We start from the raw sequence: 55,910 nt of genomic DNA on the forward strand, positions 1-55,910 counted from the left end.
GTTGCCCACCAGCGGCAGCAGGCGCGCCGCGTCACCCCCCGATGCGGCACCGAAGGGGCGCGACAGCAGCGTGAGCGGTGGGCGCGCGGCGTCGAGCTGCACGCTGCTGGCGCGCAGCGGGTGCACGCGCTCCACCTCGGGCAGGCGGGCCACGGCGTCGGCCAGGGCGGCGGGCAGCAGGGCGGCGTCGCCCCCGCCGCCTGCGGCCAGGGCCGAGCGCGCGTACAGCGGCGAAGGCAGCACCACGTCCAGCCACTGCGTGACCGATCCGCGAAAGCTGGTGACCATGACCGTCAGCGCCACCGCTAGGCTCAGGCTGGCCACCACGCCGCCCACAGCCACGGCGGCCGTGCCGTGCATGCGGCGCGCGCGTTCCACCGCCAGCATGGCCAGCGGGTGGCGGGACAGGTGCGGTGCCACGCCCTGCAGCGCGGCCTGGATGAGCACCGGCAGCAGCGCGATGCCGCCCACCAGCAGCAGCCCAATGGCCACGTATGCGCCCAGCGCCATGCCTGCCACCGGCGGGCTGGCCGTGAGCACCAGGCCCATCACCAGCAAGCACGCGCCGCCCCAGCGCAGGCCGCCGCCCGCCTGCACCACGCCCAGGCCCTTGAGCGTAGCCGCGGGGGCCAAGCGCTGGGCTGCGCGCGCGGGCCACCAGCCGCCGACCAGCGCAGCGCCCAGGCCCAGCAGACCGTACAGCGCGGCGGCGGCGGGGGCCCAGCGCAGCGGGGGCTCGACGCCCGCAAAGTAGCCGCCGCCCAGGTCGCCGCCCAGCAGGCGCAGGGCCGCCAGCGCCAGGCCCGTGCCCAGTGCCAGCCCTGCGGCGCTGCCGGCCAGCCCCAGCGCTGCCGATTCGGCCAGCACCAGGCCCAGGCGCTGGCGCGGCGTGGCCCCTAGCACGGCCAGCAGCGCCAGTTGCGGCGCGCGTTGCGTGACCCCCAGCGACAGCACCGAAAACACCAGGTACGCGCCCGTAAACAGCGCCACCAGCGCCAGCACCGTGAGGTTGACCCGGTACGCGCGCGACAGGTTGCTGATGCGCTGCCCGGCATCGCCCGGCTCGGCCAGCACGGCCTGCGCGGGCCAGCCGGGAAGGGCCTGCAGCGCGACGCGCGCGGCAACCCGGTCGGTGCCGGGCCGCAGTTGCAGGTCGATGCGGCTGAGCTGGCCCGCGCGGTCCCAGGCGTGTTGCAGCGCGCCCAGGTCCATCACGGCCAGGGGCGCGCCCGGGGCTTGCACCCGGCCTTCGACCTGCACGCTGCTGCGCCCGAGCCCGCTGGCCAGCACCAGGGGCGTGGCGGTGTCGGCGTCGGCGGGCAGGCCCAGCGCCTGCTGCGCAGCCGGGTTGAGGAACACCGCCCCGGGCGCGAGGATGGCCAGCCGGTCGCCGCCGCTGCGCACGCGCGGGGCCAGGCCCGGGGCCAGCGCACCCACCTGCAGCGCGTCCACGCCCAGCAGGCGCATCGGCACGCCGGGCTTGCCCGTGTCGCTGGGGGCGGGAGGGGCGGCCACCACGGCCAGCTCCAGCACGGGGCTGGCGCGGGCCACGAGCGGGTGCGTGGCCAACGTTGCGTACAAGGCCTCAGGCAACGTACCCTGGCTGGCGCGCACTTCCAAATCGGGCTCGCCATTGACGGTGCGCACGGCCTGCGAGAACTCTTCCAGCGCTGAGGCGTTGATCAGGTGCACGGCAAAGGCCAGCGCCACGCCCAGCATGACCGACACCACGGCCGCCAGGCTGCGCCACGGGTGGTGGCACAGCGTATGCCATGAAAAGGTACGGAGCAGGCCCCACATGGGTGGCATTGTGGCCCCGCCAGGCCCCGCGGTGCGGGCCGCGGGTTTTTGATGCGCATCAAACGGCTGCCACGCACCTCTTGAAGCGGGTGGGGGCGGTTCGTATCTTCCACCGCAGAGGGCGGCGCAACGGTGGCGCGGCCCCGCGAAACCCCATTCACCACCCCCTGACGGAAGGAGCAAGACCATGAATTCCCTCGTGAGCCGCGGCAGTCTGTTCGACGACTTCTTCAAGGACCTGGCCCCCGGTTTTTATGTGCGGCCGCTGCACGGCGACCCGCTGCCAAGCCCCGCGCAGATCAAGATCGACGTGAAGGAAAACGACAGCGGCTATGTGGTGCATGCCGAGGTACCGGGCGTTGCCAAGGAAGACCTGCACGTATCGCTGGACGGCAACGTGGTGAGCCTGCGCGCCGAGGTGCGCCAGCACGACCAGAAGACCGAAGGCGACAAGGTGCTGCGCGCCGAGCGCTACTACGGGGCGGTGGCGCGCAGCTTTCAGCTGCCCACCGACATTGACGCCACGCAGGCCCGCGCCAAGGTGGACAACGGCGTGCTCACGCTCACGCTCCCCAAAAAGCTGGTGAGCAGCGCGCAGCGCCTGCACATCGAGTAAGGCGGGGCGCAGCCAGCGCCCACCCGCATCAGCCCACCGCCGGCGGGGCCAGCGCCATGCCGCTGGCTGTGAGCCGCAGCACCCGGTCGGCGCGCGCGGCCGCGGCTTCGGAGTGCGTGACCAGCACCAGCGCAGAGCCCGCGGCTCGGGTCTGCTCCACCAGCACGTCCATCACCCGCGCGGCGGTGGCCGGGTCGAGGTTGCCCGTGGGCTCGTCGGCCAGCAGCAGCCCCGGGCGGTGCACCAGGGCGCGTGCAATGGCCACGCGCTGCAACTGGCCGCCGCTCAACTCGCGCGGCAGCCGGGCCTCCAGTCCCTGCAGGCCTACGGCGCCCAGCATGGCCTGCACGCGGTCTGGGTCGGGCCGGCCCAGCAGCATCAGCGGCAGGGCCACGTTCTGCGCCACGTCCAGGTGCGGCAGCACATGAAAGGCCTGGAACACAAAGCCCACCTGCGCACGCCGCCACAGGGCGCGCGCGGTTTCATCCAGCGTGGCCAGGTCGGTGCCCGCGTGCACGATGCGGCCGTCGCTCCAGGTATCCAGCCCCGCCAGACAGTTGAGCAGGGTGGATTTGCCCACCCCCGATTCACCCACGATGGCCACGAACTCGCCGCGTGCCACGGCAAAGTCCACGCCCTCGAACACGCGGCTGTCGCCATAGCGTCTGGCCAGGCCCTGCACCTGCAGCAAGGGGGCGGCGGGCGTGCTCATGCGGGGGCGGTGCCGCGCAGGCGGTCGAGTACGGTGGCCACCAGCGTGGCCACGGCCTGGGGCTGGTCGGCCGCCACCACATGGCGTGCGGGCATACTGCGCAGCCAGGTCACCTGACGCTTGGCCAGTTGGCGGGTGGCGGCAATGCCGCGTTCGCGCAGCTCGGCGCGCGAACATTGGCCGTCCAGGTATTCCCAGCTCTGCCGGTAACCCACGCAGCGCATCGACGGCAGGTCGGGGTGCAGGTCGCCGCGCGCGCGCAGGGCGCTGACTTCGTCGAGCAGGCCGTGGGCCAGCATGGCATCAAAGCGCTGCGCAATGCGCGCGTGCAGCCAGGCGCGGTCGGTGGGTTCGAGCGAGAACAACGGGATGTCGGGCTGGCCGGCGGTGCTTCCCTCAGCGCCCTGCGTGGCCTGGCGTTCGCTGCGCTGGTGAAAGCTCGACAGCGGGCGGCCCGACACTTGCCACACCTCCAGCGCGCGCTGGATGCGCTGGCTGTCGCCCGGGGCCAGGCGCGCGGCCGTGGCCGGGTCCACGCGGGCCAGCTCGGCGTGCAGTGCGGGCCAGCCTTCCACAGCGGCGCGGGCGTCCAGCGCGGCGCGCACAGCCGGGTCGGCTGCGGGCATGTCGTCGATGCCCTCGAACAGCGCCTTGAAGTACAGCATGGTGCCGCCCACCAGCAGCGGCAGTGCGCCACGCGCGCGGATGGCAGTGATCAGCGCCTCGGTGTCGTGCACGAACTCGGCGGCGCTGTAGGCCTGCAGCGGGTCGCGGATGTCGATCAGGTGGTGCGGCACGGCCGCGCGTTCTTCGGGCGTGGGCTTGGCGGTGCCCACGTCCATGCCGCGGTACACCAGGGCCGAGTCGACGCTGATGATCTCCACCGGCACCTGCCGGCCGATGACCGCGGCCAGCGCCAGCGCTCCGGCGGTCTTGCCAGACGCGGTAGGCCCGGCCAGGGCCAGCGCACGGATGCGGTCAAGCACGGGCATCGGGCTCTCCGTAGCGGCGCACCAGCGTCCAGGCCACCAGGGCCAGCGCGACCGACCAGAACAGGATGCCCTGCACCAATGGCCATACCGTGCCGTTCAGGTGCGTGCCCACCCAGCCGCCGATGGCGAAGGCCACGAGCATCATCACAAAGCCATTGAGTGCCGACGCCACACCAGCCGCCTGCGGAAACGGCCCCACCGACCCGGTCTGCCCGCAGGGCTGGTGGATACCGTGCGCCACCATGAACAAATAGAACGGCGCAAGCAGCGCCACCGGGTGCCGCACGCCGAGCGCCGCGACGGCGGCCAGCCCCAGGCCGCCGGCCAGGCTCAGGCCCCCGGCCAGCGCCACGCTGCGCCGCAGCCCGTGGCGGGCCAGCAGCCGCCGGCACAAAAAGGTGCCGCCAAAGTAGGCCAGCGCGGTAGACAGCAGCACCCAGCCGTACTGCGTGCGGGCCAGGCCCAGCACTTCAATGAACACAAACGACGACGCGGCGAGAAACGTGAACAGCCCGCCGTAGCTGCAGGTGGTGAGGAGGCAGAACGCCCAGAACGTGGGATTGCGCAACACCAGCACCCAGGTGCGCGCCAGCGTGGCCGGCTGCAGTGCGCGCGGGTTGGGGGTGTGCAGGGTTTCGGGCATGCGCAGCGCCACCAGTGCCAGCGTGCCAGCGGCATACACGGTGAGGGCCAGCAGCGCAGCGCGCCAGCCCAGCGTTTGCGACAGCAGCCCACCGAGCGGCGCGCACAGGCAGGCGATCAGTCCCAGGCCTGTGAGCGCCTTGGACATGGTGCGCGCACCGGCCAGTGGGTCGTACAGGTCGCGCACGATGGCGCGCGCGCACATCACCACCGCTCCCATGGCCGCGCCCTGCGCGGTACGCCAGGCTACCAGCAGCTCCATGGAGGGCGCGAACGCGCTGCCCAGCGAGGCCAGCGTGTAGATGGCCAGCCCCCACAGCAGCACGGGGCGACGGCCAAACCGATCGGACAGCGGCCCCCACACGAGCTGCGACGCACCAAAGGCCAGCAGCAGCGCGCTGAGCGTGAGCTGACCGGCCGTGACGGGCGCGCCCAGGTCGCGCGTGAGCGAGGGCAGGGCGGGCAGGTACAGGTCGGTGGTGACTGGCTGGATGCTCAGCAGCAGGGCGAGCACCGTGATGGCCAGACCTTGCGAAACCGCCACGCGCGGCAGCGCAGGCGACACGGTGGCAGAAGGGGCAGACATAAGCGGACGAGCGTACCAGATGGGGACCCGGATCAGGGGGCGCGGGTCTCCAGGCAGGCCGCCCAGGGCGGGTGTGCTGCTTGCGCGTCAGCGCAGGCCAAACAGTTCGCCCAAAGCGCTGCGGTAGGCCCCCTGGCCCAGCGCGTTGGTGTTGTGGTGCGCGCCGCCTTCCACCAGCACGAAGCGCTTGGGCTCCTGCGCGGCCTCGTACAGGCGGCGGCCCAGTTCGGGTGCGATCACGCGGTCGTCCGAGCCATGTACCACCAGCAGCGGAGAGCCGATCTCCGCCACCTTGCGCACCGATTCAAAGCGCTGCGTGATCAGCGGCGACACCGGCAGCCAGCCCCAGCGGTAGGTGCGCACCACGTCCGGAATGCTGGTGAACGTGCCCTCGACCAGCGTGCCGCGCTCGTCCTGGACCTGGCGGGCCAGCTCGATGGCGATGGCGCCGCCCAGCGAGTGCCCGAAGATGTAGCGCGGCCGGTCGGGGTAGCGCTGGGCCAGCCAGTCCCAAGCGGCGCTAGCGTCGGCCGCGGCCGATTGTTCGGACGGCAGGCCCGGGCTGCTTTGTCCGAAACCGCGGTAGTCGATGGCCAGCACCGAAAAGCCCAGCGCCTGCATGCGGCGAATGCGATTGGCTGAGCCCGCCACGTTCCAGCGTGCGCCGTGCAGGTACAGCAGCACGGGGGCCTGGGCTTCGTCCTGCGCAGCGGGCAGCCACAGGCCGTGCAACTGCTCGGGGGGCGATGCGGCTGCCGCTGTGCTGGTGCTGCGGGGCAGGGGGATCCACACGTCGGTCATGCCCTCGGTGTGGGATTGGCCATTCCACGTGCGGTTGCTGGGCTGGAAGATCCACTCGCGCTGCTTGGCGTCGAGCGTGGCGCAGCCGCCCACGGTAGCAGCGGCCAGGGCAATGGCAAGGATCGGGAAGATGCGTCGCATGGCGGCTGGCAGTGTGGCACGCGGGGGCCTGCCCTTGCACGCGGCAGCGGCCATGCACCCGCGCCACCATCGGAATTGCAGCGCCCTGTGCGCAGCGCTCAGAAGTGCTGCGACGGCATGTGGGAGGGAGACGTCGGTTCGATCGACAGCTCGCCCGTTTCGCCCGGCTTGACGCCGGCTGCCAGGCGGATGCGCAGCGCCAGATCGGTGCGCGAGTCGGCGTTGTGCAGCGCCTCTTCGAGCGAGATCTTGCCAGCCTGAAACAGCTGATAGAGCGCCTGGTCGAAGGTGCACATGCCCTGTTCGGTGCTGTGGCCCATCGCCTCCTTGATGGCCGAGAACTCGCCCTTGCCGATCAGCTCAGCGATGTAGGGCGAGTTGAGCATCACCTCCACCGCGGGCACGAGCTTTTCGTGCAGACCCGGGATGAGCCTCTGCGACACCACGCCGGCGAGGTTCAGGCTCAGGTCCACCAGCAGTTGGTGGTGCGCATCTTCTGGGAAGAAGTTGATCACGCGCTCCAGCGCCTGGTTGGCGTTGTTGGCGTGCAGCGTGGACAGGCACAGGTGGCCGGTTTCGGCGTACGCAATCGCCTGTTTCATGGTGTTGCGGTCGCGGATCTCGCCGATCATGATCACGTCGGGCGCTTCACGCAGCGCGTTTTTTAGCGCGTCTTCGTACGAATGCGTGTCGATCCCGACTTCGCGCTGATCGACCACCGAGCGCTTGTGCGCGTGCAGAAACTCCAGCGGGTCTTCAATCGTGAGGATGTGGCCCGTGGCGTTCTCGTTGCGAAAGTTGATCATCGACGCCAGCGTGGTCGATTTGCCTGAGCCCGTGGACCCCGTGACCAGCACCAGCCCGCGCTTGAGCATGACCAGCCGCTCCAGCACCTTGGGCAGGCCCAGCGCTTCGAGCGGCGGGATCTTGTTCTTGATGTAGCGGATCACCATGCCGGTCTCGCCGCGCTGCACGAACACGTTGACACGAAAACGCCCGAGGTTTTCCGCCGAGATGGAGAGGTTCATCTCCTGGCGCGCCTCGAACTCGCTGATCTGCCGCTCGTTCATGATCGAGTAGGCGAGCTGCTTGACCTGCCCGGGCAGCAGAGCCGGCATCTTCAGGGGGTGCGTGACGCCCTCGATCTTGACGTTGACCGGGGCCCCGACGCTGAAGAACAGGTCGGACCCTGCCTTTTCCACCATCAGGTTGAGGAAGCTGAAGATTTCCATCGACATGGTCCAGAAGTGGCACCCCTCGGGCACCGCCAGATCAGGATAGCAGCGCACGCGGCCACGGCAAGCGCAAAACAGCGCGTAAGCCCCCGGTCGGGGCCGTATGCAGCCGTGGGCCGTGTCAGACGACGCCCTGGGCCAGCATGGCGTCGGCCACCTTCACGAAGCCTGCCACGTTGGCACCGTCGATGTAGCTCACGCGGCCATCGGCGCGGCGGCCGTACTGCAGGCAGGCCGCATGGATGCCGCGCATGATCTGCAGCAGGCGCGCGTCCACCTCCTCGCGCGGCCATGCCAGGCGCAGCGCGTTCTGGCTCATCTCCAAACCGGAGGTGGCCACGCCGCCGGCATTGCTGGCCTTGCCTGGCGCATAGAGCACGCCCGCAGCCTCGAAAGCCTTGGCGGCTTCGATGGTCGAGGGCATGTTGGCTCCCTCGGCCACGCAGACCACGCCATTGGCGATCAGCGTGCGGGCGTCGTGCTCGTCGAGTTCGTTCTGTGTGGCGCAGGGCAGGGCCACGTCCACCGGCACATGCCAGGGCCGCTTGCCAGGCTCGAACTTCGCGCCGGTGCGTGCGGCATAGTCGCTCACGCGGCCGTACTGCTGGTTCTTCACCTCCATCAGCACCGCCAGCTTTTCGGGTGTGAAGCCCTGTTCGTCCACCACGGTGCCGCTGCTGTCAGACACGGTGACGACTTTGGCACCCAACTGCATGGCCTTCTCGACCGCGTATTGCGCCACGTTGCCCGAGCCCGACACCGACACGCGCATGCCTTCGAACGACTTGCCCCGGGTTTTGAGCATCTCGTCGGCAAAGTACACGGTGCCATAGCCTGTGGCCTCGGGGCGGATCAGCGAGCCGCCGAACGACAGGCCCTTGCCGGTGAACACGCAGTCGGCCCGGTTGCTGAGCTTCTTGACCATGCCAGCCATGTAGCCCACCTCGCGCCCACCCACGCCAATGTCGCCCGCGGGCACGTCGGTGTCGGCACCCACATGGCGGAACAATTCGCTCGCAAAGGCCTGGCAAAAGCGCATGACCTCGGCTGGGCTCTTGCCCTTGGGGTCGAAGTCGCTGCCGCCTTTGCCGCCGCCCATGGGCAGGGTGGTCAGTGCGTTCTTGAAGGTCTGCTCGAACGCCAGGAACTTGAGCACCGACAGGTTGACCGACGGATGGAAGCGGATGCCGCCCTTGTATGGGCCGATGGCCATGTTGTGCTGGATGCGGTAGCCACGGTGCACCTGTACCTGACCGTGGTCGTCCATCCATGACACGCGGAACATCACCACACGCTCGGGCTCGACCAAGCGCTCCAGCAGGCCATGCTCTGCATAGCGCGGGTGCTGCGCAATGAACGGCCAAAGGCTTTCCATCACCTCGGTGACGGCTTGCAGGAACTCGGGCTGGCCAGGGTTGCGCAGGGCGACGTGATCCAAAAACTGGTGAACAGATGCGTGTTGCATACCGGTGAGGCTTTCTCAGTGAAGCGGCAGGACACCTGCTCCGCCAGCGCGACAGCAGGCGAAAACAAAGCGTACTTATGTCTATAGCACATGAGATTATGTGACCTGCTGTGCACCAAGTTGGCGATTTGATGCCGGTTTGCATTGAATTGGTGTGCTTATGTCTCTTTGTTGTGCATCATGGGGCGGTTCTGGTGCGCCGAGAGGGGCGTAGAGGCCGGAGCGCCGTGCGTCAGCGTCACAACGCTGTCACGCGAGACCGTCACATTTCCATGGTTGTTCTGCCATACGCAGTGAGGAGAAACGCATGCACAAGTACAAGTTTTCGCTGGCCACGGTGACCGTGGCTGCAGCGCTGGCCCTGACGGCTTGCGGCGGCAGCGATGGCCCCCGCTACCCCACGCTCAACGGCGACACGCCGCTGGTCATCGGTCACCGGGGTGCGAGCGGTTACCTGCCCGAGCACACGCTGGAGGCCTACCGCCGCGCCATCGAAATGGGTGCCGACTTCATCGAACCGGATCTGGTGGCCACCAAGGACGGCGTGCTGGTTGCGCGCCATGAGCCCAACATCACCAGTACCACCGACGTGGCCCAGCGGCCGGAGTTTGCGGCGCGCAAGACGAAAAAGGTGGTGGATGGCGTGACCGAAGAGGGCTGGTTCGCGTCCGACTTCACGCTGGCCGAGCTCAAGACGCTGCGCGCGGTGCAGCCCATGGCCGAACGCGACCAGTCGTTCAATGGCCGCTTCCAGGTGCCCACGCTGGAAGAAGTCATCGAACTGGCGCGCACCGAAGGGGCCAAAGTTGGCCGTACGGTGGGCGTGTACCCGGAAACCAAGCACCCGACTTACCACGCAGGCCTGGGGCTGGCGCTGGAAGACCGTCTGCTGGCTGTGCTGGCCAAGTACGGTTACACCAGCAAGTCGTCGCCGGTGATCGTGCAGTCGTTTGAGGTGGCCAACCTCAAGTACCTGCGCACCAAGACGCAGATCCGCCTGGTGCAACTGGTGGACGCCGACGACGTGAAGGCCGACGGCAGCATGTCGCTGGTGGCGCCGTACGACAAGCCCTACGACTTTGCCGTGGCGGGCGATCCGCGCACCTTTGCCAGCCTGCTCACCCCAGCGGGCCTGCGCGAAGTGAAGACCTATGCCGACGGCATTGGCCCCTGGAAGCCGTACCTGATTTCGTCCAAGCAGGTGGATGCCAACAACGACGGCAAGCCTGACGACCTGAACGGCGACGGCCGCATCGACGACCGCGACCGCGTGATGCTGCCCCCCACCGACGTGGTGAAGAACGCCCACGCTGCGGGCCTGTTCGTGCACGCCTACACCTTCCGCAACGAAGCCCGCCGCCTCGCGTCGGACTTCAAGGGCAGCCCGGCGGCCGAATACAAGCTGTTCTACGAGCTGGGTGTGGACGGCGTGTTCAGCGACTTCCCCGATACCGCCAAGGCTGCGCGCGACAACTGAAGCGCGAGGCAGGATCCATCAGAGAGGCCCGCGACTGCGGGCCTTTTGTGTTGGCGCGCCCGGCGAGCGCGGTGCGCCGCCGCGCGCGCTTAACGGGCGCTTGCCGCCGCTGCTACCGGTGCGCTCAGATCACCTTCCACATCGAGCGTCAGCCAGTGCTGCATCAGCGGCACCTGCTTGCGTAGCCAGTGCGCGGGCATGGCCTCTGTGCCCCACACGTCCACCCGGCCTGCGTACTCTGCCATGGTCCAAAACTGTCGCAGCACCAGGCTGGGCGCCATCGCTGCGATGTCGGCCGGCGCTAGCGGGGCCACACTGCGGTAGCCTGCGAGGTAGTGCCGCCAGCGCGCTTGCAGCGGTGCAGCCAGCGGCACATCGGTGCGCCGTGGCAGCAGGCTCCACAGCAGTACGCCCAGCTCGTAGGCCAGCAGCCCCGGTCCGGCGTCGTCGAAGTCGAAAAACGCCACTTCGCGTGCGCCCTGCAGCCCTGTGACCATGAAATGGTTGCTGCCGTGAAAGTCTCCATGGGCGTGCACGCGCCCCAGGCCTTCTGCAGAGCCCAGCCTCTCGCGCACCTGTGCTGCCACCTCCGACAGGCCGTGCCAGAGCGCATCGTCCATGACCGGCGTTTTGCGCAGTTGGGCCAGGGCTGTGTGGAGCATACAGCCGGGCTCCAGCGTGTAGCGGCTTGGCGGGCCGGTGTAGTCCTGCCCAGCAGTGTGCAAGGCGGCCAGCGCGCGGCCGCTGTGGGTCCAGTCAGACAGGTCGTCGCCGGGTGGTTCGCCGTCCAGGTGCTCAAACAGCATCAGTGGACGTGTGCCTTCTGGCAGGGTCACGTTGACGCTGCTGGTTTCTGCGGCGGTGGGAAGCGGGGCCGCCACCCGGATGCCGCGGCGCTGCAGATGCCCCAGCAGTGCGGCTTCGTAGTCCACATTGGCCGGGCCGCGCGGCCGTGCGGCGCTGAGCCGCGCAATCGCACGGCGGCCGTCCGCCCACTGCAGCCCATAGACATGGTTGAAGCCGCGCCGCATCAGCGTGCAGTGCTGCACTGGGCCCAGGGCCCAGTGCGCGTCCACCAGGCGTGCCATGGCACGGGCGGTGGGTGTGGTCTGGGCGATGGAGTCCGCGTCAAGCTGGATCATGGGCTGGGGCGGTAGGGGGCGGACATGTGGTCGCCCGGGGGGCTCGGCGTCGAAGCGGTACAGGCGTCAGCGACCGCGCAAGAACAGCGCGTCCAGCTCCTTCATGCTGAGCGGACGCCAGGTAGGGCGGCCATGGTTGCACTGGTCGGAGCGCTCGGTCACTTCCATCTGCCGCAGCAGCGCGTTCATCTCGTCGAGCGTGAGTCGGCGGTTGGCGCGCACTGCACCGTGGCAGGCCATGGTGGCCAGTATTTCATTGCGCGCGCGTTGCACCACGGTGCTGGCGTCGTGCGCGGCCAGGTCGGCCAGTACGCTGCGCGCCAGCTCCACCGGGTCGCCCTGCGCAAGCGTGGTGGGCACCGCGCGCACCGCGAGTGTTTTGGGCGAAAACGGCACCACCTCCAGGCCCAGGGTGGCCAGCACGTCGGGGTGGGCTTCGGCCGTGGCCACTTCGTGCGGTGTGGCGGCAAAGGTGGCCGGGATCAGCAACGGCTGGCTGGCCAGCCGCGCGCCCTGGTCGATCTGCGCCTTGAGGCGTTCGTACACGATGCGTTCGTGCGCGGCGTGCATGTCCACCACCACCAGGCCCTGCGTGTTTTCGGCCAGGATGTACACACCGTGCAACTGCGCAATGGCCCGGCCCAGCGGCCAGGTGGCGGCGGGTTCTGCAGTGGGCGCAGCAGGCTGCGGCGGGCGAGGCGCAGCGCTGATGGCGGAAGCCGCATCGGCGATGGCAGCAGTGCTGGTTGCAGCTTGCTCCCAGCCCAAGGCCGGTCGTTCGGTCACTTCGGGCGGAGGGGCGTCGGATTGCCCCTGCACGGTGGGCGTGTCCCGTGCCGCTGGGTGATTGGCCGGCGCGGGGCTGCCCCACAGGGCTTGCAGGTCGTACATGGCCTGCTGCCGGTCTGCCAGGCCCAGCGCGGTTTGCTGGCCGCGCCACTGCGGCGCGGCTAGGCGGGGCGCTGGACCTGGGGCCGGGTCGGTTGGCACCCGTGAGGGCTGTGTGGCGGCGGTGGCCGCCGCCGTGGCCAAGGCCGCCCGGGGTGCGGCCAGCGCGTCTTCGACCGCATGCCGTACCGCCTGGTGCACCTCGCGGCTGTCGCGAAAGCGCACCTCGATCTTGGTGGGGTGCACGTTCACGTCCACACGGGCGGGGTCGATCTCCACATACAGCGCATACACCGGCTGGCGCTGGCCGTGCAGCACGTCTTCATAGGCGCTGCGCGCGGCGTGCGTGAGCACCTTGTCGCGCACGAAGCGGCCGTTGACGTAGCAGTACTGGTGGTCGGGCCGCGAGCGGGCGGCGTCGGGCACGCCTGCGCGGCCCGTAATGGTCACGGGCCCCACGCGCCGCAGCACCGGCACCGACTGGGCCACGAAATCTTCGCCCAGCACGTCGGCCAGGCGGCGGGCCAGCGCATCGTCTGCGCTCAGCTCGGGCCCGGAGGGGCAGGCGCGCCACTGCTCGACCAGCTTGCCTTCGTGCCACACGGCAAAGCCTACATCGGGCCGCGCAAGCGCATGGCGGCGCACGGCTTCGACGCAGTGGGCCAGTTCGGTGGCGTCGGTCTTGAGGAATTTGCGCCGCGCGGGGGTGGAGAAAAACAGCTCTTTCACCTCGACCGTGGTCCCCTGGGCGCGTGCGGCCGGACGCAGCTCGCCGCTGCGGGCGTCGAGCAAAAAGGCGCTGGCCTGGCCGGCCGTGCGCGAGAGCAGGGCGGTTTCTGACACCGAGGCGATGGCGGCCAGCGCTTCGCCCCGAAAACCCATGGTGCACACGGTTTCCAGGTCGTGCAGGTCGCGGATCTTGCTGGTGGCGTGGCGGCGCAGCGCCACGGGCAGCTCGTCCTGCGGAATGCCACACCCGTCGTCTTCCACCGCAATCAGGCGCACGCCACCGGCCATCAGGCGCACCGTGATCTGCGTGGCCCCGGCATCGAGCGCGTTGTCCACCAGCTCGCGCACCACAGAGGCTGGGCGCTCGACGACTTCGCCCGCGGCGATCTGGCTGATCAACTCGTCGGGCAGGTCGCGGATGGGGCGGCGCTCGGTCCGGGCGGGGGCGAGCGAGGCCACGGGGGCCGCGGCTGCGGCGGCGAGGGAAGGCGTGTCGGCGGAGGATGTCACCGGGGGATTCTAGGGCGCGCCACGCAGGGGCCCCGGGCGCGGAGCACGCAGGCCAGGCAGGGGCTTGGCTGCCGCCCGTGCAGGCCCTGCGCATAATGCCCGCTGCTCTCAACTGCCGCCCCCTGCGGAGGCCGCCTTTGCGCAGGCCTGCCCGCCCGACGCCATGGAAATCGTCACGTTCTTCATCGACTTCATCCTCCACGTGGACCGCTACCTGGAGGCCTTTGTGCAGGCCTACGGCCCGTGGGTGTACGCGCTGCTGTTCCTGATCGTGTTTGTGGAGACGGGCGTGGTCGTCATGCCGTTTCTGCCGGGCGACTCGCTGCTGTTCATCGTCGGGGCGCTGTGCGGCGTGGGCCTGATGAGCTATCCGGTTGCGGTCACGCTGCTCATCGTGGCGGCCATTCTGGGCGACCAGTGCAACTACACCATCGGCCGCTATTTCGGGCCCAAGGTGTTCCAGTGGGAGAACTCGCGCTGGTTCAACCGCAAGGCCTTTGACCGCGCGCATGCGTTCTACGAGCGCTACGGCGGCATCACCATCGTGCTGGCGCGCTTCATGCCTTTCATCCGCACGTTTGCGCCCTTTGTGGCCGGTGTGGCCGAGATGGACCGCACAAAGTTCACGGCCTACAACGTGGGCGGAGCGCTGCTGTGGGTGCTGAGCCTGTGCACCGCGGGCTATTACTTTGGCAACCTGCCCTGGGTGCGCGAGCACCTGGACAAGATCATCTGGGCGCTGATCATCGTGCCGGGCCTGATCGCGATCTTCGGCGCCTGGAAGGCCGGGCGGCAAGAGAAGCTGGCGGCTCGGGGTTAAGAACGTTTGGGGCTGCTCGTGCTTGCCAATCAAGCACAAGCAGCTATCAAATTAGTAGCGCCTGTTGGTCGGATGGCGTGGCCGCGGGGCCGTGTGCAGCGCCTCGGAAGGCTTCAGTGCCCAGGCGGTTCAGCGCTGATGCAGACCGGGGCGTGGTGCAAAGGGCGCGGGCAGGGCTTGGGGCGTGGCCAGCCATCAGTTTGCTATTGAAATAACAGCTGCTCGTGCTTAATTGGCAAGCACAAGCAGCCCCAAACACCTCAAACGCTAGAGCTTGTCCCTGCTGGCCGGTACAGCGCATCCAGCGGTGCCATCAGGGTTGGAAACTCCAGCGCAAACCGCGCCCGGTTCACAAAATACGCCTCGCAGGCCACCGCAAAGAATTCGGCCGGAGCCGTCGCGCCGTACGCATCCAGCCAGGGCCATTCGGCACCGAAACGCTCGGCCTTGATCACGGCTTCGCGGAAAGACCCGTAGGCAGGCTCCCAGGCTGCCCACCAGCGCTCGTGGGCTTCGCGCACGCCGCGGGCGCCCAAAAAGCCCGCGGGCAGCGGGGGACAGCCGTTGGCATGGCCGCTGCGCATGTCCAGCTTGTGCACAAACTCGTGGATGACCACGTTCGTGCCCTGCTCGGCGTTCAGGCCCGCGCCTTCGACGTGGGGCCAGCTCAGCATCACCGGGCCGCGCTCCATGGCCTCGCCGGCCAGCACCTCGGTGTATTCATGCACCACCCCGGCTTCGTCCTGCGCCTTGCGCAGCGCCACGGCCTCGGCCGGGTGCACGACGATGGTCACAAAATCGTCGTACCAGCCCAGAGCCTGCGCTGGGTCGCCCCAGTGCAGCAGTGGCAGGCAGGCTTGCGCGGCGATGTCGATGGCCATGGCGTCGCTGACCTGCAGGCCGTGGGCGCCGTGGAATTCCTTGCGGTCCAGGAACAGCGCGGCCAGGGCGCGCAGCTTGGCCTGTTCGGGCAGCGACAGCGCTTGCAGAAAAGGGTGGCGCCGTACGGTGTCGAGCCAGCGGTCGGCCGGAATGTCGGGGACCGGGGCGATGGTGGTGCGCAGGCGGTTGCGCAGTCGGTTCCAGAAGGCGGGCATCGCCGTCAGGTGGGGGCGATGCGTTCGGGTTCCAAGCCCGGTGCGTTCAGGCGCAGCACATCGGCGCGCGGCGGCTGGGCGTCGAGTTCCCAGTCGCTGAGCACCCAGCGCTCCATGCCGTCGCCCAGCGCATGGCGGGCGGGGCGGTGGGTGTGGCCGTGCACCATCGTATGGGCCCGGGCGGCCTGCAGCCAGGCGCGGGCGGCAGGGGTATCCACGTCGGCATAGTGCACGGCGGCGCGCTTGCGGGCTTCACTTTGCTCGCGGATGCCGCGGGCCTGCGCACGCCGTACGGCCAGCGGCTGCGCCAGAAAGCGTGAGCGCCATGCCGCGCCGCGCGACTCGGCGCGAAAGCGCTGGTAGTCCAGGTCGTCCAGACACAGCGCGTCGCCGTGGCTCAGCAGGTAGCGCTGGCCCTGCCAGACGAGCACCGTGGGGTCGTGCAGCAGCGCAGCGCCACTGGCCGCGGCAAAGCCGGGGCCGATGAGGAAGTCGCGGTTGCCGTGCAGAAAGAACAGCGTGCGCCCGGCCTTGCTGGCGGCGCGCAGCGCGGTGCAGGCCATGGCCTCGAAGCCGCCGGACTCGGCCAGTACGTCGTCGCCCACCCACACCTCGAACAGGTCGCCCAGCATGAAGACTGCGTCGGCTGGGGTGGTGCGCAGGTATTGCTCAAAGCCCTGCCAGGTGGCGGGCTCGCTGGCCTGCAGGTGCAGGTCGGAAATGAAATCGACCGTGCGCCAGTGCAGCGGAGCCACAAGCTCTGCAAACGGGGGCACGGTCGGGGTCATGGGGAGCGGTGTGGCGCCGTGGGCCTCAGCGCCTGGGCGCTGACGCATGGCGGCCCCGGAGCCGGGCCGCGGCGCAGGCCGCACGCCCGCCCAGGGCCAGGATCACAGGGCGACAGCCTTTTCGATGATCACGTCGTCCTTGGGCACGTCGTCGTGGAAGCCCTTGCGGCCGGTCTTCACGCCCTTGATCGCATCGACGATTTCGGTGCCCTTGACCACCTTGCCGAAAACGGCGTAGCCCCAGCCTTGGGCCGAGGGGGCGGTGTGGTTCAGAAAGCCGTTGTCGGCCACGTTGATGAAGAACTGGGCCGTGGCCGAGTGCGGGTCGCTCGTACGGGCCATGGCGATCGTGTACTTGTCGTTCTTCAGGCCGTTGTTGGCTTCGTTCTGGATCGGCGCATCCGTGCCTTTTTGCTGCATGCCGGGCTCGAAGCCGCCGCCCTGGATCATGAAGCCGTTGATCACGCGGTGGAAGACGGTGTTGTTGTAGTGGCCCTTGTTCACGTACGAGAGAAAGTTCTCGACCGACTTCGGCGCTTTGGCGGCGTCGAGTTCGAGCGTGATGACGCCGTGGCCGGTGATGTGCAGTTCGACTTGGGGATTGCTCATGGAAACCTCTGGAATTCGGTGACAGGGAATGGAAGCAGGCGTCGCTTACTTGGCAAGCAGCGTGGCCGACTGGATGACCACCGGCGTGGTGGGCACGTTCTGGTGCATGCCGCGGTTGCCCGTGGGCACGGCCTTGATCTTGTCCACCACGGCCGTGCCTTCCACCACTTTGCCGAACACGGCATAGCCGTGGCCATCGGGCTGCGGGGCGTTGAGCATGTCGTTGTTCTTCACGTTGATGAAGAACTGCGAGGTGGCCGAGTTGGGCGCGGGCGTGCGCGCCATGGCGATGGTGTAGGTGTCGTTCTTCAGGCCGTTGTTCGCTTCGAGCGGAATGGGCGCACGGGTGGGTTTTTGCACCAGGTCCATGGTGAAGCCACCGCCCTGGATCATGAAGCCGTCGATCACGCGGTGGAACACCGTGCCGTCGTAGTGCTTGTCCTTCACGTATTGCAGGAAGTTCTCGACCGATTTCGGCGCCTTGGCGGGGTTGAGTTCCACCACGATCTCACCCAGCGAGGTCACCAGCTTCACGCGCGGTGCGTCCTGGGCATGGACCGCGCCCATCCCGCAGGCGGCGGCGAGCACGGCGGCCGCAAGGCGCAGCGTGGTCTGTCGTCTGGAAATCATCCAATCACTCCTTCAAAAAAGATCTGCCATTGTTGGCCACGCCGTATCCAATACTGGCGCTTGACGGTGCCCGTGCGGGCACCGCGTGCGACTTCGCCGAACGTTACCACCATCGTTTCGGCGGAATCCGTCCAGCGCAGCAGGGACTTGTCTTTGAGCTCGATTTCGCGTCCCTTGAGTGCACGAGCCTCGGCTTGCAGCACGGGCGCCCAGTCGGCCAGGCTTTTCTTGCGGTTGCTCTGAAAATCCGACGCATAAAAGGTCAGCAGCCGCTGCATGTCACCAGCGGACTTGGCCGATCGCCAGGCCTCCAGCACGCTGTCGAATGATTGGCGCTGTGCCTGCACATCGCGGGGCGTCACCCACTGCAGCTGGCGGGCAATCACCACCGGCGTGCTGCGTGGCTCCACCATGCGCAGCAGGCGCTCCAGATCGGGGTTGGCCAGGACGAGGCAGCCGTCTGTGGCCAGCGGTGCGCGCGCGAACTGTTCGGGCGGCGTGCCGTGCAGCCAGATGCCGCTGCCCGTCTTGCCCCGGGCTTGATCGAGCGGGTTGGGATAATTGATGGGCAGCGCACCCACACCGTAGAAGTCGCGCAGTGTGTCGGGGTCGAGACGGCTGGTGATGAAGTACACCCCCAACGGCGTGCGCTGGTCGCCTTCCACGTTCTTGTCGATGCCCAGCTTGCCCACCGACACGTAGTAGTCCGCCACCAGTCGCAGACCCGAGGCTGAATTCTCAAACAGGTACAGGCGCGACCGCGAGGTGTCGACAGCGATCGCGTGGCGGGTGCGTGCAGGGAGTTCCAGAAACTGCGCAGGCAGCGTACCCAGGGCAGGACGTGCCTTGTGAGCCTGCACGCGCTGCAGCGATTCGATGCGCAATTCATCCAGCACGGCGGCGGCCTCGCTGGCGCGGCTGGTGTCGGGCTCCGGCACGTCGCCCACGCGCCGCACAGGGCGGATGCGCGCAGCCAGCAAGTCGCCCAGCGCGAGCTGCGCAAGCTGGAAGTTGGGGTGGTCGCGCACCAGGGCCTCAGCCTCGACCAGCGCTTCGCGCGAGCGACCTTCGGCCGTCAGGCGATACACCTGCAGCAGGCGCTGTTCAGCCTGCCCGTCGCGCAGCGCAGACGCATTGGTGGGGGCGGGCGACTCAGTGCGTTCCCGCGACTGGCGTGCCTGTGCGGGCAGTGCCAGCACGGCGCCCAGCGCCAGCAGGCCCGCCAGCTGTAGAGCGGATCGGGTGACCTCGGTCATGCAAACTCAAAAGAGGGGCTTTGCCCGGAAGGCCGGTAGCCCGCAGCTCAGCCGCCAGTGGACTCCCGAACGATGACCCAGCGGCCGTTGGCCTGCACGAGATCAAGCGTCTTGCGGCTCGTCACGTTGAGCGAGTCCGCGCTGTAGGCCTGCCGGAAACGGGCGGTGGCCTTGTTGCCGTTGACCGTGATGGCCAGATCTGACAACTGGACCGAGATGCGCGACTTGCCCATGATGCGTGCCTCGCGTTCCTTTTCCCAGGCCGATCGGCTCATGGAGCCTGGGGGGTCAAAGTCCTTGCCGTAGGCAGCCAGATACCCCTTCATGTCTTTGGCAGACCACGCACGGGCCCAGGCGCGCACGGCGGCGTTCACTTCCTGAATGTCGTTGTCTGCTGCTGCGGGGGCCGGGCTCGGCGCCGGTGCGGGCGCAGGAGCAGGTGCTGCGGCGGTAGCGCTGGCAGCTGGAGCTGCGGCAGCGGGCGTAGCCGCCACCGGTGCCGGGGCGGGCGCAGGTGCTTTGGCCACCACCGCAGGGGCGGGCGCTGCAGCCGGCACAGGAGCGGCGGCCGGTGCCGCAACCGGTGCGCGCGTCGCGGCTGGAGCCGCCGCACCCGCACGGGCAGTGCGGTTCGCCGCATCGGCCGAGAACAATTCGCGGATCAGGGCCAGCTTGGGACGTACCGATGCCTGGTTGGCATCCAGTTGCAGGGCCTTGCTGTAGGCTTGGCTGGCCAGCTTGGCGTAGATGTCACCCAGATTCTCGTGTGCGGTCGCATAGCTTGGGTTGGTGCGGATCGCCATTTCAAGCGCCGTGCGTGCCTTGTCGAGCTGGTTCTGGCTGGCGTACAGTACCGCCAGGTTGTTGTACGGCTCGGGCAACTCCGGGTACTCTTCCGTGAGCTTGGTGAACGTGGCAATCGCTTCGGCGGGCTTGCCGGAATCGGCCAGCGCCACACCGCGCAGAAAGCGCAGTTGCGGGTCGCGCGGTGCGCTGGACAAACGTTGCTCGGCCCTGGCCAACGCTTCGGCAGCCTTGCCCGATCGGAGCAGTTGCGTGATCTCGCTGTAGTCGTCGGCGTGGGCCACGCCCGTGCTCACGAGGGCCGACAGTGCCAGCAGGCGCAGGATTCTGTGAAGTTGGGGGGCGTGCTTCATGGAGATCGGACAGGGTCGGCAGGGCCGCGGCCCGGGGCTTTATACTGCGGCGGATTGTAGCTGAGGGGGTGTCGTGCCACAGCGCTGTGGCGGGCCGCGGATCGCGCCGGGCGCCTGTGTGGGCGCAGCCTCTTGAGGGATCTGCGTCAGCGTTGTCTGTTGTGCCTGCGCACCCTCGTCCTCCCTGTTTCCGAGCCCTTTCCCCATGAGTCTGCGCATTTACAACACGCTCACGCGTGCCCTGGAGGATTTTTCCCCGCTCGAGCCCGGCCATGTCCGCATGTACGTCTGCGGCATGACCATCTACGACCTGTGCCACATCGGCCACGCGCGCATGATGATGGCCTTTGATGTCGTTCAGCGCTGGCTCAAGGCCCGGGGGCTGCGCGTGACCTATGTGCGCAACATTACCGACATTGACGACAAGATCATCAAGCGGGCGCTGGAACGCGGAATTACGATTCGCCAGCTCACCGACGAGATGATCGCCGCCATGCACGCGGACATTGGCGCGCTGGGCATTGAGCCGCCTTCGGTGGAGCCGCGTGCCACCGAGTACGTGCCACAGATGCTGTCGCTGATTGGCCGGCTGGAAGAAAAGGGCCTGGCCTACCGTGCCGGCAGTGGCGACGTGAACTACGCGGTGCGCAAGTTTGCCGGGTACGGCAAGCTGTCGGGCAAGAGCCTCGACGAACTGCGTGCGGGTGAGCGTGTGGCCGTGCTGGATGGGAAAGAGGATCCCTTGGATTTCGTGCTCTGGAAGGCCGCCAAAGCGGAGGAGCCCCCGGAAGCCAAGTGGGAAAGTCCGTTTGGCGCCGGTCGCCCGGGCTGGCACATCGAGTGCTCGGCCATGAGCTGCGCCACGCTCGGGGAAAGTTTTGACATCCACGGCGGCGGTGCCGATCTGCAATTTCCGCACCACGAAAACGAGATCGCCCAGAGCGAAGGCGCCAACGGACAGCCTTTGGCGCGGTTCTGGATGCACAACGGTTTTGTGCGCGTGGACAACGAGAAGATGAGCAAGTCGCTCGGCAACTTCTTCACCATCCGCGACGTGCTGGCGAAGTACGACGCCGAAACGGTGCGCTTCTTCATCGTGCGGGCTCACTACCGCAGCCCGCTCAACTACAGCGATGCGCATCTGGACGATGCTCGGCAGGCCTTGAAGCGCCTCTACACGGCGCTTGATCTGGTGCCGCCAGCGCCGCTCGCGGCCATTGATTGGACCGACCCGTATGCCGCACGTTTCCAGGCGGCCATGGACGAAGACTTTGGCACCCCTGAAGCCATGGCGGTTTTGTTTGATCTGGCGAGCGAGGTGAACAAGACGCGGTCACCGCAATCGTCGGGGCTGCTGCGCGCGCTGGGCGCTTGCCTGGGCATCCTGCAGGGCGAGCCCAAGGCCTTCTTGCGTGCCGGCGCGACCGCGCTGGACGAATCTGAGATCGCGGCACAGATTGCAGCCCGTGCGGCCGCCAAAGCGGCCAAGAACTACGCAGAGGCGGACCGTATTCGGCAGGAACTGCTGGCCCGTGGCATCGTGCTCAAGGACTCGGCGGCAGGCACCACCTGGGAGGCTGCGCAGTGACCCCGCGCTCGGCACAGCCCGCGCGCACCGCATCGAACGCCGAAGGCATACATGGCTCCTGCTAAGAAAAGCGCGACTCCAGCGGCCGCGCCCGCTGCCATCGGCGCTACTCCAGGCGAAGCGGCAACGCCTGCCTACTGGGCCGACGCCTGCAAGCACCTGATGCGCAAGGACCGGGTGATGAAGCGCCTGATCCCTCAGTTCGGTGATGCGCGGCTGCAGACGCGGGGCGATGCCTTTGTCACGCTGGCGCGAAGCATTGTCGGACAGCAGATTTCGGTGAAGGCGGCCCAGACGGTGTGGGATCGCTTCAGCCTGCTGCTGCCGGTGGTGCAGCCGGCGGCCTTGCTGCGGCTCAAGGTGGACGACATGCGCGCCGCGGGCCTGTCGGCGCGCAAGGTGGACTACCTCGTCGACTTGGCGCTGCACTTTGACGATGGCCGTCTGCATGTGATGGATTGGGCGTCCATGGACGACGAGGCCATCATCCAGGAACTGGTGGCCATCCGGGGGATTGGCCGATGGACGGCGGAGATGTTTCTGATCTTCCATCTGATGCGCCCGAATGTGCTGCCCCTGGACGATGTGGGGCTGATCAACGGCATCAGCCAGAATTACTTCTCGGGAGACCCGGTCAGCCGCAGCGATGCGCGCGAGGTGGCCGAGGCCTGGAAGCCCTGGTGCAGTGTGGCGACTTGGTATATTTGGCGGTCGCTCGATCCGCTGCCGGTCACGTACTGACCTTCAGGACGTGCAGGGCCGCTGGCGCGAGCACCTGCCACCCCTGACGCCCTGCGGAACAAGGAGAACAAGTTGGCGAAAAAGACATTTCTGGACTTCGAGCAGCCGATTGCCGAACTCGAAGCCAAAATCGAAGAACTGCGCTACGTGCAGACCGAAAGCGCGGTAGACATCTCGGAAGAGATCGACCAGCTCAGCAAGAAAAGCCTGCAGCTGACCAAGGACATCTACAGCGACCTCTCGCCCTGGCAGATCACCAAGATCGCACGCCATGCGGAGCGCCCGTACACGCTGGACTACGTGCGCGAGATCTTCAGCGATTTTGTGGAGATGCACGGTGATCGGCACTTTTCCGATGACCTGTCCATCGTGGGCGGTCTGGCCCGCTTCAACGGCCATGCCTGCATGGTGGTCGGTCACCAAAAGGGGCGCGATACCAAGGAGCGTACCGCGCGCAACTTTGGTATGACGCGTCCCGAGGGCTACCGCAAGGCCCTGCGGCTGATGAAGACGGCCGAGAAGTTCAGGCTGCCGGTGTTCACCTTCGTGGACACCCCCGGTGCGTTTCCCGGCATTGATGCGGAAGAGCGTGGTCAGTCCGAAGCCATCGGCCGCAACATCTTCGAGATGGCGCAGCTCGAAGTGCCCATCATCACCACCATCATCGGCGAAGGTGGCTCGGGCGGCGCGCTGGCCATCAGCGTGGCCGACCAGGTGCTGATGCTGCAGTACTCGGTGTATTCCGTGATCAGTCCGGAGGGCTGCGCGTCCATCCTCTGGAAGACCAGCGACAAGGCCCAGGAAGCCGCCGACGCCCTCGGTATCACGGCGCACCGACTCAAGGCGCTGGGGCTGGTGGACAAGATCGTGAACGAGCCCGTGGGCGGTGCCCACCGCGACCACAAGCAAATGGCGGCGTTTCTCAAGCGCGCGCTCGGAGATGCTTTCCGCCAAGTGTCCGATCTCAAACCCAAGGAACTGCTCGACCGCCGCTACGAACGTCTGCAGAGCTACGGACGCTTCACCGACACCAAGGCGGACGGGCGCTGATTGCCCCGGCCCGCCCGAGGGTCTTGTTTCTGCGCAGTCACCAACGGCCCCTCGGGGCCGTTGTCGTTGATAGCCAACGTCTGTCTTGGGGCAGGGTTAGTCGCTCTGGCGCGCTTATTGCAACCAGTTGTAGCATGGGCTGATCGTCCGATCCCGGTCTATGAAGGAGTGCTGCATGTCCATGCTCAAGTCTCTCAAGGGGCAGATCCTGGTGCTTTCCACGGCCTGCCTGGTGCTGGGCCTGATGGTTCTGACAGTCGTCAATTTTTGGGTGGCCAGTGGCCAAGCCCGTGCGAACCTGACAGATGAAAGCCTGGCAACAGCCAAGAGCCACGTGGAAACCATCGAGGAGTGGGGGCGTGCCAAGGCCATGATCATTGCGGCGTCCACCGCCGCCTTTGAGGAGCCCGACCCCGTCAAGACCCTGGCGATCCTGCGAGACGCTGGCAAGTTCTCTACGGTGTACTTCGGCTTCGCAGACAAGAAGTACATCTTCTCTGAAACTCGGAATCTGCCCCCTGATTACGACCCTACGGCGCGTCCCTGGTACAAGCAGGCGGCCGCTGCGGGGACGTCGGTCATCACGCCGCCCTACATTTCTGCCTCGGATGGCAAGCTGGTGGTCACCTTTGCCACGCCAGTGGGCGCTGGCAGCGCTCTCAAGGGCGTGGCAGCGGGTGATGTCTACATGGACGCTGTGGTCGCCACGGTTGCCACCGTCAAGCCGACTCCGCAAAGTTTCGGTTTTATGGCGTCCAGCGATGGGAAGATCATCGCCCACCCGAATGCCGCGCTGACCCTCAAGCCACTGACAGAGCTGTCCAAGGATCTGTCGTCGGAAAAGCTGGCAGCCGCCTCCAAGGGCAATGCGATGCTGCCCGTCGAGATCGACGGCCGTCAGCGCCTGCTGACTGTGGTGCCCATTGCAGGCACCACCTGGATGCTGGTGGTGGCGCTGGACGAGTCCGAGGCGCTCGCCCCGATCCGTTCGATGCTGGTGACATCGGTGGTGTCTAGCATCGTGGTGCTGGGCGTGACGGTCGTACTGCTCGGGGGCATCCTCACCCAGCGCCTGCGCCGCCTGACGTTGGTACGAGACGCCATGCATGACATCGGTGAGGGCGACGGAGACTTGTCGCGGCGCATCGATGCGCAGGGCGAGGACGAGTTGGCTCAGATCGCACACAGCTTCAACAACTTCGCCGGCAAGCTCTCGAATGTGCTGGCACAGATTCGCGATGCCAGCCAATCGGTGCGCCTGGCAGCCGAGGAGATCGCGACTGGCAACCACGACCTGAGCAGCCGCACCGAGATGGCTGCGTCCAGCCTGGAGGAAACGTCGGCCTCGATGCAGCAGCTCACCGACACCGTGCGGCACAACGCCGACGCGGCCCGGCAGGCCAATCAACTCGTGGCCCAGGCTTCGGCCGTGGCCGAGCACGGAGGCACCGTGGTGGGCAACGTGGTCACCACCATGGACCAGATCAACGCGGCCTCGCGCAAGATTTCGGACATCATCGGTGTGATTGATGGCATTGCCTTCCAGACCAACATCCTGGCGCTGAACGCGGCCGTGGAAGCGGCCCGCGCAGGCGAGCAGGGCCGTGGCTTTGCTGTGGTGGCCGGCGAGGTGCGAAGCCTTGCGCAGCGCAGCGCCGAGGCGGCCCGTGAGATCAAGAGCCTGATCGTCAGCTCGGTCGAGCAGGTGGAAAACGGCTCACGCCTCGTGCACGACGCCGGCACGACCATGACCGATATCGTCATGTCGGTGGAGCGCGTGACGCGCATCATGGCCGAAATCTCGGCTTCGACCAACGAGCAGAGCACCAGCATTGCTGAGGTGGGGCAGGCGGTGGCGCAGCTCGACCAGATGACACAGCAGAATGCCGCTCTGGTCGAAGAAAGCGCTGCCGCAGCACAAAGCCTGAAGGACCAATCGGTGCGTTTGTCCGAAGTGGTCGGCACCTTCCGCCTGTCGGAAGAAGGCAGTGCCGCCCGCGGTGGTGGCCACGCTGCTCGCCTGCCTGCGCCCTGAACCTGGTTCGCACGGCGCCTCCTGCTGTTCGGCAGGCGGTGCGTGGTGTGCCCGGGCGTACCAGCAGGTGCGCCCGATAATGCGTGTATGCAGGTGCGCGATCAGGGGCGAGGCCGATGACCAGGAAGCAGGGAGCGCAGAGCGGCCCATCCACGCGTGCCTTCGACGAAGCGCTTGAGGCCTTTGATCCCCCTCTCCCGCTGCTGGTAGGCCTGAGCGGAGGAGCAGACTCCACGGCCCTGTTGCTGGCCTGTGCACGGCGATGGCCCGGTCAGGTGCAGGCGCTGCATGTGCACCACGGCCTGCAGGCGGCGGCCGATGCCTTTGAGGCGCACTGCCGCCAGCTCTGTGAGCAGATGAACGTGCCCCTGGTGGTACAGCGCGTGGCGGCGCAACACGCCCCTGGAGAGAGTCCTGAAGCCGCCGCACGCCGCGCGAGATACCAGGCTTTTGATAGGCTTGTGCTTGACAGTGCTTCAAAGTTTGCTATCAAATCAGTAGCAATCGCGCAGCATGCCGATGACCAGGTCGAAACCGTGTTGCTGGCACTGTCCCGCGGTGCCGGTGTGGCGGGCCTGGCCGCCATGCCGGCGCACTGGCAGCGCGCGGGCATCTCCTGGTACCGGCCGCTGCTGAACGTGCCGGGCGCGGTGGTGCGCGACTGGCTCACGGCCCAGCGCCAGTCCTGGATCGAAGATCCGAGCAACGCGCAGCTGCGCTTCACGCGCAATCGAATCCGCCATCAGGTGCTGCCTACGTTGTATGCGGCGTTTCCCGTCATGCGCGAGACGATGGCGCGGTCGGCCCGGCACGCGGCCGAAGCGGCCCAACTACTGGACGAGCTCGCACAGGCCGACCTGACCAAGCTGGGCGTTCCGCCTGCCATCGCGGGGCTGCAGGCGCTGAGTGCGCCACGGCAAGCCAATGTGCTGCGCTGCTGGCTGCGCGTACAACACGCCACCACGCCTTCAGAAGCGCAGCTGGCCGCGCTTGTGGCGCAGATCGTCGCCTGCACCACACGCGGGCACCGCATCCATCTCAAGGTGGGGCGAGGCTATGTGCATCGCGAAGGACCTGTGCTCGTCTGGTCGGAGGTTTGAGCGCCGTGCCGCTGAGCGCGCCCATGCTCAGTACCTGCAGAGGTCGCAATAAAGCCCGGATGCGCGGTCTTCGGCGTCGGATGCGCGCCTCTTGGGCGTGAAGCCTCGTGCGTGCCCGTAGGGTGCGGCTTGCAGCGGCCGTGCGCTCAAGGGCACCGGCCGCCCAGACGGACTGGACGGCGCTTTGAACGCTCTGCCGCGCCACAGCCGCAACCCCCCTGGGCACCGGCGAAAGCCCGGAAAAATCGGGCATAATAGCGAGCTACGGAAACGTGACCGAGTGGCCGAAGGTGCTCCCCTGCTAAGGGAGTATGGGGTGTAGAGCCTCATCGAGGGTTCGAATCCCTCCGTTTCCGCCAAAACACAAACGCGCCCTCGTGGCGCGTTTTTCTTTTTGGGGCCTGCGCGCCCCGCAGATCGTCTCTCACGAGCGGTAGCCGAGGATTGCGTCTTCAGGCTGGGCGTGCAACGAGCGGACCCGCTGCGTCAGGTTGGACGTCTGCTCAGAGGCGCAGCAGCGCCAGCGCACCGCGGGGCAACTGGCTGGCCTGGGCCACCATGGCCGTGGCGGCCTGTTGCAGGATCTGCTGGCGCGCCAGGCTCGCGGTTTCCGTTGCAAAGTCGGCATCGACGATGCGCGCGCGGCTGGCCGCGCCGGTTTCGCTGCTGATCTGCAGGTTGGCGATGGCCGACTCCAGTCGTGAGGCTTGGGCGCCCAAGGTGGCGCGTTGCGCGCTCACGTACTCCAGGGCCCGATCAACGGCCACGATGGCCTGTGCGGGCGACTTGGTCAGGTCCAGCGTTTCGCGCAGGTTCAGGGCCGTCAGGTTGATGGCCCCGGTGCTCACGTCCAGCGTCTGCCCCGCGTTGGCGCCCACTTGCAAGGCCAGCGTCTGGGTGGCACCCCCGGCGGTGGGAATGGCCTCGAAGCGTTCATCAAACCCGTCCAGCGCATTGGGGCCGGAGCGCGTTCCCGCATTGGCAATGGTGCTGGTGGCGGTGCGTACCGGGCCGCCGTCCACATCGGCACCTCCGATCGCTCCGGTGTCGGCGTTGGTGAGATCCATCGCTGCGACAAACGCCGCCGCATTGGCATTGAACTGTGTATCGAAGTCCGCCTTGCCAGTGAAAGCACCAGCCGACGCATTGGCCAGGGCCTGGTCCAGCGTAGCGCCTGGTACCTGGCTCATGTAGCCCAGTACATCTTTGATGCCGTTGCCGCCAGCCTCTTTGATGCGACTGTGCATGTAACGTACGGCAGCGTACCCGCCCGAATAGCCAGCGCTGCCGCTCACATCGTCCGCGTTGTAGGCCGCCAGGATGCCGGCCACGTTGGTGCCGTTGGCGGTGTCGGCACGCAGACGCTCATCTGCGCCGTGGATGAATTCCGCCAAACCTTCGTTGAACGCCGCTGGCAGGGCGGCCACATTGGTGGTGCGGGCCAGCACGGCGTGCACCATCTCGTGCGCAATGATCCGGTCGGCGTAGTAGGGCGGCGAGCCTCCGTCGGGCAGGTTGGGGGGCGAAAAGTCCGCCAGGTCGATCTGCAGCACGAGATTCAGGCCACGGCCTTGTCCGTCGGTACCGGTGTACTGCACATAGGCGGCCACATTGCCCGCCCCGTCGCTGAAGCCGCTGAGGCGAATGTCCAGGGCTGCGCCATCGCCTCGCAGTCCATAGAAGTCGCGGATCAGTTGTTCGCTGTTTTCCAGCCAGCTGCCCACGCTGGTCAGACCGTCAAACACTGCCAGCTTGGTCGGATCGCCCACAGCGCTGGCAGAGCCAGAGCTGAACAGGCGCATGCCGTTGAACTCGGTCGTGGAGGCCGTGCGCTCAATCTCGGCCGCAAGCTGCCCCACCTCGGCCTGAAGCGCTCTTCGGTCCGATGCGCTGTTGCTGCCGTTGGCTGCCTGGACCGCCAGTTCGCGAATGCGCTGCAGGTTGGCGGTGACGCTGCCCAGCGCGCCCTCGGCGGTCTGCACCATCGATAGCCCGTCGTTGGCGTTGCGCGCCGCCTGGTTGAGGCCCCTTATTTGGCTGGTAAACCGCTCCGAGATGGCCATGCCCGCGGCGTCGTCCCGGGCGCTGTTGATGCGCAGACCGGACGACAGCCGCTGCAAGGATGTGCCAAGCGCGCTTTGCGCCAGGTCCAGCTGTCGCCGGGCCTGCAGCGATGCGACGTTGCTTTGCACGGACAGGGCCATGGAACGCTCGCCAAAAGTGCAGCACACCCCGGCCTCTGGGAGCAGAGCCGGGCCATCGCAGACCCTGAAGCAAGGCCGCTTGGAAGCCTTATCGGCAAGATCTGGTCAAACTTTGGGGGTTTTTAACGAGCGGGAGGTGCTGCGATGGCCTCATGCCTTGCGGTGCATGCATGCAAGCAGGTGGATTGACCCTCCAACGTTTGCACAGGCCGGAGGGCCGTGGTCCTCGCGCAATCAGGGTTCGAGTGAGGCGCTCCAGCGGTCGCCCCAGCCTGTGGTGCGGGCGCGTTCAATGTCGCGCCGGTCGCGCTTGGTCGGTCTCCCCTGGGCGATTGCGCTGGCGGGCTCCGGTGCCAGGCGCCGCAGCTCTGCCTGCCGCTGGCGCTCCGCCAGGCTGTCGGCCGTTTCGGCGTACAGCTGTTGGGCCACCGGAGCCGGGCCGCGCTGTGCGCTCAGGCCCTGCACCACCACGGTGCGCTCCACCGGGCCCTGTCGCAAGACCACGGTGTCGCCGCAGCGCAAATCGCGCGCGGGCTTGGAAAGCTGGCCATTCACCGTCACCCGGCCCTTGCCAATCTCTTCGGCAGCCAGACTGCGTGTCTTGTAGAAACGCGCGCACCAGAGCCATTTGTCCAGCCGCATCGAATCGGAAGCGTTCATGCCGACTATTGTGCCGCCGCAGTGGCCGTGGCGTCCGTCAGGGGCAGCCGGACCACCGCGTCCAGGCCGAGCCTTCGCCCGTGTTCTTCGCGGTTGAGCAACTGGATGCTGCCGCCCAGTGCCGCCACGATCTCATGGCAGATGGCAAGGCCCAGGCCGCTGCCCGTGCGCACGTCGCCTGCCGAGAACGGCTGGAAAAGCCGTGCGGCCAATTCTGCGTCGATGCCCGGGCCGCAGTCGCTGATCGTCAGGGCCGCATGCCGCCCGTCGCTTCGCAGGTCCACGGTCAGCTCGCTGCCCTCCGGTGCGTGGCGTATGGCGTTGTGCAGCAGATTGCGCGAGAGTTCGCGCAGCATCCAGTCGTGTGCCTGCACCAGCGCAGGCTCCGTGTGAATGCCGAAGTCCAGATCCCGCTGGGCAATCAGGGGCGACAGCTCCAGCGATACGCTGCGGAGCACGTCGTCGAACCGTGTGCTTTGGGGCGCGGCCTGTTGGCGCAGTTGCTCGACCTTGGCAAGCGCCAGCATCTGGTTGGCCAGCTGGGTGGCGCGGTTTACGGTGTCGCCAATCTCGCGCAGCGCCTGCTCGGGCGGCACATCGCCCCGGCGTGCCGATTGCACCTGGGTTTTGAGCACTGCCAGTGGGGTGCGCAGCTGGTGCGACGCATCGCGCACAAAGCGCTTCTGGTGGCGCAGCAGATGCCGCAGGCGCTGCATCACTTCGTTGGTGGCCAGGATCAGCGGCTGCAACTCGCGCGGCGCTTCGGGGGCGGCGATCGGGCTCAGGTCTCCTTCGCGGCGGGCTTGTAGCTGGCGGCTCAGGTCGCGCACGGGCCGGGTGGCGCGCTGCACCACGAACACCACCGTGACCGCAATCACCAGCACCAGCACCGCCTGGCGCAGCAGCGTGTTGCGCAAGGTTTGCAAGGCCAGGGCTTCGCGCACCTCCAGCGTCTCGGCCACCTGGATGACCGCCATGCCGCGGCCCCGGGCGCTGGCCACGGGCTGCAGCAGCACGGCCACACGCACCGGGCGCTGGCGGAAGGTGTCGTCGTAGAAATCGACGAGTGCTGCATACGGCGGCCGGTCGGGGATGCGCCCCTGCCAGAAGGGCAGCTCGGAAAATCCAGAGATCACCTGGCCGTCGAGCGTGGAGACACGGTAGAACATGCGGCTCTGGTTGTCGGCTTCAAAAGCCTCCAGGGCCGAGTACGGCACGATGGCCCGCAGCTGCGCGGCGTGGTCGTACCCCTGCACATCCAGTTGCTCGCCAATGCTCTTGGCCGATGCCAGCAGCGTGCGGTCGTAGGCGGTGTTCAGCGAGGCGAGCGTCTGGCCATAGTCGCTCCAGGTGTTGAAACCGATGAACACCAGCACCGGCAGCAGGATGCCGGCCAGCAGCCGACGCCGCAGCGAGGCTGTCGGCGGGCGTGGGCGCATGGCCGCAGGGTTCATGGGGTTTCGTCCGCGCGCAGCAGGTAGCCCAGGCCACGCAGGGTCATCAGGGTCAGGCCTGTGCCCTGCAGTTTTTTGCGCAGGCGATACACCACGACTTCGATGGCTTCGTACTGCACATCCAGCTGACCCGGAAACACCAGCTCGTACAACCGCTCCTTGGCAACAGCGTGGCCAGGTTGCGCCAGCAGCGCGTGCATCAGCGCCAGCTCGCGCGGTGTGAGCTCCATGATGGTGCCGTCGCAGTAGATGGCACCGCTGCCTTTGTCATAACGAATCGATCCGATCTGCAGCATGCTCTCTGCCGCAGAGCGTGGTTCGGACGCACTGCTACGACGCACCAGTGCGCGCAGACGGGCCTCCAGTTCGTCCAGATCGAACGGCTTGGCCAGGTAGTCGTCGGCACCCGCATTGAGCCCGAGCACGCGGTCGCCCACGGTACCGCGCGCCGTGAGGATGAGCACCGGCGTGCGCAGCCCGCGCGCGCGGGCCTGCTGCAGCACCTGCAGGCCGTCCAGCCCCGGCAGCGTAAGGTCGAGCACCACCGCATCGGGCGGACGCTGTGTCCAGTGGGCCAGTGCGGACAGGCCGTCGCCGCTGCTGTGCACTTCCATGCCGCGGCGGCTGAGCGCACGCTGCAGGGTGGTCTGCATGGTGGGGTCGTCTTCTACAAGCAGCAATCGCATAGGCCCGGCACCTTAGCACTGCCGGCAGCGGCCGGGCTGATGAGTGTTTTCCCTGAGTCTGCGGACAGCCGTTTGACAGGCAGCGCGCGCATCATCGACAGCATTCCGTTCCGTTCGTTCACACAAGGAGACACCATGCGTCGCGACACGTTCCTCAAATCCCTGGCCGCGCTGGCGGCCACCGGTGCGCTGCCTCTGGCCGCCCAGGCCCAGGCGGCCGCGGCGTACAAGATGCTGGTGCCGGCCAACCCGGGCGGTGGCTGGGACACCACGGGCCGCGCTCTGGGCAAGGCCATGCAGGAAGCCGGGGTGGCCAGCTCCGTTACCTACGACAACAAGGGCGGCGCTGCCGGTGCGATCGGCCTGGCCCAGTTCGTCAATTCGGCCAAGGGCGATCCGAATGCGCTGATGGTGATGGGCGCTGTGATGGTGGGCGGCATCATCACCGGCAAGCCGCCGGTGGGTCTGGACAAGGTCACGCCGCTGGCCCGCCTGACCAGCGAATACAACGTGTTCGTCCTGCCGGCCAACTCGCCCTTCAAGACCATGAAGGACGTGGTGGACCAGCTGCGCAAGGACCCGGGCAGCGTCAAGTGGGGCGGCGGTTCGCGCGGCTCCACCGAGCACATTGCGGCCGCCATGATCGCGCGTGAAGTGGGCGTGGACCCTGCCAAGATCAACTACGTGGCGTTCCGTGGGGGCGGAGAGGCCACGGCCGCCATCCTGGGTGGCAACGTCACCATCGGCGGCAGCGGCTACAGCGAGTTCGCTGAATACATCGCAGCCGGCAAGATGCGCGCCATTGGCGTGACGTCGGGTGCGCGCCTCAAGGGGGTGAACGTACCCACGCTCAAAGAACAGGGCATCAACGTCGAGATCGGCAACTGGCGCGGCGTGTACGGCGCTCCGGGCATCACGGCGGCACAGCGCAAGGACCTGATCGAAGCCCTGACCAAGACCTTCAAGCACAAGAGCTGGCAGGACGCGATGGAGAAGAACGGCTGGACGCCCGCCTGGCTGGCCGGCGACGAGTTCGCCAACTTCGTGGATTCTGAGTTTGCGAGCCTGCGTGCCACGATGGTCAAGTCCGGCATGATCTGACGCCCGTTTTTCCACCCTCAGGGTTGGCCGCGCCGAGTGCGGCCGCCGTTGGTGCGGCGGCTGCCCCCGCGGTCTTTTTTTTGGGCGCTTGCGCCCTGGAGGCTGATGCCATGACCGAACACTCTTCCCGATCTCCGACCTTGCAGACCCTGGTGGGCCTGGGCGTGGTGCTGCTGGCCCTGGGCCTGGGCTGGGGCGCGTCCACCTTGCCTTCGGATGCCGGCTACGGCGGCGTGGGGCCGAACTTCCTGCCCTGGGTGGTCAGTGCCGTGCTGCTGGTGTGCGGCGTGCTGTGCGTGCTCCATGCCCGCACCGGCGGTTTTCGCGATCTGGAAGAGGGCTCGGGCGACGCGCGTGCGCACTGGGCTGGCTTTGTGTGGGTGTCGGCCGGGCTGCTGCTCAATGCCGCGCTGATCACCACGCTGGGCTTCATCCTGAGCTGCGCGCTGTGTTTTGTGCTGGCGGTGCGCGGCTTTCGCAGCGCCGAGGGGCGGCTCGACTTGCGTCCGGTGGCCTGGTTGCGCGACACGCTGATCGGCGTGGCCGTAGCGGCCCCTGTGTACTGGATGTTCACCAAGATGCTCGCGATCAACCTGCCGGGCCTCACCTCTACCGGATGGCTCTGACGCCTGGACTGCCATGGAAACCTGGAACCTTCTGCTGCAGGGCTTTGCCACTGCCGCCACCCCTGTCAACCTGCTGTGGGCCTTTGTCGGCTGCATGATCGGCACCGCCGTCGGTGTGCTGCCGGGCATCGGCCCCGCCGTGGCGGTGGCCATGCTGCTGCCCATCACCGTGAAGGTCGAGGCCACGGCCTCGATGATCTTCTTTGCCGGCATCTACTACGGGGCCATGTACGGTGGCTCGACCACCTCCATCCTGCTGAACACGCCGGGCGAGGCAGGCTCCATGGTCACCGCCATGGAGGGCAACAAGATGGCCAAGAACGGGCGCGCCGGTGCGGCCCTGGCCACCGCGGCCATCGGCTCGTTTGTGGCGGGCACCATCGCCACGGTGCTCGTGACTTTCTTTGCGCCCATCGTGGCCGAGTACGCGGTGCGCCTCGGGCCGCCCGAGTACTTCATGCTCATGGTGCTGGCTTTCACCACGGTGAGCGCAGTGCTTGGCAAGAGCACGCTGCGCGGCATGGTGGCCTTGTTCGTGGGCCTGGCCATGGGCCTGGTGGGCATGGACCAGATCACCGGCCAGGTGCGCTACACCGCCGGCGTGCCTGAGCTCATGGACGGCATCGAAGTCGTGCTGATTGCCGTGGGCCTGTTTGCCGTGGGGGAGGCGCTCTACAACGTGCTGTACGAAGGCCGCACGGTCGAGACGCAGAACAAGCTGACCAGCACGCACATGACGCGCGCCGAGTGGAAGCGCTCGTGGCCCGCGTGGCTGCGCGCCACCTTCATCGGCTTTCCGTTCGGCACCGTGCCGGCCGGGGGCAGCGAGATCCCGACCTTCCTGAGCTACGCGACCGAGAAAAAGCTGAGCCCGCACAAGGAAGAGTTTGGCACCACGGGTGCCATTGAGGGCGTGGCGGGACCCGAGGCGGCCAACAACGCGGCCATCACGGCCACGCTGATCCCGCTGCTCACGCTGGGCATTCCTACGTCCAACACCACGGCCATCTTGCTGGGCGCGTTCCAGAACTACGGCATTCAGCCCGGCCCGCAACTGTTCGACAAGAACGCCGCGCTGGTGTGGGCGCTGATCGCATCCATGTACATCGGCAACATCATGCTGCTGATTCTGAATCTGCCGCTCGTGGGCCTGTGGGTCAAGCTGCTGCGCATTCCCAAGAGCTACCTGTATGCGGGCATTCTGGTGTTTGCCACGCTGGGGGTGTACGGCATGCGCCAGAGCGCGTTTGATCTGGTGCTGCTATACGCCATTGGCCTGCTCGGGGTGGTGATGCGGCGTTTCGACTTCCCGGCGGCGCCGGTGGTGGTGGGCATGATTCTGGGCCCGCTGGCCGAGGCCCAGCTGCGCAACGCCGTGTCGATCGGCGAGGGCAAGTGGACCATCTTCATCGAACGCCCGGGCTCGCTCACGCTGCTGATCGTCGTGCTGGCCGTGCTCATCGTGCCGCGCGTGATCCGCCGCTGGAGCGCCCGCCGCATGGCCGCAGCGGCGGCCCATCCCTGATAGCACCACCGGTGCGGGCCTGGTCCGCGCCGGTGCGGCGAACCCTCCACGGGGCCCCAGGCGCAGGCCTGCGGGCCCCGTGGCATTCTCCCCACCACGGAAAGGGTCCGACCTTTGGAGGCCCAGGCCCTGGATTGTACCATTGGATGAGAATTATTCTCATTTATGAGGTCCGCAACATGGCTTTCCTTGCCACCGAACATGAGGCCTTGTGCCGCCATCTGGCACAGGCGCAGCGGCGTTGCAGCGCCGCGCTGGAGCAGCAGCAGCGCCAGCTCATCGCCGTGCAGGTTGAACTCTTGCGCACCCGGGTGCAGCTGCTGCTGCGCACCACCGAAGCGGCCTGGCTGCGCGCTGACCTGCAGGCCTTGCAAGCGGTCACGCCCGGGGGCGCGCGACGCCGAGCCATGGGGCGGCAGATCGAACGCCTGACCGAGCAGGTGGCCCAGCTCTCGCGCTCGCTGGGGCTGGCGCAGGCACTGGCCGCTGTGGCCAGGCCCTGCCCGGACGGCACGGTCGCGGCTTGCATGACCGAGGGCGAAGCCGCACAGCGATCTGTGGCCGCTGCGGCCACACAGGCGGCGATATGCCAGGTCGGCTGCGTGGGGCAGAGCATGGCCTTGCGTGGGGAGAACGGGCGGTGCGAGCGGACGGGAGAGACCTGCGTGGTCTGGGACGGCCCCCAGTAGCCTGGCAACGCCCCTGGGGTGAGCGGTGCCGCACGGACTGGTCGTGCGCTGACGCAACCGCCCTCACCGCTGTCCGCAGCGTCCGTGTCCGCCCGCCTGCCGTGGTCCCTGCTCGCAAGCAGCCTTGCCGACAGGGGGCCCGCCGACATTGACCCGCAGGGTGTGCCATTGGCCCCCCTACACAAGGGCTGAGTCGATTTGCTATTAAATTGATAGCTGCTCGTGCTTGATTTGAAAGCACGAGCAGCCTTTTTGGTGCTTGGCCCTTCGGCCTTGCCGAGGAACTGGCACCGGCCGCGGCACGCCCTGATTGGGTGCCCGAGCCGTGCCCCCGGCAGCCCGACTGCACAGGTGCGAGGGGCCGTGTGGTCCGCGGCGCGGGGCGTAGCTTTGCACGAGGCACGGGGCGCCAGACCTGCGTGCCGCGCCCCGCGGCCAGCGGGCGCTGGCTTGCGGCAGTCGCGTGTGGGCGGCCCGCATTCCGCCCGCGCCCAGCCTTACACCGAGCGGCTGCGCGCCAGCGGCGGGTTGCGCGCGAAGTAGCGCACGATGCCGCGCAGCAGCGCGTCGGCCATCTGTTCCTGGTATTCAGGGCTGCGCAGGCGGGCCTCTTCTTCGGGGTTGCTGATGAACGCCGTCTCGACCAGCACACTCGGAATGTCTGGGGCCTTGAGCACGGCAAAACCCGCCTGTTCCACCCGCGGCTTGTGCAAGCGGCCGATGCGGCCGATCTCGCCCAGCAGCGCCGTGCCGAGCTTGAGGCTGTCGTTGATCTGGGCCGTGGTGCTCATGTCCAGCAGCGCGCGCTGCACATGCCGGTCCTGGCTCTGCACGTTGATGCCGCCCACCAGGTCGGCCTGGTTTTCCTTGTTGGCCAGCCAGCGCGCGGCCGTGCTCGACGCGCCGCCTTCGCTGAGCGCAAAAACGCTCGCCCCGCGCGCCGCGGGGGTGGTGAAGGCGTCGGCGTGGATGCTCACAAACAGGTCGGCCTGCACGCGGCGGGCCTTGTCCACGCGCACATGCAGCGGCACGAAGAAGTCGGCGTCGCGCGTCATCACGGCGCGCATGGGGTTGCCGCCCACGCTGGTGGCATTGATGCGGTCGCGCAGCAGGCGTGCCACGCGCAGCACCACGTCCTTTTCGCGTGTGCCGGCCGGGCCGATGGCGCCCGGGTCTTCGCCGCCGTGGCCAGGGTCGATCGCCACGATGATGATGCGGTCGGTCTGGGTGGCGGTGGCGCGCGGGGCCCCGGGTGCGGGCGCTGCGCCGGGCCGCTGGGCCACGGCCACGGGTGGGCTTGCTGGCGAGAGGGCGGGCGCTGCGGCGGCCGGGCCGGGCGCATCGGTGCCCGCGCTACCGCCCTGGCGCTGTGCGATCCAGTCGCCCAGCGGGTCGGTTGCGCTGCCGGAGGACGGGGCGCGCGCTGCGGCGCTGCCGGTGGCAGCCGGGGCAGGCGTCATGCCCAGCGGGGCCGTGGCCGCTGCGGGGCCTGGCCCAGGGGGCGTGGGGGCCGTCGGTGCAGCCGCAACGGGGGCTGCTGGTGCGGTTTCGCGCAGGCGCTCGGCGATCAGCGCCTCCAGCGGGTCCGGCGGGTCGGCCGGGTACAGGTCGAACACCAGGCGGTGCTGGTAGGCGGCCACCGGCGGCAGCGAAAACACCTGGGGCTTGGCGGGCTGTTTCAAGTCCACCACCAGGCGCACCACGCCCGGGGCGTTCTGCCCCACGCGGATACCGGCAATGTTCGGGTCGTCGGGTTTGACCTTGGCCACCAGTTCGCGCAATTCGGGGCTGAGGTCGATGCCTTCGATGTCCACCGCCAGGCGCGGCGGCGTGGTCACGAAAAACTGGCGCGCCACCAGCTTGCCGTCGGATTCGATGGTCACGCGCGAATAGTCGGCTGCCGGCCACACGCGCACGGCCAGAATGGTCGCGCCCCAGGCGATGTGCTGTGTGCCCAGCAGCAGCACCAGCGTGCCGCCCCGCAGCAGCGCGCGGCGCGTGGTGCCGCGCGGGGCCAGCCCGGCAGACGGCGGCGGGCCGTCGGTTGCCCAGGCGGTGTGGGCGGGTGTGGGCGGTGTGGGTGCGAGGGGGCGCTGGCTCATGCGGCCAGCTCCGCCAGCAGGCCACGGCCCAGCGCTGTGCCGGCCGTGAGGGTGATGCGCCGCTCGGTCTCGCCCAATGCCTCCAGTGCAATCTGCAGGTCGGCCGGCGGGGCCAGGCCTGCGGCCTTGTCGGGCCATTCGGCCAGCTTCAGGCCAGGGCTCGCAAAAATGTCGCGAAAGCCCGCGTCTTCCCACTCGCGCGGATCGTCAAAGCGGTAGAAGTCGAAGTGCCAGATGGCCAGGCCGTCCGGCGCTTCGTGGGGTTCGACCACGGCATAGGTCGGGCTCTTGATGCGGCCGGTGATGCCGAGTGCGCGCAGCAGGTGGCGCACCAGCGTGGTCTTGCCCGCGCCCAGGTTGCCGTGTAGCGTGAGGTAGGCGCCGCGCAGCCCGGGCTGGCGCGCGAGCTGCGCGGCCAGCGCGGCGGTGGCGTCTTCGTCCGCGCACACCCAGGTGCGGCTGGGGGGGCTTTCTACAATCGAGCCGGTATGTGGTGCAGCAGTCAACTCGTTCCTCAGGTGCAGGAGTGGGCACGCGAGCTGGGATTCTCCCAAATCGGTGTGGCCGGGATCGATTTGTCCTCTGCCGAGCCCGGATTGCTGCAGTGGCTGGACGCGGGCTTTCATGGCGAAATGCACTACATGCAGGCCCACGGCCTGCGCCGCGCCCGCCCGGCCGAGCTGGTGCCCGGCACGGTCAGCGTGATCACTGCGCGCATGGACTATCTGCCGCGCATCAGCCTGCAGCCCGGGGTGGATGCTGCCACAGCCCGGGCCGATGCTGTGTCAGACACTCTCGACACCGCACCGGGCAGCGTCGCTGGCATGGCCACCTGGCAGCAGCGCGAGCTGGCCCGCCTGGCGCAACCGCACGAGGCCGTGGTCTCGCTCTATGCCCGGGGGCGCGACTACCACAAGGTGCTGCGCAGCCGCCTGCAAAAGCTGGCCGACCGCATCGCCGCCACGGTAGGGCCGTTCGGCCACCGCGTGTTCACCGATTCGGCCCCCGTGCTCGAAGCCGAACTGGCCTCACGCAGCGGCCAGGGCTGGCGCGGCAAGCACACCCTGGTGCTGCACCGCGAGGCGGGCTCCATGTTCTTTCTGGGCGAGATTTATGTGGACCTGGCCCTGCCGCCCACACCGGCGGTCACGGCCCACTGCGGCCAGTGCACGGCCTGCATCACGGCCTGCCCCACCGGGGCCATCGTGGCCCCGCACCGGGTGGACGCGCGGCGCTGCATTTCGTACCTGACCATCGAACACCCCGGGCCCATCGACGAAGCGCTGCGCCCGCTGATGGGCAACCGCATCTACGGCTGCGACGACTGCCAGCTCGTGTGCCCCTGGAACAAGTTTGCCAAGGCCAGCCCCTTGCCCGACTTCGACCCGCGCCCCGGGCTGACCGGCGCGGGTCTGCTGACGCTGTGGGCCTGGGACGAAGCCACCTTTTTGCAGCGCACCGAGGGCAGTCCCATCCGCCGCATCGGACATGAGCGCTGGCTGCGCAACCTGGCCGTGGCGCTGGGCAACGCGCTGCGGGCCAGTGCCGATGATGGGCAGCGCCAGGCGGTGCGCACCGCGCTGCAGGCGCGTGCCGACCACCCGAGCGCGCTGGTGCGCGAGCATGTGGCCTGGGCGCTGGCGCAGGCGGATGCGACGGATTGAGCTCGCCGTATTACAAGCGAAATTGGCCGTTCGTGCCTGAAATACAAGCACGAGCAGCTATCAAATCAATAGCGAACCGATGGGGCGGCGGGTTTCAGCGCCACCAGCCCACGCGGCGCAGTGTCTGCTCCAGCCCCTCGGCAAAGCGCGTATGGCCTGCGCTGTTGGCGTGGATTGCATCGGCGCGCAGGCGCTCGTCCGACAGCACCTCGGACCAGCCCTTGGCATGCAGCGGCACCTGCAGTGCGTCGGCCAGTTCGGCGTAGAGCGCATGATCCTGAAGATGCCCTGCCGCGGCTAGCAGCGAGGGCGCGGGCACGGCCACCAGCAGCACCTGGGCGTCGGCATCGCGGCTGGCCTGCACGATGGCGCGCAGGTGCTCGCGGGTTTCGGCCGTGGACACGCGCCGCAGAAAATCGTTGCCGCCCAGGCCCACGATGACCAGTGCCGGCTTGTGCTGCGCCAGCAGCGGGCCGAGCCGCTCGCGCCCCTGGGCGCTGGTGTTGCCCGACACCCCGGCGTTGACCACCTGCCAGCCGGTGCGTTGCTGCAGCAGCGCGGGGTAGGCGGCCTCGGGCGTGGTACCTACGCCCGATGTGAGCGAATCGCCCAGCACCAGCACCGTGGCCCCGGCGGGCAGCGCAGACTGCTGGGGCGGCTTGCGGCCGCAACCGGCCAGCAGCGCGAGTGTCGGTGCCAGCACTGCGGCGGCGGCCGTGGCCAGCACACGCCGGCGGGTGGGCAGGGGGGGCTTCATCGCAACACTCCCAAAGCAAACGGCAGGCTCACCACCCCCAGCAGGGTGGACAAGGTGACCAGCCCGGCCACGTACGCGCCGTTGTAGCCCATGCGCGCGGCCAGCACATAGCAGGTGGATGCCGTGGGCAGCGCCGTGAAGGCGAGCAGCACCGTCGTCTGTACCGGGCTCAGGCCAAACAGGCGCGCCATGGCCAGGCCGATGAGGGGCTGCACCAGATGGCGCAGCGTAAGCACGGCCACGCTGAGCGAACGCCCGCGCGCCAGTTGTCCCAACTGCATGCCCGCGCCCGCGGCCATGAGCCCGAGCGCGAGCGACGACGCGCTGATGCGGCTCACCGTAGGCGCCATCCATTCGGGAATGCGAAAGCCCAGCAGGTTGGCCACCAGCCCGGACACCGTGGCCAGGATCAGCGGGTTGCGCAGCAGCTCACGCACAAAGCCCTGCTGGCCGTGGCGCGCCATGGGCCATACCGCGGCCATGTTGAACAGCGGCACACACACGCCGATCAGCACCGCAATGAGCTGCACGCCCTGGCCGCCCGCCAGGCGCTCGGCTATGGCCAAGCCAATGAAGGAGTTGAAGCGGAACGCCACCTGCGCGCTGGCCGCGTGGTCGCGCCGGTCGATGTGACGGCCCAGCACGGGCCACCAGGGCAGGCTGTAGGCCAGCGCAATGCCGCTCAGGGCCGCCAGCAGGCCCGCGCCGATCAGCCCCGAGGTGGCGGCCAGGTCCACCGGGCTTTTGACGATCGACTGGAACAGCAGCACCGGAAAGAGCAGGTAGTACACCAGGCTCTCCACCGGCTGCCACACCGCGCGGTTCAGCGGGGTGAAGCGGCAGAGCAGGTAGCCCAGCAGGATGAGCGAGAAGTCCGGAAGCAGCAGCTGGGCATAGTTCACCCGCCGAGAATACCCGAGGGCCGCGCCGCGCGTGAGGGTTCACCCTTATGTGGTATCCACAGTCTGTAGGGATTTGCGTTGCGCATACCATCGGCCCACCTTCCATCAACCAAGGAGAGAACGTCATGCAACGTCGTCACTGGCTGGCACTCGCACTGGCCACGGCAGCGGGTTCTGCCGCAGCCCAGGGTTATCCGAACAAGCCCATCAAGCTGGTCGTGCCCTTTGCACCGGGTGGTACCACCGACATCATCGCCCGCACCATCGCCGACCCGCTGGGCAAGGCGCTGGGCCAGAACGTGATCGTCGAAAACCGCGCCGGCGGGGGCGGCATCATCGGCGCAGGCGAGACGGCCAAGTCCGCGCCCGATGGCTATTCGCTGGGCGTGGCCACCGTGTCCACCACCGCAGCCAACCCCGCCATCAACCCCAAGACGCCGTACAACCCGCTGACGGACTTCACACCCATCATCAACATCGCGGCCACGCCCAACGTGATCGCGGTGCACCCAAGCTTTCCGGCCAAGGACTACAAGGGCTTCGTGGCCGAGCTCAAGAAGTCGCCGGGCAAGTACTCGTACTCGTCCTCGGGCACGGGCGGCATCGGCCACCTGCAGATGGAGCTGTACAAGAACCTGAGCGGCACCTTCATCACGCACATTCCGTACCGCGGTGCGGGCCCGGCCCTGAACGACACCGTGGCCGGCCAGGTGCCGATGATTTTTGACAACCTGCCCTCCGCGCTGCCCTTCATCCGCGACAACCGCCTGGTGCCCATCGTGGTGGCCGCACCGCAGCGCCTGGCTGCACTGCCCAACGTGCCCACCTTCAAGGAAGTGGGGCTGGAGCCCGTGAACCGCCTGGCCTACTACGGCATCGTGGGCCCCAAGGGTCTGCCGCGTGACGTGGTGGACAAGATCAACGCCGGCGTGCGCAAGGCGCTTGAAGACCCGGCCGTGCGCAAGCGCATTGAAGACACGGGCTCGATCATCGTGGCCAACACGCCCGAGCAGTTCGGCGCGCAGATCAAGGCCGAATTCGACGTCTACAAGAAGGTCGTCGACGAGCAGAAGCTCAAGCTCGACTGACGGCACCTGCGGCCGCCATGCGGCCGCTGCATCCGTGCCATCATCGGCCATCCGTCCTGCCGGGCGGATGGCCTTTTTGTTGGCTCCCACCCGCTGTATGCCCGCTGTTGCGCCGCCTGAACATCCGCTGCCCCCGCTACCCGTCGCCTTGGGCGACAGTCCGCTGCCTGCGGCCAGTGCCGATGCCATCGACGCCTTTGTGGACGCGCTGTGGCTCGAGGACGGCCTGGTGCGCAACACGCTGGCCGCCTACCGGCGCGACCTGACGCTGTACGCCCAGTGGCTTGCGCAGCAGCAGCCTGCGCTGGCCCTGGATCAGACAGCCGAGCACCACCTGCAGGCCTACTTTGCGGCCCGCCATGCGCACACGCGCGCCACCAGCGCCAACCGCCGCCTCACCGTGCTGCGCCGCTACTTCCGCTGGGCGCTGCGCGAGCGGCGCATCGCCGCAGACCCCACGCTGCGGCTGGAGGCCGCGCGCCAGCCGTTGCGCGTGCCCAAGTCGCTGTCGCAGGCGCAGGTGGAGGCCCTGCTGGCCGCGCCCGACCTGGGCCAGCCGCTGGGCGTGCGCGACCGCGCCATGCTGGAGCTGATGTACGCCAGCGGCCTGCGCGTGACCGAGCTGGTGACGCTCAAGACCTACCAGGTGAGCCTGGCCGAAGGCGTGCTGCGCGTGGTGGGCAAGGGCCGCAAAGAGCGGCTGGTGCCCTTTGGCCAGGAGGCCCACGCCTGGCTGGTGCGCTACCTGCAGGACGCGCGCGGCGCCATCCTGGGCGGGCAGCTCACCGACGACCTGTTCGTCACCCAGCGCGGCGCAGCCATGACGCGCGTGGCCTTCTGGATGATCGTGAAGAAATGGGCCGCGGTGGCGGGCATCGTGGCGCCGCTGTCGCCCCACACGCTGCGCCATGCGTTTGCCACGCACCTGCTCAACCACGGGGCCGATTTGCGCGTGGTGCAGCTGCTGCTGGGCCATGCCGACATCTCGACCACCACCATCTACACCCACGTGGCGCGTGAGCGGCTCAAAGCCTTGCACGCCGCGCACCACCCGCGCGGTCAGGCGGGTTGAGCGGCCCGCTTGCAGGGCGCGGCGGTGTGGGGTCAGTGTGGGGCAGGTGTGGGCACGGCCCTGTTGCCCGGCGTGCGGCGGTGCGTCTGTCGAGCGGGAGCAGGCCCGTCGTCAGCACCCCGCGGACTTGGTGGCTGACTGGCCCCCGATCCAGCACAGACTAGCACGAGAAGCTATCGAAACAATAGCAACCTAAGGCCTCGGGAGGTGCCCGGCCAGGCACGGCCAGTGTCCCGCGGGTGGCCCGCGCAGGCCCCCGGGTTCACACCGTATCGGTCGGGTGGGCAGCCGGTGCGGCCGTGCGCTCGGGTACCGCGTCGTGCGGAATGGGCGCACGGCTGTCCACGCCCAGGTGCAGGGCCGCCTGGGCCATGAGGTTGGCCGACACCGGGGCGGTGACAAACACGAAGAGCGTGATCAGCAGCTCGGCAAAGCCGATCTCGCCCCGCGCCGCGGCCAGCACCATGCTGGCGATCAGCACGCCCCCCACGCCCAGCGTCGAAGCCTTGGTGGGCGCGTGCAGGCGCATGAAGAAGTCCGGCAGGCGCACCAGCCCGATGGCCCCCACGAGGCTGAAGAACCCGGCCACCAGCAGCAAGGCTGCAGCGGCCCACTCGGCCACGGTCTGAAGCAGGGGGGCGGCGGCGCTCATGGCAAGGCTCCCGGAAAGCAGAGGGTTCGCGGCGTCATTCGACCACGTCCCCACGGGTCAGGTAGCGCGACAGCGCCACGGTGGACACAAACCCCAGCATGGCCACGATCAGCGCGGCCTCGTACAGCAGGGCCGTGTGCCAGCGGATGCCCAGCAACACCGTCAGGGCCACGGCGTTGAGGTACAGCGTGTCGATGGCCAGCACCCGGTCGATGGGCTGCGGACCGCGCCACAGGCGCCAGGTGCACAGCGCCAGCGAGAGCGCCACGCACGCGGTGGCAAAGTCCAGTGCCCAGGGCAGCACGGTGGTCATCATGGCCTTGCTCCTGGCGACGGCGCGTGCGCGCCGTGGCCTTCAAAAATCGCACGCAGCGGGGCTTCGTAGCGTTGCTGGATGTCGTGTGCCATCTGCACGGGGTCTGCGCAGTCGAGCGCGTGCACCAGGATGCGGTGCTGCGCTTCGTCCACCGTGCACGACACCGTGCCCGGCGTGGTGGTGATGATGCTGGCCAGCAGCGCAATGGCCGTGGGGTCCTGCAGCGTGAGGGGCACCACCACCCAGCCCGGCCGGGGGCGGCTGGCCGGGCCCAGCACTAGGCGGGCCACGGCAATGTTGGACACCACGATGTCCCTAAGCACCACCGCCACCAGCCGCGGCACGGGAGCCCAGCGCACCGGGCGGCCCGTGGGCAGAAAGCCGTGCAGCAGCCAGGGCACGGCCAGGCCCAGCAGCACGGCCGACAGCAGGTGCACGGGTTCGATCGACCGCTGCAGCAGCAGCCAGCCGATGCCCAGCAGGGCAGACCACCACGGATGGGCGAGCAGAGGGCGGCGCTTCATGGGCGTTCTCCGGGGGGCGGCGTCAGCCGCACTTCGCCGTCGCCCGCGCGGTAGGGGCGCGTGCTGCGGGCATCGCGTCCACCCACCGTGTGCAGCACCTGCTCGGCATAGGCACCGGTGTCGGTCAGTTGCAGGGCCATGGCGTCGGTGTATCGCTTCATGGGCGACGCTGCCACGGCCAGCAGCACCGTGAGCGACATCAGCCCCAGCGTGGCCGTGGTCAGGCGCAGACTGTGCCCGGCCTGCACGGCCTTGGGGTCGGCCGGCAGGGCGGCCCAGAACAGAATGCTGCCCGCCCGCGCCAGCCCGACCAGGGTGAGAAAGCCTGCGCCTAGCACCACCGCCCACACCCAGGTGTGCGCCGGGCTGGCGGCGGCGCTTTCAAGCACCATGACCTTGCCCAGAAAGCCCGGTAGCGGCGGCAAACCGGCCGCCGAAGCCGCGCCCAGCAGCATCATGAGCCCCAGCAGCACTGGCTGGGCCACCGGGGTGGCCGGCTGCAGCAGATCGCCCGCCGGGCCGCGCTGCGATGCGACCAGTTCCACCAGCAGGAAGAGGCCCGCCACCACCAGCGTGCTGTGCACCATGTAGTACACAGCGGCCGACAGCCCTGCCGGGGTGAACAGCCCCACGCCCGCGAGGATGGTGCCCACCGAGCCGACCGTGAGGTAGGACACCATGCGCGCCATGCTGTGAGCCGCCAGGGCCCCCAGCGTGCCCAGCACGGCAGTGACCAGGGCCAGGGGCAGCAGCCAGGCCGCAGCCGCCAGGGCGGCATGGCCCGCGCCGTCGCCCAGCATCACGGCGTGCACCCGGATGATGCTGTACACGCCCACCTTGGTCATGATGGCGAACAGCGCCGCCACCGGGGCCGTGGCAGCCGCGTAGGTGCCGGGCAGCCACAGGTACAGCGGCACGATGGCTGCCTTGAGCCCAAACACCACCAGCAGCAACAGCGCTCCGACCTTGAGCAGCGCCGCGTCTTCAGGGCCCAGCTGCGCGATGCGCAGCGCCAGATCGGCCATGTTCAGCGTGCCCGTGACGGCGTACACCAGCGCCAGCCCGATCAGGAACAGGGCCGATGCCACGAGGTTGAGCACCACGTAGTGCAGCCCCGCACGCACCCGATCGCGGCCCTGGCCGTGGAGCATCAGCGCGTACGAGGAGATGAGCAGCACCTCGAAGAACACGAACAGGTTGAACAGGTCGCCGGTGACGAAGGCCCCCGACAGGCCCATGAGCTGGAAGTGGAACAGCGCATGGAAATGACGGCCGTGCGCGTCCCAGCCGCCTGTGGCGTACCAGAGAACCGGCACGGCAATGGTCCAGGTCAGCGCCAGCATCAGCGCGCTCAGGCGGTCGACCACCAGCACGATGCCAAACGGCGCGGGCCATGCGCCCAGCGGGTACACCTGCAGGCCGCCGTTGGCCGCCTCGGTGAACAGGCGCCAGGCGAGCACAGCGCCCAGAACGGCCGCAGCCAGGCTCACGCGGCGGCGGCGGTGCAGCAGGTGGCTGCCGTGGTGGGCCTCACCGCCGCCATCGCCCAGCCACAGCAGCAGCGCGGCGGTGGCCAGCGGCAGCAATACGGGCAGCACCGGCAGGTGCTGCGCAAAGAAGTGCGCCACCACGCCGTTCACGGCTTGGGCCTTTCAGCGTTGCCGGACGGAGGCTCGGCCCCGTCCACATGGTCGGTGCCGGTTTCGTGGCGTGAGCGCAAGGCCAGCTCCACCACGAATCCGGTGGTGGCAAAACCGATCACGATGGCCGTGAGCACCAGCGCCTGCGGCAGCGGGTCGGCCACGCGGCCGTCGGGTGTGAGGATGGGGGCGGCGTCCATCCAGAGCCGCCCCATGGCGAAGATGAACACATTGACGGCGTAGCCCAGCAGGCTCAGCCCGATCACCACGGGCCAGGTGCGGCCGCGCAGAATCAGGTACAGGCCGGTCGCGGTCACGCAGCCGATGCCGCTGGCCACCAGAAATTCAAGGCTCATGGGCGGACTCCTTCGCTTGCGGCAGGGGGCTCGGTGCCGGGGCCTCGCGTGACCGAGCCCAGCGCCGACAGCGTGAGCAGCGTGGAGCCCACCACGGTGATGTACACGCCCAGGTCGAACAGCGCCGCTGTGGCCAGAGGCAGAGGTCCCAGGCCCGGCACGTGCGGGTAGCCGTGCGCACTGGTCAAGAAAGGCTGGCCCAGCACAAAAGCCCCTGCACCCGTGGCCGCGGCAATGCCCAGGCCCACTGCAATCCAGCGCACAAAACGCCGCCCGCCCTGTGCGCGCAACAGGGCCTCAGTGCGGCTCTGGCCCAGGGCCATGTACTGCAGCACCAGGGCCACGGCTGTCACCAGTCCGGCAATAAAGCCCCCGCCGGGCAGGTTGTGGCCGCGCATGAAGATATACACCGTGGTCACCAGGGCCAGCGGTAGCACCACCCGTGCCGCCACGCGCAGCATCAGGGGTTGCGCCGCAAAGGTCCAGGTGCGGCCCGCCGCATCGGCACCTGGCTTGCGGGTGCGCATGCCGTCCATCAGGGCCAACACACCGATGGCCGCAATGCCGAGCACCGTGATTTCCCCAAACGTGTCGTAGCCGCGGAAGTCCACCAGGATCACGTTGACCACGTTGGTGCCGCCGCCTGCGGGCACCGACTGGTTCAGGAAGTACCAGGCGATCGAGTCGTGGTCGCGCGTGAGCATGACCCAGGCCAGCCACGCCATGCCCGCGCCGCCCGCCACGGCAATGCTGGCATCGCGCAGCTTGCGGGCGCGCGTCGATTCACGCGGTGTCTGCCGGGGCAGCAGCGCCAGCCCCATGAGCAGCAGCACGGTGGAGACGACCTCGACCGTCAGCTGCGTGAGCGCCAGGTCGGGCGCCGACAGGCCCAGAAAGCACAGCGCCGTCACCAGCCCCACCGCGCCCGTGACGATCACGGACTGGAAGCGGTCGTGGTGGCGCAGCACCAGCCAGCCGCAGGCCAGCAGCAGCAGGGCCCAGAGCACCACGGCCGGCAGCGTGACCGGCAGCAGGGAGCGCGAGCCCTGGCCCGGCAGGCCCTGCACCACCAGCGGTGCGGCGGCCGCCACCAACGCGGCCACCAGTATCCAGGCCACATAGCGCTGCAGCGATCCGTTTTCGAGCCGCTGGGTGCAACGGCCCGCAAACCCCCACAAGGCGGCCATCAGCCGGTCGAACAGGTGCAGCCCGGTGAAGGGCCCAAACCAGCCTTCAGACACCAAACCATGCAGTCGCCGGCCGCGCATGAGGCCCAGGTACAGCGCCGCGCCCAAGCCCAGCGCCAGCACGCTCAGCAAGAGCGGCAGGTTGAAGCCGTGCCACAGCGCCAGGTGGTAGTCGGGCAGGGCTTCGCCGCGCAGCGCCGTGGCCGCTGCATGCACCAGCGGGCCTGCCAGCAGCGCCGGGGCCAGGCCCACCGCCACGCAGACGGCGGCCAGCAAGGCGACCGGCGCTTTCATGCCCAGCGGGGGCTCGTGCGGATGCGGCTGGGGCAGATCGCGCGGCGGGCCGTTGAAGAACACGTCGTGCACAAAGCGCAGCGAATACGCCACGCTGCACAGGGCGGCCACCGTGGTCAGGGCCGGAATCCACCAGCGCCAGCCACCGGGCGCCGCGAAGGCCACGGCTTCGGTCAGGAACATTTCCTTGGACACGAAGCCGTTGAACAGCGGCACGCCCGCCATGGCCGCCGCGGCCACCATGGCCAGGGTGGCGGTCCAGGGCATGAGACGGAACAGCCCCCCCAGCTGGCGCATGTCGCGCGTGCCGGTTTCGTGGTCCACAATGCCCGCGGTCATGAACAGGGCGGCCTTGAAGCTGGCGTGGTTCAGGATGTGGAACACCGCCGCCACGGCCGCCAGCGGAGAGCCCAGCCCGATGAGGAAGGTGATCAGCCCGAGGTGGCTGATCGTCGAGTACGCCAGCAGGCCCTTGAGGTCGTGCTTGAACACGGCAAAAGCCGCGCCCATCAGCACCGTGACCAGTCCGGCCCCGGCCACCAGGGCGGTAAACCATTCGGTGCCACCCAGTACCGGGGTCAGCCGCGCGAGCAGAAAGATGCCCGCCTTGACCATGGTGGCCGAGTGCAGGTACGCCGACACGGGAGTGGGGGCCGCCATGGCCTGCGGCAACCAGAAGTGGAAGGGAAACTGTGCGCTCTTGGTGAAGCAGCCCAGCAGGATCAGCACCAGCGCCGCCGGATAGCGCGGGTCGGCCTGGATCTGCGCTGCCTGCGCGGCCAGCTGGCTGATCTCGTAGGTGCCCGCAATCTGCCCCAGCAGTACCACACCCCCGAGCATGGCCAGCCCGCCGCCGCCGGTCACGGCCAGCGCCATGCGGGCGCCTGCACGGGCGTCGGCGCGGTGCTTCCAGTAGCCCACCAGCAAAAACGAGGCGATGCTGGTCAGCTCCCAGAACACGACGAGCAGCAGCACGTTGTCCGACAGCACGATGCCGAGCATCGCGGCCATGAACAGCATCAGGGTGCTGAAGAACTTGCCAACGGGGTCGTCAGTGCCCAGGTAGTGGTGGGCGTACAGGATCACAAGCAGCCCCATGCCCGTGATCAGCAGCGCAAACATCAGCGCCAGCCCGTCCAGGCGCAAGCCCACGTTCAGGCCGATTTCTGGCACCCAGGGGATGAACTGGGCCACGGGGTCTCCGGCCATGACCCCCGGGGCAAGCCAGAGCAGCAGCCCCAGGCTCGCGGCGGTGACGGCAGCGGCCAGCCATGCGGTGCGAACGCGGCAGGCGGGCCCGGATACCGAGCCCGACCAGCCGGTCAACGCCGTCCCGGCCAGCAATGGCAACAGAATGATCAGCAGCAGCACCGTCGGGAGCCCCCTTCGTGAAGAGCGGCCATTCTAGGCAGCGGTGGTCAATGTCCCTGCGCGTTGCGCGGTTGAGCCAGTGCCCGTCACACCCTGGGGGCCGACCGGGGCGGATTGCGTGTCGCCGCCGCACCTGGCAGCGCCCTCCGCCCTGCAAGCTGCGATGAGTTTGCCTGCGCAGCGTGCATGCAAAAAGAGCTGCTCGTGCTTGTTCGATCAGCACGAGCAGCTCTTTTTTTATAGCAAACAGACTCCCTTGTGGACCGCAGGCCTGTGGTCAAGCCATCGCGCAGTGCGGCACACCCGGGTGGTCGCAGCGAACGTTCTGCGCTGCCGCAGGGCAGGCCTTCGGGCGTCAGTTTGCGTTCAGCTTTCAGCGGTGCAGGTCGAAGCGGTCCAGCTCCATCACCTTCACCCAGGCCGCCACGAAGTCGCGCACGAACTTGGTCTTGGCGTCGTGCTGGGCGTACACCTCGGCCAGTGCGCGCAGTTGCGAGTTGGAGCCGAACACCAAGTCCACGCGGGTGCCCGTCCAGCGCACCGTACCCGTGGCCCGGTCGCGGCCCAGGTACACACCCTGGGCGTCGGGCGAGGGGGTCCAGGCCGTGCGCATGTCCAGCAGGTTCACGAAGAAGTCCTGGCTCAGCACCTGCGGGCGGTCGGTGAACACGCCGTGGGAGGTGCCCCCGGTGTTGGCGCCCAGCACACGCAGGCCACCGACCAGCACCGTCATCTCGGGCGCGCTCAGCGTCAGCAACTGCGCCTTGTCGAGCAGCAGCCCTTCGGCAGGTACGCTCAGCGCCTGCGGTTGGTAGTTGCGGAAGCCGTCGGCCTGGGGTTCGAGCACCGCGAACGAGGCCACGTCGGTCTGCTCCTGCGTGGCATCGGTGCGGCCCGGGGTGAAGGGCACGCTCACCGGCTGGCCTGCGGCCTCGGCGGCCATCTCGACGCCCACGCCGCCGGCCAGCACGATCAGGTCGGCCAGCGACACCTGCTTGCCGTCGCTGCGGCCGGTGTTGAAAGCGTGCTGGATGCCTTCAAGCACCGCCAGCACCTTCGCCAGCTCGGCGGGCTGGTTCACGGCCCAGTCTTTTTGGGGCGCCAGGCGAATGCGTGCGCCATTGGCGCCGCCGCGCTTGTCCGATCCGCGGAAGGTGGACGCCGAGGCCCAGGCCGTGGACACGAGCTGCGACACGGTGAGGCCGGCGGCGCGCACCCGCGCCTTGAGGTCGGCCACTTCGGCATCGCCCACCAGCGCATGGGTGACGGGCGGCACCGGGTCTTGCCAGATCAGGTCTTCGGCGGGCACCTCGGGGCCCAGGTAGCGCGCCTTGGGGCCCATGTCGCGGTGCGTGAGCTTGAACCATGCGCGCGCAAACGCGTCGGCAAAGGCCCGCGGGTCTTGCCAGAAGCGGCGCGCAATCTTCTCGTACGCCGGGTCAAAGCGCAGCGACAGGTCGGCCGTGGTCATCATCGGCGGGTGCTTCTTGCTGGGGTCGTGCGCGTCGGGGATCATGTGCTCGGGCTTGACGTTCTGGGCCACCCACTGGTGCGCGCCGGCCGGGCTCTTGGTCAGTTCCCATTCGTAGCCGAACAGCATGTCGAAGTAGCCGTTGTCCCACTTCGTCGGGTTCGGCTTCCATGCGCCTTCGATGCCGCTGGTGGTGGTGTGCACGCCCTTGCCGGTGCCGAATTGGTTGATCCAGCCCAGGCCCTGGGCTTCCAGCGGCGCGCCTTCGGGCTCGGGGCCGACCAGCGTGGGGTCGCCCGCGCCGTGCGCCTTGCCAAAGGTGTGACCGCCGGCCACCAGGGCCACGGTTTCCTCGTCGTCCATGGCCATGCGCGCAAAGGTCTCGCGCACATCGCGGCCCGAGGCCACCGGGTCGGGGTTGCCGCCCGGGCCTTCGGGGTTCACGTAGATCAGGCCCATCTGCACCGCGGCCAGAGGGTTCTGCAGCGTGGTGGCATCGCGGCCCGGGCCCTGCGCAGCGTATCGCTCATCGCCCAGCCAGGTTTTTTCAGTGCCCCAGTAGATGTCTTCCTCGGGCTGCCAGATGTCTTCGCGGCCACCGGCAAAGCCGAAGGTCTTGAAGCCCATGGATTCGAGCGCCACGTTGCCCGCGAGGATCATCAGATCGGCCCACGAGATCTGGTTGCCGTACTTCTGCTTGATGGGCCAGAGCAGGCGACGCGCCTTGTCGAGGTTGCCGTTGTCGGGCCAGCTGTTGAGCGGTGCGAAGCGCTGGTTGCCCGTGCCACCGCCTCCGCGGCCATCGGCCGTGCGGTAGGTGCCCGCACTGTGCCAGGCCATGCGGATGAACAGGCCGCCGTAGTGGCCCCAGTCTGCAGGCCACCAGTCTTGCGACGAGGTCATGAGTGCGCGGAGGTCGGCTTTGAGGGCGTTGTAGTCGAGCTGCTGGAAGGCCTGGGCGTAATCAAAGCCTTCGTCCATGGGGTTGGACGCCGGTGCATGCTGGTGCAGGATGCCCAGGTTCAACTGGTTCGGCCACCAGTCGCGGTTGGACTGCGTGCCTTGGGCGGCTTTGGCGCCGTGGGCGGCGGCGAATGGGCACTGGGGGGCTTGGCTCATGGTCTTTCTCCTTGGTGGTGTGTGGTCCGGGTCTGACAAGGCCTGTAGATTACGCAAATGAAAACCAATGATCCATTGATTAAAACTAATCAGGCAGATGCGCCCCTGCTATGGTCCGGCACCCATGGATGCTTGGCAAGCGGTGGGGAGATAAGGCCGGGCGTGGGACGATGCCCCCTGGAGGCAGGCCAGCCAAAAAAATCGGCCCGCGAAGGGGCCGATGTTGTGGGCTTGGGCGCGTGGCCAGGGCTCAGTCTGCGCCCAGCGACTCGGCCCATGCCAGGGCCTGCAGATGGGCCCAGTTGACCTGGCGGTTCGACAGATGCAGGGCCTCGGCGGTGCGTGCAAACACCTCGTCGTCGCCGCTCTCGCAGGCCTTGGTGAGCTCCAGGAAAGGCGCGAACACGCCGGTGTTGTGCAGCAGCGCGTCTGTCACGGCCTGCGGCAGCGCCACCGATTCCAGCGCCTTGTCCAGCGGCAGGCCCAGCATGGTGTCGAGCAGCGAGAACACACCCACCACGAAGGCGTTGTCGCAGTCTTCCGGGGACATCAGTTCGGCGGCCAGCAGCTCCATCAGGCGGCCGCGCACCACCGCTGTGGTGCCCACGGCGGGTGGCGCACCGCCCGCGCGCGAAGTGGTCATGAGCAGCGCCGCCCAACGGAACAGCTTTTTGAGGCCCAGGATCATCACCGCATGCCGGAAGGATGTGACCTCGCACGACAGGCCGAACCCCGACGAGTTGATGAAGCGCAGCAGATTGAAGGACAGCGTCGGGTCCTTCTTGAGCAGCTCTTCGATTTCGGCCGTCGAGGCCTGTTTGCGCACCAGGTTGATGAGCTGGATGATCGTGGCCTGCGAGGGCCGGATGGTCGTGGCCTTGACGAGGGCCGGCTTGGCAAACCAGAAGCCCTGGAACAGCTTGACGCCCAGGCCCAGCATCAGGTCGAACTGCTCCTGCGTCTCCACCTTTTCAGCCACCAGCGTGGCTTGGCTGTTGCCGGTGGCGAACTTCACCAGCGGGCCGGCCAGCTCGGGCTTGAAGGCCATCATGTCGAGCTTGATGAAGCTGGCCAGCGGCAGCCACTGCGCATAGGGCTTGCGAAGCGCCTGCTGGTTCAGTGCCAGGCGAAAGCCTTTGGCCCGCAGGCCTTGCAAAATCGGCAGACGCGAATCGATTTCTTCCTGCGTGGCGGTGTCGAGCAGCGTGGGCACCTCCAGCACCACTTTTTCGGGGTGGATCAGCTCCAGGTGGCCGCCGGCCAGGCTGTCGTGCGTGCAGTTGATGAACACCGTCTTCTTGCCCACCAGGGCTTCGGTGCCCGCGTACGACAGCGCGTTGAAGAGCAGGGCGGCATCGCTGGCGGCGGTGTGGGCGTCCGATGCGGTGGAGCGGTCGAACAGCTCGTAGCCGTAGACCGCACGCTTTTCGTCCACGATCGCCTGGCGGGCGATCACGGCCATGTGGTCGATGAGGTCTGGCGGTGGCGTCTGGCTGGCGGCGTCCAAAGGCATGGGGGCGGTATCGGGCTGGCTGGACATGGTGCGCTGTAGATAAGGTCGGACTCTTCAGCAGATTCTAGACCTCACAGCGCCGCAGGCCGGCCTTCCGGGCCTGCCGCCCGCCATGCCACTCAGACGGTGAAGTTGTCGGCCCAGGCCAGCGCCTGCAGGTGCGCCATGTTGATCTGCTGGCTCGACAGGTGCAGCGTGCCAGCGGCGCGGTCGAACATGGCGTCGTTGCTCGATTCGCAGGCCTCGGCCAGTGTGAGCAGGTCGCCCAGAAAGCCCTCGCGGCGCAACAGCGCGGCCACCACCGGCTCGGGCAGCGAAATCAGCCCCAGGGCCGACACCATGGGCATGGAGAGCATCACGTCCAGCAGCGAGAAGATGCCCACGACGAAAGCCTGGTCGGCCTCCTGGGGTGGCAGGGTCTCCAGCGCCAGGAGTTCCATCAGGCGGCCGCGCACCACGGCCGTCTGTCCCACCGACGAGGGAGCCCCCCCTGTGCGCGAGGCTGTGAGCAGCAGCGCCGCCCACCGGAACAGCTTTTTCAGGCCCATGAGCATCACCGCCTGGCGGAAGGACGTGATCTCGCGCTGCAGGCCGAAGCCCGCCGAGTTGATGAGCCGCATCAGGTTGAAGGCCAACCCGGCGTCTTTTTTGAGCACTTCCTCGATCTCGTCGGTGCTGGCCTGCTGGCGCACCTTGTTGATCAGATCGACGATGCTGGCCTGCGACGGCGACAGCAGCTTGGTTTCGACCAGCGCGGGGCGTGCAAACCAGTAGCCCTGATAAAGCTGCACGCCGTGGCTGGACACCATGTCGTACTGCTGCGCGGTCTCGACCTTCTCGGCGATCAGCTCGGCCTTGGACTGCCGGCCGGCATAGCGAATGAGCACGGCGAGCTGGTCGGGTGCGAGCACCGACAGGTCGAGCTTGATGTAGTCGGCCAGCGGCAGCCACGGCGCGTAGGCCGATTCCAGCACCGTGTGGTTGAACGCCAGATGAAAGCCGCGCATGCGCAGCCCCTGCAGGATGGGCAGGCGTGCGGACACCTCTTCGGCCGCCACATGGCCGAGCGGCGGGATTTCGAGCACCACCTTGTCCGGGTCCACCAGCTCCAGGTGGCCGCCGGTCAGGCTTTCGTGGGTGCAGTTCACGAAGATCAGCTTTTTGCCCACCAGGTCTTCGGTGCCCGCATGCGAGAGCGCCGTGAAGACCAGGATCACGTCGGTGGCTGCCGTGTGGGCGGTGCCGCTGCGCGAGCGGTTGAACAGCTCGTAGCCCACCACCTGTTGCTGGCCGTTCACGATGGCCTGGCGGGCGATCATGGAAACCGAGGTCTGGCCGCCCGCAGGGGCGGAACCGGGCGTGCCGCCGGTGGCAGAAAGAGACATGGCGTGGGCTGGGCGCAATGGCGCGCTGATCGGAACAGGGGTGCTGATTGTAGGAAACCGATCAAACCCGAGCGGGGGGCGTGTGTGTTACGAGCGGTGTCTCGCCACACGGCGCCGGGGTGCGGCGGGCAGGTGGGCAGGTCTTGGGCCTTAGGGCGCCTGCTCCAGCCACGCCAGTTCGGTGTCGCTGAACCCTGCACGCCGCCGGGCTTCGGTGTTGAAGGGCGGGCGCGGGCGCGGGGCCTCGTAGCGCTGGGCCAGCACTTCGTACAGCGCTTCCGCGTCATCGCCGCGCTGGCTGCAGAGCCAGCGGTACCAGTGATTGCCAATCGCCACGTGCCCCACCTCGTCGCGCAGGATGGTGTCGAGAATCTCCACCGCCGCCAGCGCATCGGGTGTGCCCACGCTGCGCAGCTTGTGCTGGATCTGCGGCGTGGCGTCCAGCCCGCGGGCTTCCAGCGTGCGTGGCACCAGCGCCATGCGCGCCACGATGTCGTCGCGCGTTTTCTCGCACATGGTCCACAGCCCCTGGTGGGCCGGGAAGTCGCCGTAGTCGTGCCCCAAGCTGCGCAGGTGGTTGCGCAGCAGCGTGAAGTGGTGCGCTTCTTCGGCGGCCACGCGCAGCCAGTCGCGGTAGAAGGCGTCTGGCATGCCACCAAAGCGCCAGACGGCGTCGAGTGCGAGGTTGATGGCGTTGAACTCGATGTGCGCAATCGCGTGCAGCAGCACGGCCCGGCCCAGTGGGGTGGCCGGCGAGCGGCGCGCCACCTCGGTGTGGTGGCGCAGCGCCGGACGCTCGGGGTGGCCTGGCAGGCCGGCGGGCTCGGTGAGGACAGCGTCTGGTGCTATCGAAATATGAGCTGCTCGTGCTTGCAAATCAAGGGCTGCAGCCGCTTTTTGTTCAGGGTCCTGGAGTTGCAAGACCTCCAGCGCACGGTGACGTAG

General features: G+C 68.1%; 48 protein-coding genes and 1 tRNA gene (2 of these 49 cut by a window edge). 16 read left to right on the top strand and 33 right to left on the bottom strand.

Annotated elements, in window-relative coordinates; genetic code table 11:
• Window positions 1-1,800 carry the 5' portion of an FtsX-like permease family protein gene (locus ABD866_RS14445; protein WP_345066600.1) on the bottom strand. The gene continues 831 nt to the left of window position 1, outside the view, so only the first 1,800 of its 2,631 coding nucleotides appear in the window; it begins with the start codon at window positions 1,798-1,800; its stop codon lies off the left edge, out of view.
• 187 nt (window positions 1,801-1,987) lie between these two features.
• Between ABD866_RS14445 and ABD866_RS14450 the strand changes: the two genes are divergently transcribed.
• Entirely contained in the window at window positions 1,988-2,416 is a 429-nt protein-coding gene (locus ABD866_RS14450) for an Hsp20/alpha crystallin family protein (protein WP_345066602.1), read from the top strand.
• Window positions 2,417-2,444: 28 nt separating this feature from the next.
• Here ABD866_RS14450 and ABD866_RS14455 read toward each other — a convergent pair whose 3' ends face one another.
• From ABD866_RS14455 to gdhA, 6 genes are all read right to left on the bottom strand, one after another.
• Window positions 2,445-3,128, bottom strand: a complete 684-nt coding sequence (locus ABD866_RS14455) for an ABC transporter ATP-binding protein (RefSeq protein WP_345066604.1) — start codon at window positions 3,126-3,128, stop codon at window positions 2,445-2,447.
• A complete protein-coding gene (gene miaA / locus ABD866_RS14460; RefSeq protein WP_345066607.1) occupies window positions 3,125-4,120 on the bottom strand; it encodes a tRNA (adenosine(37)-N6)-dimethylallyltransferase MiaA in 996 nt (331 codons plus the stop codon). The genes ABD866_RS14455 and miaA overlap by 4 nt, the downstream gene beginning before the upstream one ends.
• Window positions 4,107-5,348 carry a multidrug effflux MFS transporter gene (locus ABD866_RS14465; protein WP_345066610.1) on the bottom strand — a complete coding sequence of 414 codons (1,242 nt, stop codon included), beginning with the start codon at window positions 5,346-5,348 and terminating at the stop codon, window positions 4,107-4,109. The genes miaA and ABD866_RS14465 overlap by 14 nt, the downstream gene beginning before the upstream one ends.
• An 87-nt stretch (window positions 5,349-5,435) precedes the next feature.
• The gene (locus tag ABD866_RS14470; protein ID WP_345066613.1) at window positions 5,436-6,290 is read right to left on the bottom strand and encodes an alpha/beta hydrolase; all 855 of its coding nucleotides are present in this window, start codon (window positions 6,288-6,290) and stop codon (window positions 5,436-5,438) included.
• A gap of 98 nt (window positions 6,291-6,388) precedes the next feature.
• Window positions 6,389-7,522: a PilT/PilU family type 4a pilus ATPase gene (locus tag ABD866_RS14475; RefSeq protein ID WP_345066616.1), complete on the bottom strand. Its 1,134-nt coding sequence runs from the start codon at window positions 7,520-7,522 to the stop codon at window positions 6,389-6,391.
• A gap of 124 nt (window positions 7,523-7,646) precedes the next feature.
• On the bottom strand, window positions 7,647-8,990 hold the full coding sequence (gdhA, locus tag ABD866_RS14480; RefSeq protein ID WP_345066619.1) for an NADP-specific glutamate dehydrogenase: 1,344 nt from the start codon (window positions 8,988-8,990) through the stop codon (window positions 7,647-7,649).
• Between the two features lie 307 nt (window positions 8,991-9,297).
• On the opposite strand from gdhA, the gene ABD866_RS14485 reads away from it, so the two are divergent.
• On the top strand, window positions 9,298-10,467 hold the full coding sequence (locus ABD866_RS14485) for a glycerophosphodiester phosphodiesterase (RefSeq protein WP_345066622.1): 1,170 nt from the start codon (window positions 9,298-9,300) through the stop codon (window positions 10,465-10,467).
• An 89-nt stretch (window positions 10,468-10,556) separates the two neighbouring features.
• On the opposite strand, the gene ABD866_RS14490 is transcribed toward ABD866_RS14485, so the two are convergent.
• Window positions 10,557-11,609 carry a phosphotransferase enzyme family protein gene (locus tag ABD866_RS14490; RefSeq protein WP_345066625.1) on the bottom strand — a complete coding sequence of 351 codons (1,053 nt, stop codon included), beginning with the start codon at window positions 11,607-11,609 and terminating at the stop codon, window positions 10,557-10,559.
• 66 nt (window positions 11,610-11,675) lie between these two features.
• Window positions 11,676-13,685, bottom strand: coding sequence for a DNA mismatch repair endonuclease MutL (mutL, locus tag ABD866_RS14495; RefSeq protein ID WP_345066870.1), 2,010 nt, complete (start codon window positions 13,683-13,685; stop codon window positions 11,676-11,678).
• Window positions 13,686-13,899: 214 nt separating this feature from the next.
• Here mutL and ABD866_RS14500 point away from each other — a divergent pair, with 214 nt between their 5' ends.
• On the top strand, window positions 13,900-14,556 hold the full coding sequence (locus tag ABD866_RS14500) for a DedA family protein (protein WP_345066628.1): 657 nt from the start codon (window positions 13,900-13,902) through the stop codon (window positions 14,554-14,556).
• Between the two features lie 260 nt (window positions 14,557-14,816).
• Here ABD866_RS14500 and ABD866_RS14505 read toward each other — a convergent pair whose 3' ends face one another.
• From ABD866_RS14505 to ABD866_RS14530, 6 genes are all read right to left on the bottom strand, one after another.
• Window positions 14,817-15,653, bottom strand: coding sequence for a M90 family metallopeptidase (locus tag ABD866_RS14505; RefSeq protein WP_345066631.1), 837 nt, complete (start codon window positions 15,651-15,653; stop codon window positions 14,817-14,819).
• 5 nt (window positions 15,654-15,658) lie between these two features.
• Complete coding sequence (locus tag ABD866_RS14510; protein ID WP_345066633.1) at window positions 15,659-16,441, bottom strand: UDP-2,3-diacylglucosamine diphosphatase; 783 nt, start codon at window positions 16,439-16,441, stop codon at window positions 15,659-15,661.
• Between the two features lie 102 nt (window positions 16,442-16,543).
• Window positions 16,544-17,050, bottom strand: a complete 507-nt coding sequence (locus tag ABD866_RS14515) for a peptidylprolyl isomerase (protein WP_345066636.1) — start codon at window positions 17,048-17,050, stop codon at window positions 16,544-16,546.
• Between the two features lie 45 nt (window positions 17,051-17,095).
• Window positions 17,096-17,680 (bottom strand): peptidylprolyl isomerase, encoded by a 585-nt coding sequence (locus ABD866_RS14520; RefSeq protein WP_345066639.1) that lies wholly within the window; start codon window positions 17,678-17,680, stop codon window positions 17,096-17,098.
• Window positions 17,677-18,936 carry a L,D-transpeptidase family protein gene (locus ABD866_RS14525; RefSeq protein ID WP_345066641.1) on the bottom strand — a complete coding sequence of 420 codons (1,260 nt, stop codon included), beginning with the start codon at window positions 18,934-18,936 and terminating at the stop codon, window positions 17,677-17,679. Before ABD866_RS14525 ends, ABD866_RS14520 begins: the two co-directional genes overlap by 4 nt.
• 47 nt (window positions 18,937-18,983) lie before the next feature.
• Window positions 18,984-20,093, bottom strand: coding sequence for a L,D-transpeptidase Cds6 family protein (locus ABD866_RS14530; RefSeq protein WP_345066644.1), 1,110 nt, complete (start codon window positions 20,091-20,093; stop codon window positions 18,984-18,986).
• A 205-nt stretch (window positions 20,094-20,298) separates the two neighbouring features.
• Between ABD866_RS14530 and cysS the strand changes: the two genes are divergently transcribed.
• The 6 genes from cysS (at window position 20,299) to ABD866_RS14560 (ending at window position 26,966) form a co-directional block, all read left to right on the top strand.
• Window positions 20,299-21,681, top strand: a complete 1,383-nt coding sequence (cysS, locus tag ABD866_RS14535) for a cysteine--tRNA ligase (protein ID WP_345066647.1) — start codon at window positions 20,299-20,301, stop codon at window positions 21,679-21,681.
• A 51-nt stretch (window positions 21,682-21,732) separates the two neighbouring features.
• Window positions 21,733-22,422, top strand: a complete 690-nt coding sequence (locus ABD866_RS14540; RefSeq protein WP_345066650.1) for a DNA-3-methyladenine glycosylase family protein — start codon at window positions 21,733-21,735, stop codon at window positions 22,420-22,422.
• Between the two features lie 72 nt (window positions 22,423-22,494).
• Entirely contained in the window at window positions 22,495-23,472 is a 978-nt protein-coding gene (locus tag ABD866_RS14545; RefSeq protein WP_345066653.1) for an acetyl-CoA carboxylase carboxyltransferase subunit alpha, read from the top strand.
• Window positions 23,473-23,647: 175 nt separating this feature from the next.
• Window positions 23,648-25,507, top strand: a complete 1,860-nt coding sequence (locus ABD866_RS14550) for a methyl-accepting chemotaxis protein (protein ID WP_345066656.1) — start codon at window positions 23,648-23,650, stop codon at window positions 25,505-25,507.
• Between the two features lie 116 nt (window positions 25,508-25,623).
• Window positions 25,624-26,607 carry a tRNA lysidine(34) synthetase TilS gene (tilS, locus tag ABD866_RS14555; RefSeq protein ID WP_345066658.1) on the top strand — a complete coding sequence of 328 codons (984 nt, stop codon included), beginning with the start codon at window positions 25,624-25,626 and terminating at the stop codon, window positions 26,605-26,607.
• Window positions 26,608-26,873: 266 nt separating this feature from the next.
• Window positions 26,874-26,966, top strand: a tRNA-Ser gene (locus ABD866_RS14560).
• Between the two features lie 144 nt (window positions 26,967-27,110).
• Here the strand turns inward: ABD866_RS14560 and ABD866_RS14565 are convergent.
• The 4 genes from ABD866_RS14565 to ABD866_RS14580 all read right to left on the bottom strand — a co-directional run bounded on the left by ABD866_RS14565 (window position 27,111) and on the right by ABD866_RS14580 (window position 31,611).
• Window positions 27,111-28,811, bottom strand: coding sequence for a flagellinolysin (locus tag ABD866_RS14565; RefSeq protein ID WP_345066662.1), 1,701 nt, complete (start codon window positions 28,809-28,811; stop codon window positions 27,111-27,113).
• 234 nt (window positions 28,812-29,045) lie between these two features.
• Window positions 29,046-29,471, bottom strand: a complete 426-nt coding sequence (locus ABD866_RS14570; RefSeq protein ID WP_345066665.1) for an RNA-binding S4 domain-containing protein — start codon at window positions 29,469-29,471, stop codon at window positions 29,046-29,048.
• A 5-nt stretch (window positions 29,472-29,476) separates the two neighbouring features.
• Entirely contained in the window at window positions 29,477-30,925 is a 1,449-nt protein-coding gene (locus tag ABD866_RS14575) for a sensor histidine kinase (RefSeq protein ID WP_345066668.1), read from the bottom strand.
• Window positions 30,922-31,611, bottom strand: coding sequence for a response regulator transcription factor (locus tag ABD866_RS14580; protein WP_425549595.1), 690 nt, complete (start codon window positions 31,609-31,611; stop codon window positions 30,922-30,924). Before ABD866_RS14580 ends, ABD866_RS14575 begins: the two co-directional genes overlap by 4 nt.
• 135 nt (window positions 31,612-31,746) lie before the next feature.
• Between ABD866_RS14580 and ABD866_RS14585 the strand changes: the two genes are divergently transcribed.
• The 4 genes from ABD866_RS14585 (at window position 31,747) to ABD866_RS14600 (ending at window position 35,552) form a co-directional block, all read left to right on the top strand.
• Window positions 31,747-32,712 carry a Bug family tripartite tricarboxylate transporter substrate binding protein gene (locus tag ABD866_RS14585; protein ID WP_345066674.1) on the top strand — a complete coding sequence of 322 codons (966 nt, stop codon included), beginning with the start codon at window positions 31,747-31,749 and terminating at the stop codon, window positions 32,710-32,712.
• Window positions 32,713-32,822: 110 nt separating this feature from the next.
• Window positions 32,823-33,338: a tripartite tricarboxylate transporter TctB family protein gene (locus ABD866_RS14590; protein ID WP_345066676.1), complete on the top strand. Its 516-nt coding sequence runs from the start codon at window positions 32,823-32,825 to the stop codon at window positions 33,336-33,338.
• Window positions 33,339-33,351: 13 nt separating this feature from the next.
• Window positions 33,352-34,863, top strand: a complete 1,512-nt coding sequence (locus tag ABD866_RS14595) for a tripartite tricarboxylate transporter permease (RefSeq protein ID WP_345066679.1) — start codon at window positions 33,352-33,354, stop codon at window positions 34,861-34,863.
• Window positions 34,864-35,042: 179 nt separating this feature from the next.
• Window positions 35,043-35,552: a hypothetical protein gene (locus ABD866_RS14600; protein WP_345066682.1), complete on the top strand. Its 510-nt coding sequence runs from the start codon at window positions 35,043-35,045 to the stop codon at window positions 35,550-35,552.
• Window positions 35,553-36,049: 497 nt separating this feature from the next.
• Here the strand turns inward: ABD866_RS14600 and ABD866_RS14605 are convergent, their stop codons facing one another.
• Both ABD866_RS14605 and tsaE read right to left on the bottom strand, forming a co-directional pair.
• A complete protein-coding gene (locus ABD866_RS14605) occupies window positions 36,050-37,654 on the bottom strand; it encodes an N-acetylmuramoyl-L-alanine amidase (protein ID WP_345066685.1) in 1,605 nt (534 codons plus the stop codon).
• A complete protein-coding gene (gene tsaE, locus ABD866_RS14610) occupies window positions 37,651-38,160 on the bottom strand; it encodes a tRNA (adenosine(37)-N6)-threonylcarbamoyltransferase complex ATPase subunit type 1 TsaE (RefSeq protein WP_345066688.1) in 510 nt (169 codons plus the stop codon). Before tsaE ends, ABD866_RS14605 begins: the two co-directional genes overlap by 4 nt.
• On the opposite strand from tsaE, the gene queG reads away from it, so the two are divergent.
• Window positions 38,143-39,318, top strand: coding sequence for a tRNA epoxyqueuosine(34) reductase QueG (gene queG, locus ABD866_RS14615; protein ID WP_345066690.1), 1,176 nt, complete (start codon window positions 38,143-38,145; stop codon window positions 39,316-39,318). The two genes, tsaE and queG, sit on opposite strands and share 18 nt — an antisense overlap.
• A gap of 94 nt (window positions 39,319-39,412) precedes the next feature.
• Here the strand turns inward: queG and ABD866_RS14620 are convergent, their stop codons facing one another.
• Both ABD866_RS14620 and ABD866_RS14625 read right to left on the bottom strand, forming a co-directional pair.
• Complete coding sequence (locus tag ABD866_RS14620) at window positions 39,413-40,075, bottom strand: arylesterase (protein WP_345066692.1); 663 nt, start codon at window positions 40,073-40,075, stop codon at window positions 39,413-39,415.
• Complete coding sequence (locus ABD866_RS14625) at window positions 40,072-40,977, bottom strand: AEC family transporter (RefSeq protein WP_345066695.1); 906 nt, start codon at window positions 40,975-40,977, stop codon at window positions 40,072-40,074. Before ABD866_RS14625 ends, ABD866_RS14620 begins: the two co-directional genes overlap by 4 nt.
• Window positions 40,978-41,102: 125 nt before the next feature.
• Between ABD866_RS14625 and ABD866_RS14630 the strand changes: the two genes are divergently transcribed.
• A complete protein-coding gene (locus tag ABD866_RS14630; RefSeq protein WP_345066698.1) occupies window positions 41,103-42,065 on the top strand; it encodes a tripartite tricarboxylate transporter substrate binding protein BugE in 963 nt (320 codons plus the stop codon).
• 67 nt (window positions 42,066-42,132) lie between these two features.
• Window positions 42,133-43,137, top strand: a complete 1,005-nt coding sequence (gene xerD / locus ABD866_RS14635) for a site-specific tyrosine recombinase XerD (RefSeq protein ID WP_425549596.1) — start codon at window positions 42,133-42,135, stop codon at window positions 43,135-43,137.
• Between the two features lie 262 nt (window positions 43,138-43,399).
• Here xerD and ABD866_RS14640 read toward each other — a convergent pair whose 3' ends face one another.
• The 10 genes from ABD866_RS14640 to ABD866_RS14685 form a co-directional block, all read right to left on the bottom strand.
• Window positions 43,400-43,789: a Na+/H+ antiporter subunit G gene (locus ABD866_RS14640; protein ID WP_345066701.1), complete on the bottom strand. Its 390-nt coding sequence runs from the start codon at window positions 43,787-43,789 to the stop codon at window positions 43,400-43,402.
• A gap of 34 nt (window positions 43,790-43,823) precedes the next feature.
• A complete protein-coding gene (locus ABD866_RS14645; protein WP_345066703.1) occupies window positions 43,824-44,105 on the bottom strand; it encodes a K+/H+ antiporter subunit F in 282 nt (93 codons plus the stop codon).
• On the bottom strand, window positions 44,102-44,629 hold the full coding sequence (locus tag ABD866_RS14650) for a Na+/H+ antiporter subunit E (protein WP_345066705.1): 528 nt from the start codon (window positions 44,627-44,629) through the stop codon (window positions 44,102-44,104). The genes ABD866_RS14645 and ABD866_RS14650 overlap by 4 nt, the downstream gene beginning before the upstream one ends.
• Window positions 44,626-46,269: a monovalent cation/H+ antiporter subunit D gene (locus tag ABD866_RS14655; RefSeq protein WP_345066707.1), complete on the bottom strand. Its 1,644-nt coding sequence runs from the start codon at window positions 46,267-46,269 to the stop codon at window positions 44,626-44,628. Before ABD866_RS14655 ends, ABD866_RS14650 begins: the two co-directional genes overlap by 4 nt.
• Window positions 46,266-46,625 carry a Na+/H+ antiporter subunit C gene (locus tag ABD866_RS14660; protein ID WP_345066709.1) on the bottom strand — a complete coding sequence of 120 codons (360 nt, stop codon included), beginning with the start codon at window positions 46,623-46,625 and terminating at the stop codon, window positions 46,266-46,268. Before ABD866_RS14660 ends, ABD866_RS14655 begins: the two co-directional genes overlap by 4 nt.
• Window positions 46,622-49,477, bottom strand: a complete 2,856-nt coding sequence (locus tag ABD866_RS14665) for a monovalent cation/H+ antiporter subunit A (protein WP_345066712.1) — start codon at window positions 49,475-49,477, stop codon at window positions 46,622-46,624. Before ABD866_RS14665 ends, ABD866_RS14660 begins: the two co-directional genes overlap by 4 nt.
• Before the next feature lie 373 nt (window positions 49,478-49,850).
• A complete protein-coding gene (katG, locus tag ABD866_RS14670) occupies window positions 49,851-52,067 on the bottom strand; it encodes a catalase/peroxidase HPI (RefSeq protein WP_345066715.1) in 2,217 nt (738 codons plus the stop codon).
• Between the two features lie 250 nt (window positions 52,068-52,317).
• A complete protein-coding gene (locus tag ABD866_RS14675) occupies window positions 52,318-53,607 on the bottom strand; it encodes an EAL and HDOD domain-containing protein (protein WP_425549597.1) in 1,290 nt (429 codons plus the stop codon).
• Window positions 53,608-53,699: 92 nt separating this feature from the next.
• Window positions 53,700-54,965, bottom strand: coding sequence for an EAL and HDOD domain-containing protein (locus ABD866_RS14680; protein ID WP_345066719.1), 1,266 nt, complete (start codon window positions 54,963-54,965; stop codon window positions 53,700-53,702).
• 150 nt (window positions 54,966-55,115) lie between these two features.
• Window positions 55,116-55,910 carry the 3' portion of a ferritin-like domain-containing protein gene (locus ABD866_RS14685; RefSeq protein WP_345066722.1) on the bottom strand. The gene runs 6 nt beyond the window's last position, so the window shows 795 of its 801 coding nt (coding positions 7-801); its start codon lies off the right edge, out of view; its stop codon occupies window positions 55,116-55,118.

The organism is Acidovorax lacteus, from assembly GCF_039540375.1.
Classification (GTDB): domain Bacteria; phylum Pseudomonadota; class Gammaproteobacteria; order Burkholderiales; family Burkholderiaceae_C; genus Acidovorax_G; species Acidovorax_G lacteus.

What these genes read in the sequence shown, in the direction of transcription:
- ABD866_RS14450 (WP_345066602.1), top strand. Translation starts at nt 1,988, where the DNA reads ATGAATTCCCTCGTGAGCCGCGGCAGTCTGTTCGACGACTTCTTCAAG.
- ABD866_RS14455 (WP_345066604.1), bottom strand. Translation starts at nt 3,128, where the DNA reads ATGAGCACGCCCGCCGCCCCCTTGCTGCAGGTGCAGGGCCTGGCCAGA.
- miaA (WP_345066607.1), bottom strand. Translation starts at nt 4,120, where the DNA reads ATGCCCGTGCTTGACCGCATCCGTGCGCTGGCCCTGGCCGGGCCTACC.
- ABD866_RS14465 (WP_345066610.1), bottom strand. Translation starts at nt 5,348, where the DNA reads ATGTCTGCCCCTTCTGCCACCGTGTCGCCTGCGCTGCCGCGCGTGGCG.
- ABD866_RS14470 (WP_345066613.1), bottom strand. Translation starts at nt 6,290, where the DNA reads ATGCGACGCATCTTCCCGATCCTTGCCATTGCCCTGGCCGCTGCTACC.
- ABD866_RS14475 (WP_345066616.1), bottom strand. Translation starts at nt 7,522, where the DNA reads ATGGAAATCTTCAGCTTCCTCAACCTGATGGTGGAAAAGGCAGGGTCC.
- gdhA (WP_345066619.1), bottom strand. Translation starts at nt 8,990, where the DNA reads ATGCAACACGCATCTGTTCACCAGTTTTTGGATCACGTCGCCCTGCGC.
- ABD866_RS14485 (WP_345066622.1), top strand. Translation starts at nt 9,298, where the DNA reads ATGCACAAGTACAAGTTTTCGCTGGCCACGGTGACCGTGGCTGCAGCG.
- ABD866_RS14490 (WP_345066625.1), bottom strand. Translation starts at nt 11,609, where the DNA reads ATGATCCAGCTTGACGCGGACTCCATCGCCCAGACCACACCCACCGCC.
- ABD866_RS14500 (WP_345066628.1), top strand. Translation starts at nt 13,900, where the DNA reads ATGGAAATCGTCACGTTCTTCATCGACTTCATCCTCCACGTGGACCGC.
- ABD866_RS14505 (WP_345066631.1), bottom strand. Translation starts at nt 15,653, where the DNA reads ATGCCCGCCTTCTGGAACCGACTGCGCAACCGCCTGCGCACCACCATC.
- ABD866_RS14510 (WP_345066633.1), bottom strand. Translation starts at nt 16,441, where the DNA reads ATGACCCCGACCGTGCCCCCGTTTGCAGAGCTTGTGGCTCCGCTGCAC.
- ABD866_RS14515 (WP_345066636.1), bottom strand. Translation starts at nt 17,050, where the DNA reads ATGAGCAATCCCCAAGTCGAACTGCACATCACCGGCCACGGCGTCATC.
- ABD866_RS14520 (WP_345066639.1), bottom strand. Translation starts at nt 17,680, where the DNA reads ATGATTTCCAGACGACAGACCACGCTGCGCCTTGCGGCCGCCGTGCTC.
- ABD866_RS14525 (WP_345066641.1), bottom strand. Translation starts at nt 18,936, where the DNA reads ATGACCGAGGTCACCCGATCCGCTCTACAGCTGGCGGGCCTGCTGGCG.
- ABD866_RS14530 (WP_345066644.1), bottom strand. Translation starts at nt 20,093, where the DNA reads ATGAAGCACGCCCCCCAACTTCACAGAATCCTGCGCCTGCTGGCACTG.
- cysS (WP_345066647.1), top strand. Translation starts at nt 20,299, where the DNA reads ATGAGTCTGCGCATTTACAACACGCTCACGCGTGCCCTGGAGGATTTT.
- ABD866_RS14540 (WP_345066650.1), top strand. Translation starts at nt 21,733, where the DNA reads ATGGCTCCTGCTAAGAAAAGCGCGACTCCAGCGGCCGCGCCCGCTGCC.
- ABD866_RS14550 (WP_345066656.1), top strand. Translation starts at nt 23,648, where the DNA reads ATGTCCATGCTCAAGTCTCTCAAGGGGCAGATCCTGGTGCTTTCCACG.
- tilS (WP_345066658.1), top strand. Translation starts at nt 25,624, where the DNA reads ATGACCAGGAAGCAGGGAGCGCAGAGCGGCCCATCCACGCGTGCCTTC.
- ABD866_RS14565 (WP_345066662.1), bottom strand. Translation starts at nt 28,811, where the DNA reads ATGGCCCTGTCCGTGCAAAGCAACGTCGCATCGCTGCAGGCCCGGCGA.
- ABD866_RS14570 (WP_345066665.1), bottom strand. Translation starts at nt 29,471, where the DNA reads ATGAACGCTTCCGATTCGATGCGGCTGGACAAATGGCTCTGGTGCGCG.
- ABD866_RS14575 (WP_345066668.1), bottom strand. Translation starts at nt 30,925, where the DNA reads ATGAACCCTGCGGCCATGCGCCCACGCCCGCCGACAGCCTCGCTGCGG.
- ABD866_RS14580 (WP_425549595.1), bottom strand. Translation starts at nt 31,611, where the DNA reads ATGCGATTGCTGCTTGTAGAAGACGACCCCACCATGCAGACCACCCTG.
- ABD866_RS14585 (WP_345066674.1), top strand. Translation starts at nt 31,747, where the DNA reads ATGCGTCGCGACACGTTCCTCAAATCCCTGGCCGCGCTGGCGGCCACC.
- ABD866_RS14590 (WP_345066676.1), top strand. Translation starts at nt 32,823, where the DNA reads ATGACCGAACACTCTTCCCGATCTCCGACCTTGCAGACCCTGGTGGGC.
- ABD866_RS14595 (WP_345066679.1), top strand. Translation starts at nt 33,352, where the DNA reads ATGGAAACCTGGAACCTTCTGCTGCAGGGCTTTGCCACTGCCGCCACC.
- ABD866_RS14600 (WP_345066682.1), top strand. Translation starts at nt 35,043, where the DNA reads ATGGCTTTCCTTGCCACCGAACATGAGGCCTTGTGCCGCCATCTGGCA.
- ABD866_RS14605 (WP_345066685.1), bottom strand. Translation starts at nt 37,654, where the DNA reads ATGAGCCAGCGCCCCCTCGCACCCACACCGCCCACACCCGCCCACACC.
- queG (WP_345066690.1), top strand. Translation starts at nt 38,143, where the DNA reads ATGTGGTGCAGCAGTCAACTCGTTCCTCAGGTGCAGGAGTGGGCACGC.
- ABD866_RS14620 (WP_345066692.1), bottom strand. Translation starts at nt 40,075, where the DNA reads ATGAAGCCCCCCCTGCCCACCCGCCGGCGTGTGCTGGCCACGGCCGCC.
- ABD866_RS14630 (WP_345066698.1), top strand. Translation starts at nt 41,103, where the DNA reads ATGCAACGTCGTCACTGGCTGGCACTCGCACTGGCCACGGCAGCGGGT.
- xerD (WP_425549596.1), top strand. Translation starts at nt 42,133, where the DNA reads ATGGCCTTTTTGTTGGCTCCCACCCGCTGTATGCCCGCTGTTGCGCCG.
- ABD866_RS14640 (WP_345066701.1), bottom strand. Translation starts at nt 43,789, where the DNA reads ATGAGCGCCGCCGCCCCCCTGCTTCAGACCGTGGCCGAGTGGGCCGCT.
- ABD866_RS14645 (WP_345066703.1), bottom strand. Translation starts at nt 44,105, where the DNA reads ATGATGACCACCGTGCTGCCCTGGGCACTGGACTTTGCCACCGCGTGC.
- ABD866_RS14650 (WP_345066705.1), bottom strand. Translation starts at nt 44,629, where the DNA reads ATGAAGCGCCGCCCTCTGCTCGCCCATCCGTGGTGGTCTGCCCTGCTG.
- ABD866_RS14660 (WP_345066709.1), bottom strand. Translation starts at nt 46,625, where the DNA reads ATGAGCCTTGAATTTCTGGTGGCCAGCGGCATCGGCTGCGTGACCGCG.
- katG (WP_345066715.1), bottom strand. Translation starts at nt 52,067, where the DNA reads ATGAGCCAAGCCCCCCAGTGCCCATTCGCCGCCGCCCACGGCGCCAAA.
- ABD866_RS14675 (WP_425549597.1), bottom strand. Translation starts at nt 53,607, where the DNA reads ATGTCCAGCCAGCCCGATACCGCCCCCATGCCTTTGGACGCCGCCAGC.
- ABD866_RS14680 (WP_345066719.1), bottom strand. Translation starts at nt 54,965, where the DNA reads ATGTCTCTTTCTGCCACCGGCGGCACGCCCGGTTCCGCCCCTGCGGGC.